This is a genomic window from Sphingobium sp. AP50 (assembly GCF_900109095.1).
In the GTDB taxonomy this organism is placed as follows: Bacteria; Pseudomonadota; Alphaproteobacteria; order Sphingomonadales; family Sphingomonadaceae; genus Sphingobium.
On the sequence record NZ_FNYZ01000006.1, the window covers coordinates 171223 to 228708 of the forward strand.

The following is a 57486-nucleotide window of genomic DNA, read 5'->3' on the forward strand; positions in this document are numbered from 1 at the left end:
CCCCTATGGCATCAAGAGCGAGGCGGAAATCGCCGCGCGCGTGCCTGCGTTGCTCGGCCGGCTGGTGGAGCGTTATCGCCCGCGCCTCGCTGTCATCGCCTGCAACACCGCGTCGACCATCGCGCTCCAGCATGTGCGCGCGGCGCTCGACATTCCGGTGGTCGGTACTGTCCCGGCGATCAAGCCCGCCGCTTTGCTCTCCAAAAGCCGCGTCTTCGGCGTGCTGGGCACCGACGCCACCGTGCGCCAGCCCTATGTCGATCGGCTGGCGGCGGAACATGGCGCGGACTGCACGGTGCTGCGACACGGATCGGCGGCGCTGGTCCAGCTTGCCGAAGCGAAGCTGCGAGGCGAGGCACTCGACCCGGCCATCGCCCGCGATGCTCTGGCCGGTCTGACCGATCAGCCGGGCGGCGACCGGATGGATATGGTCGTGCTTGCCTGCACCCATTTTCCGCTGGTGGAACAGGAGCTTGCTGCCGCCGCGCCGCATCCCATGGGCTTCGTCCATGGCGGCGATGGCATCGCCCGCCGCATCCTCTATCTGACGCAGGGTCAAGCCTGGCCAGACGCACCAGCGCCCGGCACCGCCGTCTTCACCCGCGTCGATGAAAAGGTGGAAGCCCTTCGCCCCGCACTGGCCTCCTATGGCCTCGACCACATCGAAGCGCTTTGAATGAGAGCTTTGAATGGCATGGGCCATTTGTCCTATGGCCAATTCTATCTATCAGTCTGATAGGTATTTCTCCCTAAAGTTGCGAGCGGTTATCGCTGGTAATGACACGGCGGCGCAGGTAAATGCCGCCTTGGGTAAGAGGATGGCGCAGCGAAGAAAATCAGCGCGCGAGGAAACGGGAAGACAGGCGTAGTGAACTACAAACATATCTTTTCGCAGGCGATCGACCGGCTCCACAGCGAAGGTCGTTACCGCGTTTTCATCGACATCCTGCGTAACAAGGGTGCGTTCCCCAACGCGCGCTGTTTCCACGGCCATAATGGTCCCAAGCCGATCACCGTCTGGTGCTCCAACGATTATCTCGCCATGGGCCAGCATCCCAAGGTGGTCGCCGCCATGGAGGAAGCGCTCCATGATGTCGGCGCTGGCTCTGGCGGCACCCGCAATATCGGCGGCAACACCCATTATCACGTCGATCTGGAAGGCGAACTGGCCGATCTGCATGGCAAGGAAGGCGCGCTGCTCTTCACTTCGGGCTATGTCTCTAACGAAGCGACCCTGTCGACGCTGGCCAAGCTGCTGCCGGGCTGCATCATCTTTTCCGACGAGCTGAACCATGCCTCTATGATTGCGGGCATCCGCAATTCGGGCTGCGAAAAGCGAGTCTTCCGCCATAATGACGTGGAGCATCTGCGCGAACTTCTAGCCGCCGAAGACCCCGAAGCGCCCAAACTGATCGCGTTCGAAAGCGTCTATTCGATGGACGGCGACATCGCGCCGATCGCGGAAATCTGCGATCTGGCCGACGAGTTTAACGCGCTGACCTATCTGGACGAAGTCCACGCGGTGGGCATGTATGGCGCGCGCGGCGGCGGCATTTCCGAACGGGACGATGTAGCCGGTCGCCTGACCATCATCGAAGGCACGCTGGGCAAGGCGTTTGGCGTGATGGGCGGCTATATCGCCGCTGACCAGATGATCATCGACGTGATCCGCAGCTATGCGCCCGGCTTCATCTTCACCACTTCGCTGTCACCCGTGCTGGTCGCCGGCGTGCTGGCGAGCGTGCGCCACTTGAAGGGGTCGAGCGAAGAGCGTGAGGGCCAGCAGGCGTCGGCCGCGCTGCTCAAGCATCTGATGGCGGAGGCCGGCCTGCCGGTCATGCCGTCGGTCACGCATATCGTGCCGCTGATGGTTGGCGATCCGGTCAAGGCCAAGCGGATCAGCGATATCCTGCTCGCCGAATATGGCGCCTATGTGCAGCCGATCAATTACCCCACCGTCCCGCGCGGCACGGAACGGCTGCGCTTCACCCCCGGCCCGGCCCATACCGAAGCGATGATGCGCGATCTGGTGTCGGCGCTGGTGGAAATCTGGGACCGGCTGGAACTGGAACTGCTGGAACGTCAGGCGGCCTGAACAGGCCAACTGGCCCTTTCGCCTGACCGTCAGGATGGTTAGGGCGTCGGCATGAGCAAGATGATTGTTGGCGCCCTGCAAATCGGTTCCGATTATGCGGGCAAGGCAGCTACGTTAGATAATATACTCGCGTTCGAGGATCGCATTGCATCCTCCGGCGCTTCTCTGATCGTCATGCCCGAAGCCTTGCTGGGCGGTTATCCCAAGGGGGAGGATTTCGGCACGCGGCTGGGCTATCGCATGCCCGCCGGGCGTGATGCCTTTGCCCGCTATCATGACAATGCGGTCGATCTGGACGGACCGGAACTGACGGAACTGGCGGCGCTCTCCACCCGCACCGGCGCGACATTGGTGCTGGGCGTCATCGAACGGTCCGGCGCGTCGCTCTTCTGCACGGCGCTGTTCATCGAACCGGAACGCGGCATCGTCGCCAAGCATCGCAAGCTGATGCCGACCGGCACGGAGCGGCTGATCTGGGCACAGGGCGACGGATCGACCATGCCGGTGGTCGACAGCCAGGCGGGCAGGCTGGGCGCGGCGATCTGCTGGGAAAATCACATGCCGCTGTTCCGCGCGGCCATGTATGCCAAGGGCGTGGACATCTGGTGTGCGCCCACGGTGGACGAGCGTGACGTCTGGCGCAGTTCGATGCGCCATATCGCGCATGAAGGCCGCTGCTTCGTGATCAGCGCCTGTCAGGTCCAGCCCTCGCCCGCCGCTCTGGGGAAGGCGGTGCCCGACTGGGAGGATGCCCGGCCGCTGATCGAGGGTGGCAGCATGATCGTGGGGCCGCTCGGCGACGTGCTGGCCGGACCGCTGGAGCGCGAGACGGGATTGCTGACGGCGGAGATCGATACCAGCGACCTCATTCGGGCGCGCTATGATCTGGACGTAGTCGGCCATTATTCCCGCCCGGACATTTTCAGCCTGCATGTGGATGAAAGGCCGCGTCCGGGCACGCTGTTCAGGGGAGATTGAGGGGGTGAGGGTGCGACCGCTTTTCGATGCATAGGCGCGACGCAAGGCTGACCAGTTGAAGAACCATCCTCCCAACCTCCGTTCGTCCTGAGCCTGTCGAGCCGCGGGCGACCGAAGGTCAACGACGCGCGATAACACCAGCCTCATCCCCCTTGCCGGTTACGCGACAGCAATTTCAACCGCTCCCAATCACCAACGATCAAGGCCTGCTTCTTCGCCCGGCTCTATCCTTTGATTCGGCGCTCGGCAGCCAACGCCTCTTCTCGCGTCCCGAAACTGTCGGTCCAGACCAGAGCCACCGGCCTGCGCACAGCTGTATATCCGCCGATCAAGCCTTGCTGATGCTGGGCGATACGGGTTTCCAAATCCTCCGCATGGCCCGCATAAAAAGACCCATCGCTGCACCGGAGGATATATGCATGGAAGACCATATCCTGTTCTACCATCAACGCGCGTCCTTCGACAGGCTCAGGACGAACGGAGGTGGGTTGTTCGTCAGCTAAACTGGGCGGGCCCTTACACCCGGATCAACCCACCCCGCACCGCATAACCGCGATAGAGTGTGCGGCTATGCGGGAAGCCACCCATATCCTGCGCCAGCCGTTCGATCGCTCCGCTCAGTTCGCGCCGGGGCGAGACATGGAACTGGTCCAACCAGCCGAACAGCGCGCGTTTCCACAGCGTCGGCAATTGCTCCTGCTGGCCGAAGTCGACAATCTCCAGCCGGCCGCCCGGCGCGACGCAGCGGGCCGCCTGATGCAACGCCATTTCCCATTCCGGGATCATCGACAGCGCATAGCTGATGAACACCCGTTCGAATTTAGCGCGACCGAACAGCGCCTCCGCGTCGAAGCCGCAGGCGTCCCCCTGCGCCAGCGTCACCCGATCGCCCATGCCCGCTTTCGTCACGCAGGCGCGCGCCGTTTCCAGCATCGCCTCGCTGATGTCGACGCCATAGAGACGTGCCTTTGGCCAGGCCTTGCCCACTGCGATCAGGTTGCGCCCGGTGCCGCAGCCGATTTCCAGCACCGCGCCGCCCTTCGGCACGTCCAGATCGGCGATCAGCCCGTCGCGCCCCAGCAGATAATATTTGCGGGTGAGGTCATAGATATGGCGCTGATAGCGATAGACGCCATCCATCAACTGGCGATGGCTCATCAGGCGCCCTTCAGCACATAGAGATGGACGCCGCCATAAATGGCCGACCGGTCGCGCGCGGTATAATCTAGCGATGCCTCGGCCTGATAGTCCCAGCGATCCAGCACGGCATCGGCCACCCGCCCCGGCAGGATGCTCGGCTCCCCGGCGGTACGGAACAGCACCCGCGCGCCGGGCTTGGCCGTCCGCGTGATCTGCGCCCAGAGTGCGTTCAACTGATCGTCATCCATCCAGTCCTGCGCGTCGAGCAGGATATAGCGGTCGCAGGATGCCATCTTCTGGCTGGCGAGGAAGTCGGTGAAATTGATGTGCCGCACATCGACCCGCTCGGCGCGCGCCCGCACAGCCTCATGGTTGGCGGCTTGCAGATAGGGCGGCAAAGGCCCTTCGCCGCCGGCATAACCGCGCCCGAAGGCCTGCACGGCGAAATAATTGTCCTTCAGGTCGAAATCGCAGGCCAGTTTCTTCAGCCGCGCCTTCAGCACAGTGTCCATCCGGTCATCGCCCGCCAGCGCTTCGAACTGCGCAGGCGGGATACCCAGGCCAAAGAGCGAGGCCGGCTGGCTGGTCAGCCAGCGCACGAAGCCCTTGTCGAAGATCGGCGCCAGTTCCCGCTCGAAGATTTCGCGCTGTTCCTCGCGGCTCTGCGCATCCAACATCCGCTTGGGGTTGATGCCGTGCAGCCGGGCCAGCAGATGCGCCGCGCCGATGAAGCGGCCAAGCAAGCCATGCTTGTAGATGCCCCGCGCAAAACCGCCGATCCGGCGGCGACCGATCAGGTCGCGCCCTTCCCAGTAACGCCGCGTCGCCTCGTCCAGATGCGGGGCGACATGACTGCGATAAACAGCGATATTCGCCTTGTCGTCGGCGCGGGCGAAGAAACGATGGAAAGCCGCATGATCGGGCAAGGTCTGCGCCGCCGTGCGCTTCAGCTTGTTGAGCGCGATATGCGCGGTGTTGAGATCGACCGCCGTGATCTTCGCCGGATCGGCGGTCAGATAGGACAGGACATTGCAGCCGCCCGACGCGATCGTCACCACATGGCAATCGGGCGTAATTGCCAGCGCCTCCATATCCACCGCCGGGTCTTCCCAGATCTGGGCATAGACCAGCCCCCGAAACGCGAAGGTGAAGGCGCGCTCCAGCAGGCCTTGCTTGGACAGATGGCGATGACGATGCACCGCATTGGTGATTTTCGTGTGGGCTGCTGCGGTCATGAGCGCACTCCTCGCTGACGGGTCGTTGGCGCGCCGATAGGGCAATGGCGTGTCACCGCCATGACCGGGCGATGACGGAGCGATGACTCTCCTTGCGGAACCGCGACCGCCTCTCCCATCTTCTACACCCATGGCCCATTGGATCGAACCGCACCCCACCGGCATCTATGTCCGCCCCGCCGATGCGTGGATCGACCCGTCGCTGCCGCAGGAGCGAGCGCTGGTGACGCATGGCCATGCCGATCATGCGCGTGGCGGCCATGGCCATGTCTGGGCCACGCGGGAAACGCTGGCCATCATGGGCCTCCGCTATGGCACAGCCAGCGGCACGGCGGTCGGCTATGGCGAGGAGGTCAGGCTGGGTGGCGTGAAGATCCGCTATGTCCCCGCCGGCCATGTGCTGGGATCGGCGCAGATCGTTCTGGAGCATGCCGGCGAGCGCGTGGTCGTGACCGGCGATTACAAGCGTCGGCCCGATCCAACATGCCTGCCGTTCGAACCGGTGCCGTGCGACATCTTCGTGACCGAAGCAACCTTCGGCCTGCCCGTCTTCCGCCATCCCGATACGGGGAGCGAAATGGACCGGCTGCTGACCGCGCTGCACGCCAATCCCGATCGCTGCATTTTGGTCGGCGCCTATGCGCTGGGCAAAGCGCAGCGGGTGATTTGCGAACTGCGCGCGCGCGGCCATCAGGCGCCCATCTATATCCATGGCGCGCTGGAACGCATGTGCGCCCTCTATCAGGATTTCGGCATCGACATGGGCGAGTTGTGCCCGGCAACCGGCGTGGTGGCGAAGGAAATGCGCGGCGCTATCGTCGTCTCGCCCCCATCCGCCCTCAACGACCGCTGGAGCCGCCGCCTGCCCGATCCAATCACGGCCATGGCATCGGGCTGGATGCGGGTGCGCCAGCGCGCGCGGCAGAAGAATGTCGAACTGCCGCTGGTGATATCCGACCATGCCGACTGGGACGAACTGACCGACACCATCCGGGAAGTCGCGCCCAGCGAAACATGGATCACCCATGGCCGCGAAGAAGCCCTGCTCCACTGGTGCATGACCCACCAGATCCGCGCCCGCGCGCTGGCGCTGGTGGGCCGCGAAGAGGAGGATGAGGGGTGATGTGGAAAAATACCGGACCTAAACACCGATGCAATATTGTAATTCAGGACCACCACCTGGACGAATCTGATGCATAACTTCCGCTACAACCTTAATATTATGCGGAGGTACTAACCTAATCCTATCTCCGACTTTGGGCGGCACTTCGCAGAGGATCGTCGCAAACATATTGCCGCCCACTACACTGTACACATCAACCTGCACACTCATGGATTATCCCCTATGATTGATAATGATGACTTACAAACCAACGATATTATTCGAAGAATTTCTACGATATTGCAAGCTGCAAAGACAGTGATGATCCGGACTGGAGCAATTTCGGTATCCGCGATACGGAGCCCAACGCATTTGGTCTGTAGTCAATGAGGCAATTCTCCCAATTGCTCGACGGCCTCGTCTACACCCGCTCGCGCAATGGCAAGCTGGCCCTCATCGCCGCCTATATGCGCGAAGCGCCAGATCCGGACCGGGGCTGGGCGCTTGCTGCATTGACCGGCAATCTCGACCTGAAGGCCGTCAAGGCCTCTGCCATCAGCGAGATGATCCGCGCCCGCACCGATCCCATCCTTTATGAAATGAGCCGCGACTATGTCGGCGACCTCGCCGAAACCGTCGCCCTGCTCTGGCCCAAGCGGGAGGAACAGCCCGCCGAACTGGACGACGGCTCGCTCAGCCTCTCCGCCGTCATCGATCGCCTGCACAATGTCAGCCGCGCCGCCGCGCCCGATGCGCTGGCGCAGATGATGGACCATCTCGACGCATCGGGCCGCTTCGCCCTGCTCAAACTTGCCACCGGGGGCCTGCGCGTCGGCATTTCCGCCCGGCTCGCCAAGACCGGATTCGCGCAGGCCTTCGGCCTCGATGTCGATGATGTGGAGCAGGTTTGGCACGCGCTCGCCCCGCCCTATGCCGCCCTGTTCGACTGGGCGGAGGGCCGCAGCGGCCGCCCCGATCCCGAAGGCACGCCCTATTTCCGTCCCTTCATGCTCGCCCATCCGCTGGAGGCGGACAGCGTCGACCTCACTGACTATGCCGCCGAATGGAAATGGGACGGCATCCGCATCCAGATCGTCGGCACGGGCAAGGAGACGCGCCTCTACAGCCGCGCAGGCGATGACATATCGGGCAGCTTCCCCGAAATCGCGCAGGCCTTCGCCGGCCATGCCGTTCTGGACGGCGAATTGCTGGTAAAGGGCGATGCGCAAGGGGGAGAGGCCGCCAGCTTCAACGCCCTGCAACAGCGGCTCGGCCGCAAGGCCGTCAGCGCGAAGATGATGGCCGACTATCCCGCCTTCGTCCGCCTCTACGACCTGCTGATCGAGGGCGACGCCGATCTGCGCGCCCTGCCCTGGACAGAACGCCGCGCCCGGCTCGAAGCCTATATGCCGTATCTCATGCCCGATCGTTTCGACCTGTCGGCATTGATCGACGCCCCCGATTTCGAAACCTTGGCCGACATTCGCGCCGGCGCCCGCGACGCCGCGATCGAGGGTGTGATGCTCAAGCGCCGCGACAGCCCCTATATCGCCGGTCGCAAGGCGGCGCTCTGGTATAAATGGAAACGCGATCCGCTGACCGCCGACTGCGTGATGATGTATGCCCAGCGCGGCCACGGCAAACGGTCGTCCTTCTATTCGGACTATACGTTCGGCTGCTGGACAGACGATGGCGAGTTGCTGCCCGTAGGCAAGGCCTATAGCGGCTTCACCGACGAGGAACTGAAATGGCTCGACCGCTTCGTCCGCCAGAACACGGTCAACCGCTTCGGCCCGGTGCGTGAGGTGGAAAAGACGCTGGTGCTGGAGGTCGCGTTCGATAGCATCCACGACAGCAAGCGCCACAAATCCGGCCTCGCCATGCGCTTTCCAAGGATCGCGCGGATCCGCAAGGACAAGCCAGCGGTGGAGGCCGATAGGGTCGAGGGATTGAAGCGGCTTGTGAGTTAACTATCACTCCACTGTCAGATGAAGATTGTCACGGAAGAAAAGGTTCGCCACATTCCGAAACCGTTGAAAGGCTGAGGCGATCAATGAGCTATGACCTGATGGTGTTTGAACCGGGGCATGCCCCGAAAAATCGAACCGACTTCATGATCTGGTACGAGCATTAGACGGAGTGGACCGAACCTCATGATTATAGTGATCCTACTGTCACAACCGACAAGCTGAGAAGATGGTATGAGGACATGGATCGGGTTTTCCCGAACATCCATGGCCCTACTATCACCGACGACGACCTCGAAGACGCGCGATTGACGGATTATTCCATTGGAAAATCAGTTATCTATGTCGGCTTCGCATGGTCGCAAGCCGAAGAAGCATATTATGCCGTTCGTGAACTCGCGCAGAAGCACAATCTCGGCTTCTTCGACGTGAGCGCTGATGAAGGTGAAATTCTGGACCCAAGCGTTGCCGCGAATGTCGAAAAAACGCCTTGGTGGAAAAAGCTCTTCCGCGCTTAGGCATTTTTAGGAGAACGATCATGCCCTATACCGGAAGCTGCCACTGCGGGGCCGTCACTTTCAGCGTCGCGGCCGCCTCGCCAACCGAAGGCATGATATGCAACTGCTCCCATTGCAGCCGCAAGGGCTTCGTCCTGACTTTCGTGCCCGTCGACCAGTTCACGCTGGAAAGCGGCGCGGAGAGCCTGACCGACTATCTCTTCTACAAGCACAATATCACGCATCAATTCTGCAAAACCTGCGGGACGGAGCCTTTCGCGCTCGGCAAATCGCCCCAGGGTGAGATGCGCGCGATCAACCTGCGCTGCGTGCCATCAATCGATATCGATGCGCTGACCATCACCAAGGTCGACGGCGCCAGCTTCTAACTCTGACTTTGCGCTGTCACGAGACGTCCCTATATGGGCGCTTTCGCGCGTCTGGCGCGACCATAGATATGGAGCAGTTGAATTGAGCAAGGTTCTGGTCATCGGCGCAGGCGGCGTCGGTTCCGTCGCGGTCCACAAGATGGCGATGAATCCCGATATTTTCAGCCATATCACGCTGGCCAGCCGTCGGATTGTGAGCTGTGAAAAGGTCGCCGAATCGGTGAAGGCGCTGACCGGCGTGACCATCGACGTGGCCCAGGTCGACGCCGACAATGTCGAGGAAACCGTCGCCCTCATCCAGAAGGTGCAGCCCAAGCTGGTCGTGAATCTGGCGCTCCCCTATCAGGATCTGGCGATCATGGACGCCTGCCTCGCGACCAAGACCGACTATCTCGACACCGCCAATTACGAACCGCGCGACACGCCCAAGTTCGAATATAGCTGGCAGTGGGCCTATCAGGAACGCTTCAAGGAAGCCGGCATCATGGCGCTGCTGGGCTCTGGCTTCGATCCCGGCGTGACCAGCGTGTTCGCCAGCTACATCAAGAAGCATCTGCTCGATACGATCGACACGCTCGACATTCTCGATTGCAATGGCGGCGACCATGGCCAGCATTTCGCCACCAACTTCAACCCGGAAATCAACATCCGCGAAGTGACCGCCCCGTCGCGTCACTGGGCGAACGGCGAATGGGTCGAAGGCCCGGCGCTCAGCCACAAGCAGAGCTTCGATTTCGATCAGGTTGGCCCCAAGAACATGTACCTCATGTATCATGAGGAACTGGAATCGCTCGCCAAATTCTATCCGGAAATCAAGCGTATCCGCTTCTGGATGACCTTCGGCGACGCTTACCTCAAGCATCTGGAGGTTCTCCAGAATGTCGGCATGACGCGGATCGATCCGGTCATCTATAATGGCCAGGAAATCATCCCGCTTCAGTTCCTGAAGGCCGTACTGCCCGAACCGTCGAGCCTGGGTTCCACCACCAAGGGCAAGACCAATATCGGCGACATCGCCACCGGCCAGAAGGATGGTCAGGAAAAGACCGTCTATATCTATCAGGTCTGCGATCATGAAGAAGCCTATGCCGAAACCGGCAATCAGGCGGTCAGCTACACCACCGGCGTCCCGGCGATGATCGGCGCGGCCATGATGCTCACGGGCGCCTGGAAGGGTGAAGGCGTGTTCAACATCGAACAGTTCGATCCCGATCCCTTCATGGACATGCTGAACAAGCACGGCCTGCCCTGGCAGGTGAAGGAACTGGACGCGCCGCTGTCGTTCTAAAATCAAGGTGCTCCTGCGAAAGCAGGAGCCCAGGGTTCCGGGCGCCGTTTTTGGCGCCCTAGGCTCCTGTTTTCGCAGGAGCACGGAGTACATTGTCATGGAAACCCGCGCCGGCGATCCCGCCGCTTTCGCTCATTTCGATCTGTACCGCGTCCCCTCGCCCGCCTTCGTGGTGGATGAGGCCGCGGTGCGGCGGAACCTGTCCATCCTGCGCGACATTGGCGACCGCGCCGGCATCAAGGTGCTGGGCGCGCTCAAGGCCTTCTCCATGTGGTCGCTTGGGGGCGTGCTGGGCGAATATCTGGACGGCGTCTGCGCATCGGGCATCTATGAAGCGCGCCTTGGCAGGGAGGAATATAAGGGTGAAGTCGCAACCTATTGCGCCGCCTATAAGCCTGCCGATCTGGCTGAAATCCTGAAGATTTCCGATCATGTGATCTTCAACAGCCCCGGCCAGATCGCCCGGATGAAGCCGGTGATCGACGCGGCGCGCGCGGAAGGCCGCGTCTTCGACATCGGCCTGCGCCTTAACCCCCTCCATCCGGAGGGCGAAGTGCCCAAATATGATCCGTCGCAGCCGCACAGCCGCCTCGGTTTCCCGGTGAACCAGCTTCGCCCCGAGCATCTGGAAGGCGTCGACGGCCTGCACGTCCATAATCTGTGCGAACAGGATTTCCTGCCGCTCGAACGCACCTGGGCCGCGATCGAGCCGTTCGTCATGCCCCATGTCGGCACCCTCAAATGGCTGAACTTCGGCGGTGGCCATCATGTCACCCGCGCCGATTACCAGATTGACGACCTCATCGCCTTCCTTCAACGGATCAAGGCGCAGACCGGCCTCGAACTCTATATCGAACCGGGCGAAGCGATGGCGCTCGACGCCGGCATATTGATCGGCGAAATCCTGGACGTGATCGACAATGGCATGCCCGTCGCCATTACCGACATCAGCGCCACATGCCACATGCCCGACGTGATCGAAGCCCCCTATCGCCCCGCCATGCTGCATGAGCCGGAGGAAGGCCCGGTCACGCGCCTTGGCGGCCCATCCTGCCTCGCGGGCGACATCATCGGCGATTATCGCATCCCCGGCGGGGCCGAACCGGGGGCGCGTATCGCCTTCCTCGATCAGGCCCATTATTCGATGGTGAAGACCAACACCTTCAACGGCGTGCCTCTGCCCGCCATCTGGCTGTGGAATTCCGAATCCGACCAACTCACGGAAATCCGATCCTTTTCATATGACGATTTCAAGACACGCCTGTCCTGATTTTGACCGCACAGGCGCATGATTGCCTGCGTTAATCGGGCGGAAAGCATCTTCCGCCCGATAGAAATTTCCTTTCTTTTCAACACCTCACCCACACTCCAGCACGGTTCATGGCAGGGTGCGCAACAAATTTGAGATGCGTGCTTTACAGGGGGGACCCCTCCGCATATATCGACCGTCCGCTGCCCCATGGGACTTCCACCGCAAGGCAGCTTTTTCGCCCTGAACTACACTGGAGGTCCCTTGAATTGCACAAGCATCCTAGCGCGCTGGGGGTAGCGACCACCCTCACACCGGCAGCACCGGTAACGCTGATTCGCCCCGAAGCCGCTGCTCGGGCCGCCCGCTTCTTTACGGAGAAGTTTCCGGGTCGCTCGCTCTATGCGGTGAAGGCCAATCCGTCTCCTGATCTGATCCGCACGCTGTACGCATCGGGCATCACGCATTTCGACGTGGCCTCGATCGCGGAAGTGCGTCTGGTCGCCGAGACGCTGGCGGGCGAAGACCATGTCAAGCTGTGCTTCATGCACCCGGTCAAGGCCGAGGAAGCGATTGCGCTGGCTTATCATGATTATGGCGTGCGCACCTTCTCGCTCGACACGATCGAGGAGTTGGAAAAGATCATGCGCGCCACCGGCGACGCGACCGATCTGGAGCTGTGCGTTCGTCTGCGCGTCTCGTCCGAACATTCGGAACTCAGCCTCGCGTCGAAGTTCGGCGCGGAACTGGGCGAAACCCGCGAACTGCTGATGGCCACCCGTCAGGCCGCCGATGCGCTGGGCATCTGCTTCCATGTCGGCAGCCAGGCCATGAGCCCCCAGGCCTATAGCGATGCGATCGAGCGCGTGCGCGCCGCGATCGTGGACGCAGCCGTCACGGTCGACATCATCGATGTCGGCGGCGGCTTCCCGTCCATCTATCCGGGCATGGAGCCCGTCGCGCTCGAAAATTATTTCGAAGCGATCCACCGTGGTTTCGAAAGCCTGCCGGTCAGCTATTCGTCGGAATTGTGGTGCGAACCTGGCCGCGCGCTGTCGGCGGAATATAGCTCGATCATCGTGCGCGTCGAACGTCGCCGCGGGACCGAACTCTACATCAACGACGGCGCCTATGGCGCGCTGTTCGACGCCGCGCATATCGGCTGGCGCTTCCCCGTGGCTCTGCTGCGCGAGGAAGAGAGCGAGGAGGAGATGACCGCCTTCTCCTTCTACGGTCCGACCTGCGACGATATGGACCATATGGTCGGCCCCTTCATGCTCCCTGATGACGTGAAGGTCGGCGACTATATCGAAATCGGCATGCTCGGCGCCTATGGCGCGGCGATGCGCACCGGCTTCAACGGCTTCACGTCGGAATCGACGATCGAAGTGGAAGATGAGCCGATGGCCAGCCTCTATGCCGAAACCGTCGCGCCGCGCCGTCGCGCAACTGTCATCAAGCTGGGCTAACCGCCCCGCAGGAGAGAATGCTATCCCTCGCCGCTCCCCCTTGGCGGCGAGGGATTTTCTTTGCCTGCGATCAATTCACTCCGTCGTTGCGAGCGCAGCGAAGCAATCCATCGGTGCTCCAGTGGATTGCTTCGCTGCGCTCGCAATGACGAAACTGGCAAGTTATCGCCGGAAAATGCCCACCAGTTCGACATGGGTGGTCCAGCGGAATTGCCCTACGGGCTTAACGCTTTCCAGCACATAGCCCGCCGCCACCAGATGCGCCGCATCGCGCGCAAAGCTGGCGGGATTGCAGGACACATAGGCGACCAGCGGCACCGCCGACGCTGCGATCTGCAACACCTGTTCCTTCGCGCCGGCGCGCGGCGGGTCCAGTATGATCGCGGCAAAGCGGTTCAGTTCCTCCGGCGTCAACGGCCGCCGGAACAGATCGCGATGATCCGCCACCAGCCGCCGCTGCGCCCGCGCCGCGCCCAGTTTCAGCGACAGGATCACGTCACGCGCGCCCTCCGCTGCATAGACCGGCCGCTTCGCGCCCAGCGCCAGCGCAAAGGTGCCAAGCCCGCAGAACAGGTCCGCGATCGCACCCGTTCCCGGCAGCGCATCGCGCACCGCGCCGACCAGCGCCGCCTCACCATCTGGCGTGGCCTGAAGGAAGGAGAAGGGCGGGAAACCTACCGCCGCGCCGCCAAAGCTGATCGTCGCCGCCTCCGGCTCCCAGCGCGTCTGCGGGCCATCGCCTTCATCGATCGTCAGCCGCGCCAGCCCGTGCGTTCGCGCGAAATCGCCCAGCCCTTCATCCGCTGCCAGCCCGGCGACCTTCACGCCCTCCAGCAACAGGTCGACACCCTGGTCGATCAGCGACATGCGCACATGCGCCGCCCGCTTGTCCGGCAGGATCAGGCCCAGCAGATCGCGCAGCGGCGCCAGCAGCGCGAACAGCCGGGGATCGAGCACCGCGCACATTTGCAGGTCGATCAGCTTGTGACTGCCCTCCTCCGCAAAGCCGATGGTAATCTTCCTGCCCGCCCGCGCCGCGCGCAACGACGCGCGCCGCCGCGTCATCGGCGGCGAAATATGGAGCGGCAGCACCGTTCCGGGTGTGATGCCCTGCCCGGCCAGCGCGCCGGTGACGCGCGCCGTCACGAAATCGGCATAGCTTTCCTCGTCCAGATGCTGGAGCTGGCACCCGCCGCAGGCCGGGAAATGGCTACAGGGCGGCACGGCATGGTGGACACCGAATGCGACACTTCCGTCCGGCCTGATCCAGTCGCCCGGCGCTGTCAGGGGAAAGTGGCGGCCGTCGGCCGTGACGCCATCGCCCTTGGCGGCGACGCGGATGATGCTGTCTATTTCGCTGTCTGTCACAATCGCGCGGCGATAGCCGCTGGCAGCATGCGAAGCAAATCATCCGCGACAAAAGCCGCACCGGCCCGCCGCGCCGCCTCTCCGTGCAGCCACACCGCCTCGCAAGCCGCGCGGAACGGATCGCCTGTCACCGCCAGCCGCCCGGCAGCGAGGCCCGCCAGCACATCGCCCGTGCCTGCGGTCGACAGCCATGGTGACGCGCCGCTCGCAACCGCCGCCCGCCCATCCGGCGCGGCGATCACGCTGTCCGCGCCCTTGTAGACAACGACGGAACCGCTTCGTGCCGCCGCCGCCAGTGCCCGGTCAATCTTGTTGCCGACATCGTCGCCGAACATATGGTCGAACTCACCTTCATGCGGCGTCACGATCGCGGGGGAGGGCAAGTCCCCGAACCCCATTTCCGCGAACAGCCATAAGGCATCCGCATCGGCCACAAAGGGGATATTCGCCCCAGTTGCCGCAGCCAGCCTTTCCCAGGCGGAAGGGTTCCGACCAAGTCCGGGTCCGATCAGGATGGCCTTGGCACGATTAAAGTCCAGGGATGCGCTTTGCACGATAGCACGGCTCAGGACGGGCACAGGCGTATCAGCGATCAACCTGACATAGCCAGCCCCCGACCGCGCGGCTGCTTCTGCTGACAGGCAAGCGGCGCCCGGCATCTCCCCGCCAACCACCGCGACCAATCCACGCGTATATTTATGCGCCTCTGCCCCCGGCGCCTCCAGCACCGGCGCACCCAGTTGATGCACCGCACTCGGCACAGCGATGCCGATATCCGCCAGCACCAGTCGCCCCATATGCCGCGCCGCCGGCTGCAACAGATGGGCGGGCTTCCATGCCCCCAAAGCGATAGTCGTCCCAAAACGCGGTACGGAGGACAGCAAAGCCCCGCTATCCGTCTCCACCCCGCTCGGCAGGTCGACGGCATGGCTGTACGCCGCAGCCTCGACCAGCGAACAAAGCCGCTCCGCCACTGCGCTATCCAGCCCGCGCGTCAGGCCGGTGCCGAACAGCGCATCGACCAGTTGCGTCGCAGGCGCCGCCGTCATCATATCCTCTACCGGCCCGCCCCATGCCACCCGCGCGCGCTGGCTCGATAGCGTGCGACTCTCGCCCAGCGTCGCCACCCGCACTGGCACGCCGCGATCGCGCAATATCCGCGCAATCACGAAGCCGTCGCCACCATTATTGCCCGGCCCACACAGGATCAGCGTGTCGCGTTTATGCCCCGCGCGCCAGATGATTTCCGCCGCCGCCGCGCCCGCCGTCTCCATCAGGCCATAGTCATCGACGCCTGCATCGAAGGCCGCCTGTTCCGCCGCGCGCATCTGCGCCGCCGTCAGGATCGGGCCGCCATGCATCAGCGCGATCCGGCAATCTGCGCGGGCAGGCGATAGCGGTCGTCCCCGGTCGCCACCTCGATCTGCTGCTTGCCGGTGATCTTGAGCTTTGCCGGTTCCGCGCCGTCCGCCGCCTCCAGCCCGCGCCCGTCGGCCAGCACGCGAAAGCGGCGGAAACCGCCGTCGGGGTGGCGGATCGTCAACTGGTCGCCCTGCCGCTCGATCAGGCAATCATGCGCCCACTCTTCAGACTGGCCGGTGATGCAATCCGCCTTGCCATCATCGACCGGCGCCTGCGCACCCGCCGCCTGATTGCCCGGCTTCGACGCCTGCTCGCCACAACCAGCCAGCAGCGCCAGTAGCAGCATCGGCGCCAGCCGCCTCATGCCAGCCGACTCCGGCATTCCAGCACGATCGGGCCAAGGATATCGGCAAAGCGTTTCTGCCCGGCCGCATCGCCCACCAGATCCTGCCGCATCTCGATCCCCAGATAGGGGATGCCATTGGCTTCGGCATGGCGGTTCATCGTCGCATTCAGCAATTGCCCGGAATAGGGCAGCTGGTCGCCAACCTTCAGCCCCGCCGCCTCCAGCAAGGGGATGGCGATCCGCGCCGCGCGATCATCCTGATTATAGAGAATGCCGATATCCCATGGCCGCTGCTGCGCCGGATCGCTCGCCAGACGCGGGGTGAAGCTGTGCACCGACAGGATGAAGGGTGACGTCATGCCGTCCAGCAGCGCCGCGACCTGATGATGATAGGGATGGTGGAAACGCAGCATCCGGTCGGCCAGATCGGCTTCGCGATTGCCGGGGATGGCATGGCCGTCGCTCATCACCGGCAACAGGCCCGTCGCATCCTCCTCCCGATTGAGGTCGATCACCAGCCGCGACACCCCGCCCAATATCGCCGTGCAGCCCAGTTGCGCGGCCAGCAACCCGCTCACTTCCGCCACCCCGATATCGATGGCGATATGCTCTCTGAGCAGCGCGGGATCGATGCCCAGATCGATGTCGGTCGGCACATGGGCCGACGCATGATCGGCGATGATCAGCAGGTTCAGGTCGCCGCCATCGATCCGGGTGAAAGCCTCGCTCATATACTCCTGATCCTCGTTTCCATCACCCACCAGCCCGGATGCGCCGCCGCAATGGCTGCCGCCGCCCGTGCCATCGCCGCCGCATCGGCGAATAGGGCGAAACAGGTCGCCCCCGATCCAGACATGCGCGCCAGCAACCGCCCCTCCGCGCCGTCCAGCGCGGTCAGCACTTCGGCAATCACCGGTTCAGCCAATATTGCCGGATTTTCCAGATCATTACGACCCATCTCTATCAGGGTATCGAGGCTCCCGGCATCCAGCGGCCCGCGATCCTGCCGGTCCCATCCGGCAAAGACGCGCGCCGTAGACACGCCCATGCCCGGATTGACCAGCAGCATCGGCAGCCCTTCCAGCCCGTCTACCGCATGCCGCACCAGATGCTCGCCCCGCCCGGTGACAAGCTGCGTCACGCTCGCGACGCAGGCCGGCACGTCCGATCCCAGATCCAGCGCCAGCGCGGTCAGTTCCTCCGGTTCGATCCGCACATCCCACAGCCGCACCAGCAGTCGCAGCGTCGCCGCTGCATCCGCCGATCCGCCCCCGATGCCCGATGCGACAGGCAGGTTCTTGGTCAGCCTGATCACGGCACCCCGCTGCTGCCCCAGATAGGATTGCAGCGCCCGCGCCGCCCGCATCACCAGATTGCCGGGGCCAGCCTCCAGCCCCGCGCCGAATGGTCCGTCGATCAGCAGGTCGATCGCGCCGTCATCACTCGCCTCGCCCGTCAAGCGGTCGCCATGCTCGGCAAATACGAACAGGCTTTCCAGCGCATGATAGCCATCGTCCCGCCGCGCCCGCACATGCAGCGCGACATTGACCTTGGCATAAGCGGTTTCGGCCAGCGTGGCCGCGTCGACAACGGGATCAGGGTGCGGCATATTCGGGCTTCAGCCCTTCCTTGCTCTTGGCCGCCAGTCGCGCGGCGACATCCCCCTCGGCATAGACGGAAGCCGCCGCCCAGGCATAGCGCGCCTCATATCGGCGCCCGGCAGTCCATAAGGCATCGCCCAGATGTTCGTTGATCGTGCTGTCGGACGGGGCGCCCGCCGCCGCACGCTCCAGCACCGGCACCGCCGCCGTCACGTCCCCGGTCACATATTGCGCCCAGCCCAGCGAATCCGTGATCGACGCATCCTGCGGCTTGAGGGCGCTTGCCTTCCTGATCAGTTCCAGCGCGGCATCGACATTCTGCCGCCGCTCGATCTGCGCATAGCCCAGATAATTGAGGATCAGCGGCTCATTGGGCGCCATCGCCGCTGCCTGTTCCAGCACGGCGCGCGCCTCGTCCCAGCGCTTGCCCTGATCCAGCGCCGTCCCTTCGAACAGCAACAGCGTCCAGGGCGCTTCGCCGGGGGCATAGCCGCCCTGCGCCACGCGGAACGCCGCCGCAGCACCGGTATAATCGCCACCATCCGCCAGCAACCGGCCCAGCCGCACCTGCCGCTCCGTCTCCGCACCGGGCGCCGCCGCCTGGGCGCGGGCCAGCGTCAGCGCCGTGTTCCTGTCGCCATTGGCCGCCAGCGCATCGATCAGTTCGGCCTGCGCCAATTGCGCATGCCAGCTTTTGGGCGGCACCTTGCCCGCCTCCGCAACCGCGCCCGCCGTATAGCCCTGCCCCGTCAGCAGCCGGGCCGCCACCATATGGGTTTCCGCCCCGGTCGGATCGGCAAAGGTCGCCATCCGCGCCAGTCGCAGCGCCAGCGTGCCCCCGGCCGTGTCCGACCCGACGTCCACCGCCAGCCGCGACAACAGCCGGGCAAAGCCCTGCGCGGGCGTTACCGGCGCGCCGATCGCCTTCAGCCCCTTGCCCTTCTCGATCGCCACCCGCGCCTGCGCGAAATTCGCGCTGCCGACCGGCAGCAGCATCAGCGCCTCGGCCTTCGCGCCCTGCGCCGCCAGTTGCGCAGCAAAGGTCAGGCGCAGCGCGCCGCCATCGCTGCTCCGCACCGACAGAGCGCGCCGGATCGCCGGCACCGCTGTGGTCAGGTCACGCCGCGCCAGCGCCTGCAACGCGATATGTTCGTCGGTATAGCGCAGCCCCAGCGAGGCGAAGCGATCTCTATTGTCGATCACCGGCGGCGCATAATCACCTTCCCCGATCGAAATCCAGCTGCGAATGATCGGCGCGATGAAGGCGAAATTGCCCTCCTCCGCCATCCGGTCGGTCAGCGTCCGGGCGCCGGCCCAATCCTTGCGGGACATCGCCTCGCCGATCATCAGCAGCGTGCCGTCGCGCGACAACATGCCCGCCTGATCCAGCAGCGCGGCGGACCGCAGCGCCAGCGCCCGGTCCCCGCTCTCCACGCCCTGGACATAGGATCGGCGGGCAATCTCGATCCGCGCCGGGTCCTGATCCAGCGCGTCGCGATAGCTAGTCACCGCCAGTCCCAGCGCCCCGTCACCATCGGCCAGCCGCGCCCGCGCATAAGCGTGCAGCGGGCCGGGCTGATCGACCGATGCCCCGGCCGCGACCGGCGCGGCCAGCAGGGCGACAAGGATCAGGCGCTTACATATTGGGATAATTCGGTCCTCCGCCGCCTTCGGGAACGACCCAGTTGATATTCTGGGTCGGGTCCTTGATGTCGCACGTCTTGCAATGGACGCAATTCTGCGCGTTGATCTGGAATTTGGGATCGCCCTCTTCCTGACCGACCACTTCATAGACGCCTGCGGGACAATAACGCTGCGCCGGCTCGTCATAAAGGGGCAGATTATAGGAAATCGGGACCGACGGGTCTTTCAGTTGCAGGTGGACCGGCTGGTCTTCCTCATGATTGGTGTTGCTCAGGAACACCGATGTCAGCCGGTCGAAGCTGATCACATTGTCGGGCTTGGGATAGGCGATCTTCTCGCACTGGTCCTTGCGCCAGATCTTCTCATTGTCGGGCTTGTGCTTCATCGTGAAGGGCAGGCCGATCTTGAGCGTGCGCATCCACATGTCGATGCCTGCCAGCAGCGTGCCGATCGTATTGCCGAACTTGGACAGCAGTGGTTCGGCATTCTTCACCAGTTGCAGTTCAGTCGCGATCCAGCTCGACCGCAGCGTCGCTTCATAATCGTCCAGCACATCGCCGGTGCGATCGGCCTGCACTGCTGCAAAGGCCGCTTCCGCCGCCAGCATGCCCGACTTCATGGCGGTATGCGTACCCTTGATCCGGGGCACGTTGACGAAGCCCGCCGAACAGCCGATCAGCGCGCCGCCGGGGAAGGCCAGCTTGGGGATCGACTGCCAGCCGCCCTCGTTGATCGCGCGCGCGCCATAGGAAACGCGGCGGCCGCCTTCGAGGAATTTGCGGATTTCCGGATGCCGCTTCCAGCGCTGGAATTCCTCGAACGGATAGAGATGCGGATTGCGATAACCCAGCCCCACCACAAAGCCCAAAGCCACCTGACCATCGGCCTGATGATAAAGGAAACCGCCGCCATATGCGTCGGTTAGCGGCCATCCCTGCGAGTGGATGACAAGACCCGGCTGATGCTTGGCGGGATCGATATCCCACAATTCCTTCATGCCCAGGCCATAGACCTGCGGCTCGCTGTCGGCGTCCAGCGCGAACTGGCGCTTCAATATCTTGGTCAGGTGGCCGCGCGCGCCCTCGGCAAAGAAGGTGTAGCGGGCATGGAGTTCCAGACCCGGCTGGTAATCGCCCTTATGCTCGCCATCGCGGGCGATGCCCATGTCGCCGGTGGCCACGCCCTTCACGCTGCCATCTTCATTATAGAGGATTTCCGCCGCCGCGAAGCCGGGGAAGATTTCCACGCCCAGTCCTTCGGCCTGCTCGCCCAGCCAACGGCAGAGGTTGCCCAGCGATCCGGTATAGGTGCCTTTATTGTGCATCCAGCCCGGCGTCATAATATGCGGCATGGCGATCTTGCCGGTCTTGGTCAGCATCCAATGCTGGTTATCCGTGACCGGAACCTGCGCAAGCGAACAGCCCATTTCGCGCCATTCGGGGAGTAATTCGTCCAGAGCCTTGGGATCGATCACCGCGCCTGACAGGATATGGGCACCGATTTCGGACCCCTTTTCCAGCACACACACCGCCAACTCGGTCCCGGCTTCATTCGCCAGTTGCTTCAACCGGATAGCAGCAGACAGTCCAGCCGGTCCCCCACCGACGATGACGATGTCATAGGGCATCGAATCCCGTTCGCTCATTCTTCCCTCCATATCGCGACCGGCGGGCTGCACCCCGTCTCATCCAATCGCCGCATTAGTACAACAGTTTACCATTTAGGGCGATGAAGCAGCTTGACCCCCTCGTCAACCTCTGGCCCAAGGAAATGCGATGCGGGGATCAATGCAGGACAATGCGGCGCTGGCCGCCGACGCCTATCTGGCGTGGTGGCAGCTTGCCGGCGTGGATAGCGCCGTAACGGAAGCACCGGTTGACTGGCTGCGCTCTGCGCCGACGGTGGTTTCCGGTGCATCCACCCCATCTGTTCAAGCCTCAGCGCCAGCATTGGTTCCGGCCAGACCAAAAGACCTTTCTGCCTTTCGCCTGTGGCTGGAAAGTGATTCGGCCCATCCCGAACGGCGATGGCCGGCGCGGGCAATTTATCCGTCCGGCGCGGCGGAAGCCCCGTTGATGATCATCACCGACATGCCAGACCCCGCCGATGTCGATGCCGGCGCTTTACTCGCCGATCGGGCCGGCGCGCTGTTCGATGCGATGCTCCGCGCGATCGGCCTCGATCGGGCGCAAGTCTATGTCGCATCGCTCTTTTTTGCGCGTCCACCCGGCGGCATGGTGGAGGCGAGCGACCTGACCAACGCCGCCGATCGGATGCGCACCCATGTTCAGCTTGCCCGGCCGCGCCGCCTGCTGCTGCTTGGCGACCGGACGATCCGTGCGCTGATGCCGACGGACGGTGGAACCCCGGCAAATAGTTTACGCGATTTTAATCATGAAGGCGGCATTGTGCCCGCCATCGCCACATTTCATCCGCGCCTGCTGCTCAGCCAGCCGGCGGCCAAGGCGGAATGCTGGCGTGCCCTTCAAAGCCTGATCGAGGAAGCCCGTCCGTGATTCGCGCCGCGACCAAAATTTCCCGCCCAATGTTTATGGCTACGGCCCTTATTAGCATGGGCCTGGCCGCGACTGCTCCGGCGCTGGCCGATACCGCCCCGGTCCTTCCGGCCCTCTCGACGGCCGAAGCTTCCCCCCTTCAGATCAGCGACGGCGACAAGGCCCGCTATCGTGCCATCTTCACCGCCATCTCCGCCCAGCAGTGGAACGATGCCAAGGCGATGATCGCCGCGCTCGACAGCCAGGACGCGGTCCGCCCGCTCGCCCTGTCCGAACTCTATCTGGCCAAGGGATCGCCGCGCGTCGAACTGTTCGACCTGCTCGACCTGATCAACAAGGCCGCCTGGCTGCCCAAGGCCGACCAGCTTTCCCGCCTCGCCCAGCGTCGCGGGGCCACCATCCTGCCGACCCTGCCGCAGATCCAGAAGATGGTCTGGCTGGGTTCCGCCCCCCGCCGCCAATATGTCGCTGCGGTCAAGACCGATGTCGCCGCGCAGGCACTGGCCGGACAAATCCAGAATTATATCAAGAATGACGATCCGATCGGCGCCGAAGGCTTGCTGGGCACCGGCGAAGCGGGCCTGACGCCCGAAGGCCTGACCGAAGTGCGCCAGCGTGTCGCCTGGGCCTATTATATCGAAAATGACGATGTAAACGCCCGCCGCATGGCCGCGCGCGCGCTCGAAATCCGCGCCGGCGGCGACTGGACTGTCCAGGCCTATTGGACCACCGGGCTGGCGGCTTGGCGCCAGAATGATTGCCGCGCCGCTGCCCCTGCCTTCGCCAATGTCGCCGCCATGGCGGGCGATGCGGACATGCGATCGGCCGGCGCCTATTGGGCCTCGCGCGCCTATATGGTCTGCGGTGAGGCGGAGAAGGTCGAAAATTACCTGAAGCAGGCGGCCCGCTCCGACGAAACCTTCTACGGCCTGCTGGCCAAGGAATCGCTGGGCATGACCTTCGCCGGTGGCCCCGTCGGCAGCCGCTTCGGCGCGCTGGAATGGCAGAAGCTCCGCAGCAGCCCCAATGCCCGCGCCGCCATTGCCCTGTCGGCGATCGGCGAAAATGGCCGGGCCGACGAACTGCTCCGCTATCAGGCGAAGATCGGCGGCACCGATCAATATGACGCCCTGCTGCGCCTCGCCAGCGCGCTCAATTTGCCCGCAACGCAGCTCTATCTCGCCCATAATGGCCCCGCCGGCACCCAGCCTGGCAGCTTCGCCCGCTTCCCCGCGCCCGACTGGCGCCCCGATGGCGGCTGGCGCGTCGATCCCTCGCTGATCTACGCCCACACGCTTCAGGAATCCGGTTTCCGCTCCGATGTCGTCAGCAGCGCCGGCGCGCGCGGCCTGATGCAGGTGCGCCCCGGCACGGCCGGCGATGTCGGCCTGTCCAACGCCGCCCAGCTTTTCGTGCCGTCGACCAATATGGAATATGGCCAGCGCTATCTGGAATCGCTGCGCGACATGAACGCGACCGGCGGCCTGCTGCCCAAGGTGATGGCCGCCTATAATGCCGGGCCGCAGCCGGTCGAACGCTGGAACACGCAGGTCCATGACAAGGGCGATCCGCTGCTCTTCATGGAATCGCTACCCTATTATGAAACCCGCGCCTATGTGAACATCGTCATGCGCAACTACTGGATGTACCAGTTGCAGGCGAAGGGCAGCGCCGATTGCCTGACCGGCATGGCGCAGGGTCTGTGGCCGACCTTCCCCAATGCCAAGGGTGCGAAGATGGTCCGCCTGAGCAAGGCCGACGGTCGCAGTTCCATGGGTGGCGGCTCCGACTGATGCCGATCGATGAGAGTCGGGCCTTCTTGCCCGTCCGCATCGCCGTTCTCACCGTGTCCGACACGCGCGGCCTTGCCGAAGATCGCTCCGGCGACGCGCTGGTGGAGCGGCTGGAAAGCGCCGGCCATATCCTCGCCGCCCGCTATATCGAACGGGACGACAAGAGCGCGATCGTCGCCCGTCTGCACGCCTGGATCGACGATCCCAACATCGACGTGATCCTGACGACCGGCGGCACCGGCGTCACCGGCCGCGATGTCACACCCGAAGCGCTGGCCCAGGTGCAGGACAAGGAAATCCCCGGCTTTGGCGAACTGTTCCGCTGGCTCAGCTATCAGAGCATCGGCACATCGACCATCCAGTCCCGCGCCACCGCCTGCGTCGCACGCGGCACCTATATCTTCGCGCTGCCCGGCTCGACCGGCGCGGTAAAGGACGCGTGGGACGGCATCCTCGTCACCCAACTCGACAGCCGCTTCCGCCCCTGCAATTTCGTGGAACTGATGCCGCGTCTGATGGAGAGATAGGGCAAGTCTGACCGATCGTTCGGGCCGGGCCTGCCGCACTTCGACTGGCGGAAAACGCCACTTTGGCGTTGCTGCTTGTCAAAACAATAACCGCCATGCAAATCGTCTTCGAATGAGAGCGGGCGGCGGCTGTGGAATTTATTTTTGAGATCATATTCCAATTTCTCGGAGAGATGCTCCTTCAGTTGACTTTCGAATGTCTGGCCGAACTGGGAATGCACAGCCTCGGCGACACGTTCAAAAGGCCCAGAAATTCTGTTCTATCCACCATCGGCTTCATCCTTTGGGGTGCGATTGCCGGCGGGATCAGCCTTTTGATCCTCCCGCATTCCGCCATTTCCAATCCCGATTATCGGTTGGCAAATCTCATCCTGACACCGACGATCGCTGGCTTGATCATGATGCTGATCGGACGGAAGAGGAGCAAGAAAGGCGCAACCATCGTCGCATTGGACCGGTTCGGCTATGCGTTCCTGTTCGCCCTCTCGATGGCAGTTGCGCGCTTTATCTGGGCGAAATGAACGGGGCCTAGTTGACGCTGCCGATTGTAAAGCAACAGGCCCCCTATTGCAATTTTGTTCTATATATGTTCTTTTTCGTCAATGCCCCATCACAGCGGTCGCGGCGCGACGCAGAACCTGACCAGTAACCGCTTCAACCTCAACCAGAGTGAGGTCGATGGCGACTGGCTCGATGCGATGGAACAGATCGATGGCCCGGCACCCAAGCTGCGCACCACCGTCCTGACGCTCACACCCAGGACGATCATTTCCCGCAACGCATCGCCGGACATCGGCTTTTCGCAATCCATCAATGCCTATGCGGGTTGTGAACATGGCTGCATCTATTGTTTTGCCCGGCCCAGCCACGCCTATCATGACCTGTCGCCCGGTCTGGATTTCGAGACGAAGCTGTTCGCCAAACCCGATGCCGCAAAGCTGCTCCGCGCCGAACTGTCGAAGCGCAACTATGCCGTCGCGCCGATCGCGATGGGGACCAATACAGATCCCTATCAGCCGATCGAAAAGGACTGGCGCATCACCCGGTCGATCCTGGAACTTCTGGTCGAAACCCGCCATCCGACCTTCATCACCACCAAGTCGGACCGCATCCTGCACGATATCGACCTGCTCGCCGATCTGGCGCGCGACCGGCTGGTGGCGGTGATGCTGTCGGTGACATCGCTAGACCCGAAAGTCGCCCGCACGCTGGAGCCGCGCGCGCCGCATCCGCTGCGGCGACTGGAGGCGATCCGCAAGCTGGCAGACGCCGGCATCCCCGTCACCGCCAGCATATCGCCCGTCATCCCGGCGATCACCGATCATGAGATTGAGGCGCTGGTCGCCCGCGCCGCGCAGGCCGGCGCGCGGGAGGTCAGCTATATCCCCGTCCGCCTGCCGCATGAAGTGGCGCCTTTGTTCCGCGCCTGGCTCGACACCCATTATCCCGACCGCGCGGGCAAGGTGATGGCCATCATCCGCGACATGCGCGGCGGGCGTGACAATGATCCGGATTTCGGCACGCGCATGCGCGGGCAAGGCGTCTGGGCCGACCTCATCCGCACCCGCTTCAGCAAAGCCCGCAAACGCGCCGGGCTGGGCGCGGAAAAGCTGGTCCTGCGCACCGACCTGTTCCGCCCGCCCGAAGGCGCGCAGATGCGGTTGTTTTAGCTTTTTACGGATGTTTATCTGGCATTTGCGAGCAGCAGTTTCGCTTCTCTCAAGGCATCGTCCATTGTCTCAAAGACGCCGATCCGGGGTTCAGCCTGTATCTGCCAGAAGGGCTCCCAATTTGTATCACACGGAAAGGGCACATCATCAGGATGCCACTCATCGTTTGCCTCATAGCTTCGCACACGCTCTTCTACGATCTGATATCGCAAATCGGCACGGTCATAAATTGCAAGGCGCATCATTGCGTCGCCGGAAAGCAGTTCAGCGTGACGATATCTTAGCTCCATCAACCCATGATGCTACGCAATGACCATGCCCGCAACGGCTCGTTTTACGCTAACGTCGCATATTATATTCGCGCAGAGGCGCGGAGAACGCAGAGCAAGAATGGCAACCGTCTCGGCGCTCTCTGCGCCTCTGCGCGAAATTTTCTTCATTTTATCACGCGAAGACGCGGAGGGCGCGCGCATCTGCTCCGAGTCTTCGCGCCTCCGCGTGAACTATATGCACTGCCTACGGCGCTACACTTGCAGGCGATAGCTACGCAATCCGCACAACCAGCCCCGTCAACGGCTCAGCCGATCATCCTCATAATGGCTGAAACGCTTGCCCCGACGTCGATAGTGCCGCGCCTGCCATCGAGATAGCAGAAACATCCCGATCACCGGCACCAGAAGCAACGGCCAAAAACGGAGCGGCACGTCCCACACTTCAAAGGCTGTGATCATCGCCGAGGCTATCGCCGCCATCCCACCCCATTCATAGCGCCATTGATGCAGGTCGTTATCGGATCGAAACGCCGGCGCTTCCACTCGCCCGGCGTCATCCGATACCGCACGGGATCGTCTGCGATAGGCCCAGCCCTTGCGCGGCTCGTCCATCACCCCACCAGCCGCATGCCCGATCGCCGCGTCCGCGTCTTGTAGCCATCAGCCTTCACGTCCATCCGCTCGAACTGGTGGATACTCAGCCCCTTGATGGTGGCGATCGCGTCCACCTGATCCGCGCCCAGGCTATAATTGTCGCCCAGAAAGACCCGCGCCGCCTGCCCGTCGCCGAGCGGCGCGCGCAGGAAGACCTCGCTGCGTCCAGCTTCCGCACCGGCCAGCAAGGCCGCCAGCGCCTTGACAGCCTCGACCGTCTCCACATCGACCACCAGTTCCATGCGCGATGCGCTGGCGATCGTCCGGAAGGCTTCCACCCCGCGCACGGTGACGCGCGGCGTTTCTTCACCCGGCAAGCGGTCCAGTTCCACCACCAGCAACGCGCAATCGCCATCCGCCGCCAGCAGTTCGATCGCCTTACACGCCTCCTCGTCGAAGCAGCTCGCCTGAAACTGGCCGCTCTGGTCGGAGAAGGTCGCATTGGCATAGCGCGCCCCGCGCTTCGTCTCGCGCCAGCGCACATCCTCCACCATGGCCGCCATGATCGTCATCGCCCGCCCTTCGGCATTGGGCGCGGGCATGGGCGACTGGCAGACCAGGCCATAGCTTTTCGCGCCCCGCGCATCGGCCAGATGCTTGTAGCGATCGACCGGATGGGCCGAGAAATAGAAGCCGAACGCCTCCTTTTCCTGCGCCATGCGGTCCGCCACGGTCCATGCCTGATGCGGCGGGATGCGCACATCGGCATAGGTCGTCTCTACGTCGCCGAACAGGCCGCCCTGCCCGCTCTCGCGCGCTGCCGCATTGCTGGACGCCACCGACAGGATCGTTTCCGCCGCCGCATGTACGCCCGCCCGATCGGCATGGATGCCATCGAAGGCACCCGCCGCCGCAAGGCTTTCCAGCTGCCGCCGGTTCAGCATCCGCGGCTCGATCCGGTCGGCGAAGTCGTCCAGCGACTTGAACGGCCCGCCCTTGTCGCGTTCCTCGACAAGCTGCTCCATCGCCTTTTCGCCCACGCCCTTAAGCCCGCCGAGCGCATAGCGCACGGCAAAGCCCAGCCGGGCGTCCTCGCCCTCATAGGGCACCGCTTCGACGGTAAAGTCCGCCTCGCTGCGGTTGAGGTCGGTCGGCAGGCATGTCATCCCCATGCGCCGCATATCGTCGACGAAGACGGTCAGCTTTTCGGTCAGATGGATATCGAAGGCCATCGACCCGGCATAAAATTCTGCCGGATAATGGGCCTTCAGCCACGCCGTCTGATAGGCGAGCAGCGCATAGGCCGCCGCGTGCGATTTATTGAAACCATAGCCCGCAAACTTGTCGATCAAGTCGAACAGTTCGTTCGCCTTGGCCGGCTTGATGTCGCTCTTCGCGCAGCCCTCCACGAAGCGGGAGCGCTGCGCGTCCATCTCCGCCTTCACCTTCTTGCCCATGGCGCGGCGCAGAAGGTCGGCGTCACCCAGCGAATAGCCCGCCAGGATCTGCGCGGCCTGCATCACCTGTTCCTGATAGACGAAGATGCCATAGGTTTCTTCAAGGATCGGTTTCAGGAGAATATGAGGATATTCAATCTCTTCCTGCCCGTTCTTACGACGGCCGAACATCGGGATATTGTCCATCGGGCCGGGGCGATAGAGGGACACCAGCGCGATGATGTCGCCGAAATTGGTCGGACGCACAGCGGCCAGCGTCTTGCGCATGCCTTCCGATTCCAGCTGGAACACGCCCACCGTGTCGCCGCGCTGGAGAAGCTCGTAGACCGCGCTGTCGTCCCATGCCAGCGTGTCGAGGTCCACGGTCACCCCACGTCCTGCCAGCAACTGCACCGCCTTCTGCAAGACGGACAGCGTCTTCAGACCCAGAAAGTCGAACTTCACCAGCCCCGCGCCTTCGACATATTTCATGTCGAACTGCGTCACCGGCATGTCGGATCGCGGATCGCGATAGAGCGGCACCAGTTGCTGCAACGGCCGGTCGCCGATCACCACACCCGCCGCGTGGGTGGAACTGTGGCGCGGGAAGCCTTCCAGCTTCATCGCATAGTCGATCAGGCGCTTGACCTGATTGTCATTGTCATATTCCGCCTTGAACTCCGACACGCCGTTCAGCGATCGCTCCAGCGTCCAGGGATCGGTCGGATGGTTCGGCACTAGCTTGGCGAGCCGGTCGACCTGCCCATAGCTCATCTGGAGCACGCGTCCGGTGTCCTTCAGCACCGCGCGCGCCTTCAGCTTACCAAAGGTGATGATCTGCGCCACATGGTCCGCGCCATATTTTTGCTGGACGTAGCGGATCACCTCGCCGCGCCGCGTTTCGCAAAAGTCGATGTCGAAGTCGGGCATCGACACACGTTCCGGGTTCAGGAAGCGTTCGAACAGCAGCCCCAACTGCAACGGATCAAGGTCCGTGATGGTCAGCGCCCAGGCGACCAGCGACCCCGCGCCCGATCCACGGCCCGGCCCGACCGGAATATCATGATCCTTGGCCCATTTGATGAAGTCGGCCACGATCAGGAAGTAGCCGGGGAACCCCATCTGGATGATGATGTCCGTCTCGAACTTCAGCCGGTCGAAATAGGGTGCGCGCGCCTCCGCCCCGATGATCCCGGCCTTTTCCAGCCGCATTTCCAGCCCTGCCGTCGCCTGATCGCGCAGCATCGTCGCCTCGCCCTCGATATCGCCGGCCAGGCTCGGCAGGATCGGCTTGCGCTTGGGCGCCATCACCGCGCAGCGCTGTGCGACGACCAGCGTATTGGCCAGCGCCTCGGGCAGATCCTCGAACAGCCGCTTCATTTCTGCGGCCGGCTTCATCCAGGCGTCGGGCGAGCTGGTACGGCGGTCCGGCGTCTCGACATAGGCGCTGTCGGCGATGCACAGCATCACGTCATGCGCCGCATGGAAATCCGGTTCGGCAAAGCAGGTCGGGTTGGTCGCCACCAGCGGCAGACCCCGGTCATAAGCCATGTCCAGCAGTTGCGGCTCCGCCTTGCCCTCCACCGCGTCCAGCCGCCGACAGATTTCGATATAGAGCCGATCGGGGAACAGCGCCTCCAGCCGCTCGACATAGGCGACGGCCGCGTCCGGCTGATCCTCGGCGAAGAGCCGTGCCAGCGCGCCTTCGCCACCCGCCGTCAGCGCGATGACGCCATCGGTCCGCCCCTCCAGTGCCTCGATCGTGACATGGGGGACTTCCTCGACCGGCCGGTCCAGATGCGCCATGGAAACGAGCGCGCAGATATTGTCATAGCCCGCCGCATCCTGCGCATAGAGGGCGATCCAGTCATGCACCGGCGGCGCATTGGCGGGGCGACCGGGCCGCAACAGGCCCAGCATCGCGCCGACGACCGGCTGCACACCTTCATCCTTGCACCCGTCGGAAAAGGCCATGGAGCCATAAAGCCCGTTGCGGTCGGTGATCGCCACCGCCGGGAAGCCCAGCGCCTTGGCCTGTTTCGCGATCTTCTTGGGATCGATCGCCCCTTCCAGCATGGTGAAGGAGGAAAAAACACGAAGCGGAACGAAGGCAGTATGAGGCATCATGACAATCTAGGGACGCCTCGCGATTCGGCCCAGCCCCAGTCCCAAGAAATCTGTGGGTAAGGTGCGGAAAGCGGACCAGTCGCATTTTAAGCAATTGCCAACCAGTTTCAGGCTAAGGTCTGCTGTCATGCGTTTGTCCACCATCACCAACTGGGCCTATGGCGCCACCGTCATCCTGACCCTCGCTTCGGGCGCCACCATGTTGATGGCATCCGGCGCGGAGGAAACGGAGCGTGCCGCCGTGGCCCAGCGCGCCAGCTTCGACCAACTGACCGCCAGCCTTGAAGAGGACGTCTATCGCCTCACCGAACAGGCGCGTGGCTATGTCATCAGCGGCGATCCCAGCCATTTGATCGTCTATCGCCGTGAGCGGGAAGCGCTTCGTTCAGTCGAGCAGCGCATCGCCCATCTGCGCGACGCCGGCGCCAATGAAAGCGAACTGGCCGCCTTGCGTCAGGGGCTGCACTGGGCCGACGCGCTGACCGACGAACAGGACGCCGCCATCCGCGCCGCGCAGGCAGGCGACGACAAGACCGGCCGCACGATCCTGTTCGGCGACGAATATGGTCGGGAGCTGGATCGGGTCGCGGCGCAGGTCGGCCAGTTCCAATATATGCTCGACCAGCGGACCGAGCAGGCGGTCATCCGCGCCACCGACACCGCCCGCCAATGGCGCAGCGTGTCGGAAGTGATGCTGGGCATCACCGCCCTCCTGTTCCTGTGCGTCCTCTATTTCGTCCTCAAACAGCGCATCCTGCATCCGGTGGTGCGCCTCAGCGACGTCGTGACCCGCCTCGCCGCGCAGGATTTCGAGGCTATTCCGCCCGAATTCCATCAGGTCGACGAAATCGGCGACATGGCACAGGCGATCCGCATCTTCCGCGAAAACGGGCTGGAACGGCAAAGGCTGGAACAGGAACGGGATGCCGACCGCATGATGCGCGACCTGCTCTCGCGCCTGACCCAGCGGCTTCAGGGCTGCGACAGCAGCGCCGATCTGGTCGACGTCGTGCGTCGTTTCGCCCCGGAAATCGCCCCCGATTTCCCCGGCCGCCTCTACATCCACGACATACGCCGCAACGCCATGGTGCAGGCCTGCGACTGGCTCTCGCCCGCTTATTCCCGCATCGAATTTCCGCCCTCGGCCTGCTGGGCGCTGCGACGCGGCCAGACCCATCGGCCGGCCGGTGAGATGGTCGACATTCCCTGCGAGCATCTGGGCGCATCCTCGGCCGTCAGCACCATCTGCATCCCGCTCGCGGCGCAGGGGGAAAGCATCGGCATGCTCTATTATGAGGAGCCGACCGGCGCCCGCGCCGATCATCTGGAACGCACCGGCAAATATCTGGAAATGCTGGCGGAAAATATCGGGCTGGCGCTCGCCAATCTGCGTCTGCGCGATGTCCTGCGCGACATGGCGATGGCCGATGCGCTGACCGGCCTGCCCAATCGCCGCCAGTTCGACGCGATGCTCCAGACGCTGGTGGGCGAAGCGGAACGCAATCTGACGCCGCTTGCCTGCCTGATGGTCGACATCGATCATTTCAAGCGGTTCAATGACGATTATGGCCATGATGCCGGGGACGCCGTGCTGCGCGGTGTCGGCAATGTGCTGGCCGATGCGCTGCGCGAAAACGGCCATGCCTTCCGTCTGGGCGGCGAGGAATTCGTGGTGCTGATGCCCGGTTTCAGCCTGGATCAGGCGCTGGGCCGCGCGGCGCAGATCCAGCGCCGCATTCAGGATTTGCGGATCGAACATCGCGGCAAGGAACTGGGGACCATTACCGCCAGCTTTGGCCTGGCCGCCTATCCCGATCATGGCCGCGCCGACCGCCTGCTCCAGACCGCCGACGCCGCCCTCCTGCGCGCCAAGACCGAAGGCCGCGACCGGATACTGGTCGCCTCCGTTCGGGATGGCGCTTCGGCGGTCGCCTGACCCCTTGGCCTTTCACTTCGTCTTTGCGAGCGCAGCGAAGCAATCCACTGGTACGCCATGGATTGCTTCGCTGCGCTCGCAATGACGACGAAGGTTCAAGCTGTCTCCAGCACCCCTTCGTGCAGGCGGACCACCCGATCCATTTTCTGCGCCAGCCGCTCATTATGGGTCGCGACCAGTGCCGCCGATCCTTCATGCCGCACCAGCCGCAGAAACTCGGCCAGCACGATATCCGCCGTGCGTTCGTCCAGATTGCCGGTCGGTTCGTCCGCCAGCACCAGCGCGGGCCGGTTGGCCAGCGCACGGGCGACTGCGACTCGCTGCTGCTCGCCGCCCGACAACTGGCTCGGTCGATGGTCCAGCCGATGCCCCAGCCCCAGCGACGTCAGCAGCGATTCCGCCCGCGTCCGCGCCGTCGCCATGTCGATGTCGCGGATCACCTGCGGCAGAACGACATTCTCGGTCGCGTTGAAATCGGGCAGCAGATGGTGGAACTGATAAACGAAGCCCAGCGCATCGCGGCGCAACCGCGTTCGCCCATCATTGTCCAGCTTCGCCGCTTCCTCGCCGCTGATGCGGATCGATCCGTCAAACCCGCCTTCCAGCAAGCCGACCGCCTGCAACAGGGTCGACTTGCCGGACCCTGATGGCCCCAGCAGCGCCACGATCTCGCCCGGCCCGACACGCAGGTCCACGCCGCGCAGCACGTCGATTGTAACCTCACCCTGGGTGAAGCTGCGGGACAGGCCGCTGACCTTCAAAATATCATTCATAGCGCAGCACCTGAACCGGATCGGTATTGGCAGCCTTGAAGGCCGGATAGAGGGTCGCGAGGAAGCTGAACAGCAGCGCCATCACACAGATCACGGTGATTTCCACCGGATCGGGCTTGGACGGCAATTCGCTGAGGAACCGCACGGACGGGTCCCACAAATTCTGCCCCGTCACGAACTGAATGACGTTCACGATACCCTGCCGGAAGAACAGGAAGGCGAAGCCCAGCACCAGCCCGGCCCCGATGCCCAGCGTGCCGATCGTCACGCCCACGGTCATGAATATCTTCACCAGCCCGCCGCGACTCGCCCCCATCGTCCGCAGGATCGCAATGTCGCGCGTCTTGGCGCGCACCAGCATGATCAGTGACGACAATATGTTGAACACCGCCACCAGCACGATGATGGACAGCACGACGAACATCGCCACCCGCTCCACTGCCAGCGCCTCGAACAGCGAACTGTTCATCTGCCGCCAGTCGGTGATGACCGCCCGGCCCGCCACCTTGGCCGCCAGCGGCTCCAATATCTGCCCGACCTTGTCGGCATTGACCGTCTCGACCTCGATCATGCTGACCATGTCGCCCATCAGCAGCAGGGTCTGCGCATCCTCGATCGGCATGACGACCAGCGCCTTGTCATAATCATAGATGCCGACTTCGAAGATGCAGGCGACCTGATAGCCAACCTCGCGCGGGACCGTGCCGAACGGCGTCGCCCGGCCCGCCGGGTTATAGACGGTGAAGGTATCACCGATCTGCAAGCCCATATTCTCGGCCAGCCGCGACCCGATCGCCACCTTGCCGCCATTGGGCGTCAGCGCGTTCAGGCTGCCTCCGATGATCTTGGCCTTCATCGTCTGGTTGTTGCGAATGTCGGCCACGGTCATGCCGCGGATCAGGGCCGGTTCGAACCGGCCCTGAAAAATCGCGCCCAGCGGCTGCTCGATCATCGGCGTGGCGCTGGTGACGCCGGCTGTCGCCTTCGTCTGCTTCAGCACCGACTGCCAGTCGGGCAGGCGGCCGCCATAGCCCTGCACCACGGCATGGCCGTTCAGGCCGACAATCTTGTCGAACAGCTCCGCGCGGAAACCATTCATGACGCTCATGACGATGATGAGCGCGGCGACACCCAGCATGACCGCGACCAGACTGATACCGGCGACGAGGAAGATAAAACCCTCCCCCTTGCCCGGCAGCAGGTAGCGCTTGGCGATCATGCGTTCGTAACGGGATAGAATCATGTGGCGCGAACGGCCCTTCGATAAGGATGTTGGAGAGGGTCTAGAGCATTCTGGCGGTGGCTGGAACAGTCGGCGACTCGCAATGGGCGGAAAACAGGGCAAGGCGATGGGCTTGCATGAACGCCAGCATTGCCAGATTGTTGCATCACCGCCACAGGGGCGGACGGAAAATCACAGCGGCCTGATTTAGCCCGTGACACCGGCCTGCGCCGGTCATAGCAAGACACTCGAAGCACAGGTAAAAGGCCGTGGTTCAGGGATACTGCTTCCCACTTCGAGCTTAGGGGGCTGAGAAGTGGTTGAGGCAGGCCAAGGGGGAGACGAGCAATCGTCCATTAAGCACCCGGATCGTGAAACACGGTCCGGGTGCTTTTTTGTTAGCCTGTCCTACCCCGCGCTTTTCTTGCCTTATTCTGCGGCGCATGGGCGCGCAAACCATCCGTCAACTCTGGCGCACTCCTGACCTCCTGCTCTCCAGTGGAATGCTGGGGCGCCATAAAGGCCGCAGAATAGGCGTCAGATTAAACGCTGGATGCTCCAAGTGCCCGGCAATGGGTGAGCGGCAAGCGATCCTCGACGCCTTTTCTGAGGCCTTGCCGACGACATCCCTGATTTCAAAATGGGGATCGTCAGGCGTAACGCCCCGGTTCGATCTGATGCAGCGTAATGGTCGGCCGTTCCTCAGACCGTCCACCGGCTTTTCCGATGATCGCCAGCGGATCGACTTCGCTGCTCAGCAGCAAGCCGCATCGGTCCGCTGCTTCCCAGATCACGGTGCCCCACACTTCCAGGCCTTCAGCGATCAGCGTCACGCGCTGGCCTACCGGGGGGAGCCAACCCCCCAGGATCAGCGCGCCGTAGATGGAAATATTGCGGATGACGACCGGCTGGCTGACGCCGTCCCAGCACAGGATGGCGTCGATATCCGCAGCGAAACGGCTTTCCCGTCGCTGCTCCACCCTCGCCTGATATGAAAAGCTATCCATCGTCCGCTCCGGTTTGCCCCCGGGAACGATGCCACCCTCCGCGCTGTTCCTTGCTGAAAGGCTAAGCGACTCGGTTAATCGGATATTGACGGTGCGCCGACCGAGGCGGCGCACCGGAGCATGTCAGGCCAGCGCACCGTGACAATGTTTATACTTCTGGCCCGAACCGCAGGGGCAGAGCGCGTTGCGGCTGATGTCCAGATTGGCGAACTCACCCGCCGGCGCGTTGCCGACCGGGGTACGAGGGATGGTGGTGGTGACGCCGCCGAAGCTGCCGGCATCGATATCCGCGCTATTATCTTCGCCCGAAAAGGGATCGATATGCGTGGTGATGAAGTCGGGCAGCACCGGCAGGCCATAATCTTCGAGCGGCGGCTGTTCCATGCGGAACTGCACCCGTGCGATCGATCCGGTCACATCCTCACGGATATTCTCCAGCATCCGCTCGAACAGGGCGAAGGCTTCCTGCTTATATTCGTTGATCGGCGTCTTCTGCGCATAGGCGCGCAGATGCACGACCTGACGCAGGGCGTCGAGCGTCGACAGATGCTCCTTCCAGTGATGGTCGAGGCTCTGGAGCAGGATCGACTTCTCGATCATGTGCCAGTCGGTCGCTTCGACCTCCTTGGTCTTTTCCTCCACGGATGCATCAGCCAGCGCCGACAGCCGCTCCTCGATCATTTCGGGATCGACGGCATCCTCGGCCAGCCAGGCGTCGAAGTCCGGTTCCAGACCCAGAATTTCAGCGGTGCGCAGCTTCAGGCGCTCCATGTCCCACTGTTCGGGATAGCTACCCGGAGGGCAGGAGGCGCCGACCAGATCATTGACCGTCTCATGACGCATGTCGGCGACGACATCGTCCACCGTGTCGGCATCCATGATGTCGCTGCGTTGTTCGTAGATGACCTTGCGCTGATCATTCATCACGTCATCATATTCGACAACCTGCTTGCGAATGTCGTAATTGCGCGCTTCGACCTTCTTCTGCGCCGTCTCGATCGCCTTGCTCAGCCACTTGGACGGGGGCAGCGCCTCGCCATCTTCCAGGTTCGACCGGATCATCTTGGCGAACATCGTGTCCGGGCCAAAGATGCGCATCAGATCATCATCAAGGCTGAGGTAGAAGCGCGACAGGCCGGGATCGCCCTGACGACCCGAACGGCCACGCAACTGATTGTCGATACGGCGGCTTTCGTGGCGCTCGGTCGCGAGGACGAACAGACCACCGGCGGCCAGCACTTCCTGCTTTTCGACTTCGATTTCAGCCTCAATCCGGGCAATCGCGGTGTCACGCTCCGGCCCTTCGGGCATGTCGCGCAGTTCGTCCTCGACCCGCATCTCCAGATTGCCGCCCAGCTTGATGTCGGTGCCACGGCCCGCCATGTTGGTGGCGATCGTCACTGCGCCCTTGCGGCCCGCCTGCGCAACGATATGCGCTTCGCTGTCATGGAAGCGGGCGTTCAGCACTGCGTGCGGCACACCTTCCTGCGTCAGGAATTCGGACAGCATTTCCGACTTTTCGATCGACACAGTGCCGACCAGCACCGGCTGGCCCTTTTCGGCATGGACCTTGATAGTCTTGGCAATGCCACGGAACTTGTCGTCCAGGCTCTTGTAGAAGCTATCTTCTTCGTCGATGCGCTGCACCGCCCGATTGGTCGGGATGGTGACGACGTTCATCTTGTAGATTTCGTAGAATTCAGCCGCTTCGGTCGCGGCGGTACCGGTCATGCCACCCAGCTTGGGATACATGCGGAAATAATTCTGGAAGGTGATGGAGGCCAGCGTCTGGTTCTCCGGCTCGATATTCACGCCTTCCTTGGCTTCCACCGCCTGATGCAGACCATCGGACCAGCGACGACCGTCCATCATGCGGCCGGTAAATTCGTCGATGATGACGACCTTGCCGTCCTTGACGATATAATCGATGTCGCGGCGGAACATCACGACCGCGCGAAGCGCCTGATTGACGTGATGGACGACCTGCGTGTTCTCGAAGTCGTAGAGATTGTCGCCCTGAAGCAGACCGGCAGCCTCCAGCAGACGCTCAATCCGCTCGGTGCCGTCCTCGGTCAGCGTGACGCTGCGCTGCTTCTCGTCCTTCTCATAATCCGCTTCGGTGATCTGCTTCACGATCGCGTCGACCGCGACATACAGCTCCGACTTGTCGTCGGTTGGGCCGGAAATGATCAGCGGCGTGCGCGCTTCGTCGATCAGGATCGAATCGACTTCGTCGACGATGGCATAGTTGAAAGGCCGCTGGACCATCGATCCGCGATCATATTTCATATTGTCGCGCAGATAGTCGAAGCCGAGTTCGTTGTTCGTCGCATAGGTGACGTCAGCGGCGTAGGCTTCGCGACGCTGATCCTCGCTGATGTTCGGCACGATGACGCCGGTGGTCAGACCCAGGAAACGATAGACCTGGCCCATCCATTCGCAGTCGCGCGTGGCCAGATAGTCGTTCACAGTGACGACGTGAACGCCCTTGCCCTCCAGCGCGTTGAGATAAGTCGCGACGGTGGCGACCAGCGTCTTGCCCTCACCCGTGCGCATTTCGGCGATCTCGCCGCGATGCAGGACGATGCCGCCCACCATCTGCACATCGAAATGGCGCATGCCCAGCACGCGGACCGATGCTTCGCGCACAGTCGCGAAGGCTTCGGGCAGCAGATCGTCCAGCGTCTCGCCCGCGGCCAGCCGTTCCCGAAAACGAACGGTCTGTGCGACCAGATCCTCGTCGGTCAGCGCCTGAACGGTCGGCTCGAACGAAGCGATCTTGTCGACGATCTTGCCCAGCGACTTCACATAGCGTTCGTTGGACGATCCGAAAATGGACTTGGCAAGTGCGCCGAACATGAGCTCTCCCTGAGCGAAAAACTGACGGCGCAAGCACTGACGCCGGATAAAGATTGAGCGGCAAATAGGGATCGGTCAGCCGCACGTCAATTCGGCGTTCGCCTACCCCCACAGCAATAATGCCCGCCGAACACGGTTGCAGTGCCCGATTTTGCCCGCCAAAAGCCGCCACCCACCCTTGCCTTTCCGCCTTTTTCTGCTAAAGGGCCGCCTTCCCGTGATGGTCATCCCTGGAGGCGTGGCGGGAAACTTGTATCAATTAGCTTTTGGAGACACGCAATGAGCGAGCAGCTTACGCTGTCGGCCGAGGCACGCGATCGGGCAGGCAAGGGAGCCTCCCGCGCCCTCCGCCGTGAGGGCCGCGTACCCGCCGTCATCTATGGAATGAACGAAGAACCCCAGTCGATCCACGTTGAGGAAAAGCTCCTCAACAAGCAGCTCGGCACGGGTCACTTCTTCAATTCGGTCATCATGGTCGAAATCGGCGGCAAGTCCGTCCGTACCCTCGCCAAGGACGTGGCTTTCCACCCCGTCACCGATCGTCCGCTGCACGCCGATTTCCTGCGCGTTTCGGAACATGCCACTGTCCACGTCCATGTGCCGGTGCGCTTCGCGAATGAAGACGCTTCGCCGGGCCTGAAGAAGGGTGGCGTGCTGAACATCGTGGCGCATGACATCGAACTGATCGTCGACGCCGCCAACATTCCTGACGAGGTCATTGTCGACCTGACCGGTCTGGAAGTCGGCGAATCGCTGCACATCAGCGCCGTGACCCTGCCCAAGGGCACCAAGGCCCTGCATGCGGACACCGATTTCTCGATCGCGACCGTCGTTGCTCCTTCGGCTCTGAAGAGCGCCGAGGGTGAAGCGGAAGCCGAAGCCGAATAAGCCTTTCTCGGCTAAGCCCCTTGGGGCTGGAAATTACGATCCCGTCCGCCTACCCGGCGGGCGGGATTTTTCTTTGGAGCGATCGACATGCAAATCTGGGCCGGCCTGGGCAATCCGGGGCAGCAATATGCGATGCACCGGCACAATGTCGGCTTCATGGTCGCGGACCTGATTGCGGACATGTATCGCTTCTCCCCACCCAAGAAGCAGTTTCAGGGCTGGGTACAGGAAGGGCGCATCGGCACCGAGAAAATCCTGCTGCTCAAGCCCGCCACCTTCATGAACGAAAGCGGCCGCTCCATCGGTGAAGCGATGCGCTTCTACAAGCTCACGCCGCAGGACGTGACCGTCTTCCATGACGAACTCGATCTGGCGCCGATGAAGGTCAAGGTGAAACGCGGCGGCGGCAATGCCGGGCATAACGGCCTGCGATCGACGGACGCCCATATCGGCGCAGAATTTCGCCGGGTGCGGATCGGCATCGGCCATCCGGGCCATAAAGACAAAGTCCATGGCTATGTGCTGGGCAATTACGCCAAGAGCGAGATGGACGCCCTGACCGACATGCTGGCAGCCATCAGCGCCGAAGCCGAATGGCTGGCGAAGAATGACGACGTCCGCTTCATGAACGAGGTCGCCCGCCGACTGGCGGACTGATCGCTCAGTTCGCCAAAGCCGCCTGCGTCAACGGCCCGGCCTGCATCGCGGGCGGCAACATCGGATTGGTGCTGTGCCAGGTCGGCACCCATTCGTCCGGCTGGTTGCCCCACATATTAAGCTGGCCCAGCGCGTCGAACAGCCCCAGATATTGGTGGAACTTCACGCCTTCAACATTCTCCGCGATCGGGCAGCCCAGCGTCACCACATCCAAGCCATGGACCCGATCCGCCGGCAGCGACTGGATCGCATTGCCGATCTGAAGCGCGCCCTTGCTATGGCCGATCAGCAGCTTCAGCGGCCGATCCCGATGCTCCAATATCGCATGCAGCACATCCGCCGATCCCGATCCGTGGCGGAAGACCGGCCCGCCATGCACCGTCTTGGCATCGGGCGTCGACGCGGCCAGTTCGCGACCGATCCCGGCCGTCTGCGGCATGACATTGGCCAGGCCATTCTGCACCAGGCTCTTGGCCTGCAACCAGTCATACATGCCATAGCCGAACCATCCGCCCAGCGACTGGAGCAGCACGTCCGCCACGCCATAGCCCGGCACGATCGCCAGCACCGGTTGCTGCAAGGCCACCGAAATGTCCCAGGCCAGCGCCGCACTGCCCAGCGCGGAACTGCCGACGCCGGTGATGGTGGCGATCATCACCTGCCGCGTTTCCTCATAGGGAGAGGAAAGGAACAGGCCGACATCCTTATATTTATGGACATAGGGGGCGGTCCCCGCATCGATCAGCAGCAATGATCCTTCCGGATCGGTCAACGCATCGAAATCCACGATGCGAGACGGCGCCTTTTCTCCAAGGCTTCTGGTAACCTGGTCTTTTTCGGCCAGTTCGGATTGCAGGCCGGGCACATCGTAGAAAATGCCATCCAGCATCGTGTTGAACAGGCGACAGGCGCGCACCGATGGCCGGACCAGCCATTCGGGCATTTCGAAGATATTGAGCGGCAACGTGTCGGAAGATGAGGGCAGATTGTCTCCGGTCGGCATGACGAATCTCCTGATCGATACGTCATCATAACAACATGGCACCGCAATGCAGCATAGAAGAAATGGCTGTTAAGACTGCATTTACCGATAAAAATTGCGCAATTTCGAAAATATTACGCAACTGCAAGAAGATGGCCGTCGCGATTGCGGTTGATCATAAGCCGACTGGTTGTCTGAGCGCGACCAGTTGAAACTCACGCATTGCCCCGCGTCGCATTGCCGGGGCATAGAGGCGCGGGCGTTCTTGCCAAAGAGGGGAAATATCGGGTGATCCAGACCGTTGCGACGCAACCCTTTACCGACCAGAAGCCGGGCACGTCAGGCCTGCGCAAGAAAGTCCGTGTCTTTCAGCAGCCCCATTATGCCGAAAATTTCATCCAGTCGGTGTTCTACAGCCTTGAAGGCTATGAGGGGCAGACGCTGGTCGTGGGCGGCGATGGCCGTTACCTGAACCGCGAAGTCATCCAGACCGTGCTGAAAATGGCCGCCGCCAACGGCTTTGGCCGCGTACTCGTCGGTCGCGGCGGTATCCTCTCCACCCCCGCCGCCTCGCATCTGATCCGCTCGTCCGGCGCATTCGGTGGCCTCGTCCTGTCCGCCAGCCACAATCCCGGCGGTCCGGACGAAGATTTCGGCATCAAATATAATATCGGCAATGGTGGCCCTGCCCCTGAAAAAGTGACCGACGCCATCGCCGCCCGGTCGCTGGTGATCGACAGCTACAAGCTGCTGGACGCGACCGATGTCGACATCGACACGCTGGGCAGCAGCCTGCTGGGCGACATGACGGTCGACGTGGTCGATCCGGTTGCCGCCTATGCCGACCTGATGGAAAGCCTGTTCGATTTCTCGGCCATCGGCGCGATGATCGCCAACGGTTTCACCCTGGCCTTCGACAGCATGAGCGCCGTCACCGGCCCCTATGCCGTCGAGATTTTCGAAAAGCGTCTGGGCGCCCCGGCCGGCACGGTGATGAACGGCACCCCCCTCCCCGATTTCGGCCACCATCATCCCGATCCCAATCTGGTCCATGCCAAGGAACTCTACGACCGGATGATGGCCCCGGACGCGCCCGATTTCGGCGCGGCATCGGACGGTGACGGCGACCGCAACCTCATCATCGGTCGTCACTGCTATGTGACGCCTTCGGACTCGCTCGCCGTGCTGGCAGCCAACGCGCATCTGGCGCCCGGCTATGCAGCGGGCCTCAAGGGCATTGCCCGTTCGATGCCGACCAGCGGCGCCGCCGATCGCGTGGCGGAAAAGCTCGGCCTGCCGCTCTACGAAACCCCCACCGGTTGGAAATTCTTCGGCAACCTGCTGGACGCCGGCATGGCCACCATCTGCGGTGAGGAAAGCGCCGGCACCGGCTCCGATCATGTCCGCGAGAAGGACGGCATCTGGGCGGTATTGCTCTGGCTCAACATATTGGCCGCCCGCAAGCAAAGCGTCGCCACCATCATGGCCGATCATTGGGCCACCTATGGCCGGAATTACTATGCCCGCCATGACTATGAAGCGATCGCCAAGGACAAGGCCGATGCGCTGATGGCTGCGCTGCGGGCCAGCCTGAGCAGCCTGCCCGGCACGATCAACAGCGGCGGCACGGTGAAGAGCGCCGACGATTTCGCCTATACCGATCCCACGGACCAGTTGGTCAGCAGCAATCAGGGCGTGCGCATCCTGTTCGCGGACGGATCGCGCGTCGTGTTCCGCCTGTCCGGCACCGGCACCGAAGGCGCCACCCTGCGCGTCTATATCGAACGCTATGTCGGATCGGACGGCGATCTGGGTCTGGAAACGGCCGACGCCCTCGCCCCGCTGATCGCCGCCGCGCAGGAAGTCGCCGACATCAACGGCTATACCGGCATGGACAAGCCCAGCGTCATCACCTGACGCAAGCCTTGCTTGCCCTGTGCACAAACTCACAGGCCGGCAACAAGGTGGAAATACACTGACGATAGAGAGGACAGGCAGCCGCATCGAACGGCCGCCTGTCCTTTTCTGTTTTCGGGAACCTCATGCGTCGCCTCGCCCTCAGCCTGTCCGCCTGCCTTGCCCTCTTCGCAACGCCTGCACAGGCCGCCACCAGCGAGGATGAGCAATTCTGGCTGAACCTGACGGCGATGGGATCGATAAAGGACGAAATCGTCTATTTCGCCGAAGTCCAGCCGCGCGTCGGCGATGGCATGTCGCGCATTGATCAGGCGCTGTTCCGCGGCGCGCTGGGCTGGAAATTCTCGCCATCGCTCACCCTTTATCAGGGGTTCGCCCATGTCGTCGTGCCGGTCGAAGGCGGCAAGGACGTCAATGAGGAACGCAGCTTCCAGCAAGTCAGTTGGGTAATGGGCAAGCCCTGGGACGGCGAATTGTCATCCCGCACGCGACTGGAACAACGCTGGCGCTCCAATGGCGACGATATGGGATGGCGCCTGCGCGAAATGCTCCGCTACGAAAAGCCGCTCAAGGCGAACAGCGACGCAGTGAATGCCCTGGTCTATGCCGAAGGCTTCGTCGCTCTCAACGACACCGACTGGGGCGCCCGCAGCGGCTTCGACCAGTTGCGCAGCTTCGTCGGCGCCGAACTCGGCCTGCCCGGCGCCTCCACGCTGGAAGTGGGCTATCTCAACCAACTCATCAACCAGCGCGCCGGCGACACCCGCGTCAATCATGTGGCGTCGGTAACGCTCTTCTTCCGGCATTGAGGGTACGGGCGGCCTGTCCTAGGACAAGGCATGTCGTGGCGATCAAGAATCCTGTCGGCGTTGGCCTTTATCGGCGTCTTTTCCGCTTTTCACATCGCCACCGGGCCGTGGGAAAGTGAGGATCAGCGGGCCTATCGCGCATTGGTGGTGGCCAGCACGCAAGTCGTGATGCGGCGTGCATCCACCGCCAAACCCGATGCGATCAGGGACTGCATGCTGGCCATTCCACCCAGCCTGCTCAACCTTCACGAGTTGCAGGCGGGTGACGGGATCATAGTGGCCAATTCCGTCCAGCGCCTGTTGATCACGATCATGCCGGAAGGAAGCGGCGCACAGGTGACGGTGCGGCGTCCGCCCGATCGCGAACTGCGCCGATTGCACAGGGCGGCACTGCTGCGATGTATCGGGTGAGGTCTATTTGTCGTGCAGCTTCGCCCATAGCGCACTCGTTCCCGCTTCCTGTGCCCGCGTGGTGAATTGCGCGGCGACCAGCCAGCCCTTGATCGGGCGCATCGGCAATACGGTGGTCAGGATCAGCACCGGCACGCCCACGGCCAGATGCACCCATAAAGGCGGCCGTGCCATGATCTCCAGCATCAGGATGAAGATCACACCGGGCACACAGGCGAAGAGTTGCACGAATACCGCCGGACCATCCGCAGGATCGGCAAAGCTGTAATCGAGCCCGCACACCTCGCAATGATCGCGCAGCGTCAGGAAGCCGGTGAAGATATGCCCTTCGTTGCAGCGGGGACAGCGGCCAAAGACACCGGTTTCATGCGCCGGGCGCTTTGGCCAGCGCCGGCCGCTCTGATCGGTCCAGACGGCGTCATTTTGTTCTGTCATATCGGCTCCTCTCCTGCTCTCTGCGACCTTTTCCGCCGTCTTGTCGATTGCGCCTTTTGTCCAAGGCTGGCCTTTGCGCGCACAAAGCGCTATCGGGCGCGCCAATCAATCATTCGATCTTGTAAGGCAGTCAGATGGGTTTTCGTTGCGGTATCGTCGGTCTTCCCAATGTGGGCAAGTCCACCCTGTTCAATGCGCTCACCGAAACGCAGGCGGCGCAGGCGGCCAATTATCCCTTCTGCACGATCGAGCCGAATGAAGGCCGCGTCGCCGTGCCCGACGACCGGCTCCAGACCATCGCCAAGATCGGCGGATCGGCCAAGATTATCGAAACGCAGCTCAGCTTCGTCGACATTGCGGGCCTCGTCCGTGGCGCGTCGAAGGGCGAAGGGTTGGGCAACCAGTTCCTCGCCAATATTCGCGAGACGGACGCTATCGTCCATGTCCTGCGCTGCTTCGAGGATGGCGACATCACCCATGTCGAAGGCAAGGTCGATCCCATCGCCGACGCCGAGACGGTCGAAACCGAACTGATGCTCGCCGACCTGGAAAGCCTGGAAAAGCGCGTCCCCAACCTCGCCAAGAAGGCGGCGCAGGGCGACAAGGAAGCCAAGGCTGCCGCCGCCGTGCTGGGTCAGGCGCTGGACCTGCTGCGCGACGGCAAGCCCGCCCGCCTCACCGTGCCGCGCGACGTGGAGGAAGAACGCCTGTTCGCGCAGGCGCAGTTGCTGACGGCCAAGCCAGTCCTCTATGTCTGCAATGTCGAGGAAGACGCCGCTTCGGAAGGCAATGCCCATTCGGCCCGCGTGTTCGAAAAGGCCGCCGCCGAAAATGCCAAGGCGGTGATCGTGTCCGCCGCGATCGAGGCAGAACTGGTGACGATGCCGATCGAGGAACGCGCCGAATATCTCGAAGCGTTGGGCCTGACCGAAGCCGGCCTCGCCCGCATCATCCGCGCCGGGTACGAACTGCTGGGCCTCATCACCTTCTTCACCGTCGGGCCGAAGGAAGCGCGCGCCTGGACCGTGCACAAGGGCAGCAAGGCGCCGCAGGCCGCCGGCGCGATCCACACCGATTTCGAGAAGGGCTTCATCCGCGCCGAAACCATGGCCTATGCCGACTTCGTCCAGTTCAACGGCGAAGCCGGGGCCAAGGAGGCAGGCAAATGGCGGTCCGAAGGCAAGGACTATGTCACGCAGGACGGCGACATCATGCTGTTCCGCTTCAACGTCTGATCCAATCGAACGGGGCGGGGTTCATCACCCCGCCCCGCCTTTCTATCAGTCTTTCGAAAGTTTCGGCCTGCTGTCTTCTTCCGCAGGCACTTCCGGCACGGTTTCAGCGTCACTTTCGACCGGCGCCTCATAGGCATAGGCCTCTTCTTGCGCCGCCTTGTTTCCGCCGAACTTCCCCTTGATCCAGCGCCAGGCCACGCCGAAGAACAGGATGATCGGGATCAGCAGCTTCTTGCCGAACGCCAGCATCAGCGCCAGCACGCCCAACTTCTTCGCCGCGAGCAGGCCAGCGCCAGCCGCCACCAGACCGCCAATGCCATATTCCGCCACCTTGTCGACATCGGGCACGAAATCGGCATAGCGCGCGCCCTGATCGAAGGTCACCGATCCGCCAAACTTGGCCGCCGCCGCCTTCACTTCGGGCAGGTGCGACATGGTGGAAATCATGTTGAGGCTGAGCACGCCGAACCGCCCCAGCAGCCGCACATCATAGTTGAGCGTCCCTTCCGCCGCATCGCCGAAGCGAATGTCGCGCGCCCAGATGACGCTATGATGCGCACGGTCATAGGCCGGGCGCTCTGCCCAGCCGACCAGATGCACCGGCGGATAGCCAGCCTCCGACCGTTCCTTGTTCCGCTCTTCCTCACCCGATTTCATGTCGCTCATCAGCGCGTCGAAATCGGTGGAGGCGGCGTCATCATCCTTCACATAGCCGCTCTGGTCATAGGTGATGACCGCACCCCAGGCATCATCATCCAAAAACGTCTTGCCGGCCGGGAACACCAGCCCCAGCACACCGTCCGCCTGCGCCGCGGGATTGCCCCAGGCGTCGACGATCACTTCCCGCGCTGCCTTGGCATCCAGATAATAATAATCCTTGCCCAGATGCAGCGTCGCCTTCGCCTCCGGCAGAGCGATGTCGCCGGTCTGCGGCTGTTGCCGTTGCAACATATCCTTGACCTTCGCCTCATAGGCGCGTTGTTCCGCCGTCGGCGCGGGCTGCTGGGCCGGAACGGCAGTCGCCGTTACACCAAGCAGCAGGACCGCACCCACGGCGCTCCAATATCTTTTCATGAACATTCCCCCGTTGGACGGGCAAGACTTTAGAAACAAAAGGATAGAAGGCAATGGCGGAAAGACCGGTGATGCGCGCGGCCAGAAAGATCGCCTTTCCGCCCAGTGTCGACGCGCATACGAAGCTGCTGATCCTTGGCAGCCTGCCCGGCGACGCATCCATCAAGCAGGGCGAATATTATGCGCATCGCGGCAATGCCTTCTGGGACTTGCTGGGCGATGTTCTGGGGGAGACCCTGCGCGGCCAGCCCTATGCGATGCGGCTGAAGCGGCTGCGCGCGCTGGGCATCGGCCTGTGGGACGTGATCGAAAGCGCGGAGCGCCCCGGCAGCCTGGACAGCAGCATCCGGGGCGCGGAACTGCGCGACCTTGGCCTGTTCGTGGAGCGACTGCCGACGCTGCGGGCGATCGCCTTCAACGGCAAGACGGCGGCCACCCATGGGCGGCGGCAACTGGGCGATCAACCGGCGCTGACGCTGATCGACCTGCCCTCCTCCAGCGGCGCCTATGCCAGCCTGTCGCGGGAGGCCAAGCGGCAGGCGTGGATGGCGCTGCGCGACGCTCTGGCATGAAAGCCTACCAAAACGTCACTTTACCGTCATGGCATCACTGCTAAGCGGATTTTATTGCACAGATTGAAAACAAGAGTCGCCATGCTGATCCGATCCCTTGCCGCCGTCCTGCTCACCGTCACCGCGCTCAGCGGCTGCGTGTCCGTCCAGACCGTCCGCTCCGCACCCGCCACCACCACGGCGCAGGCAGAGCAACGCGCGCCCGTCACCATCCTCGTGTCGATCGACGGTTTCCGTCCGGATTATCTGAAGCGTGGCGTCTCTCCCAACCTCAATGCCCTCGCCAGCAGCGGCGTCGGAACATCGATGCGCCCCTCCTTCCCGACCAAGACTTTCCCCAATCACTGGGCGATCGTCACCGGCGACCGGCCCGACCGCAGCGGCATCGTCGCCAATAATATGGAGGATGGCAGCCGGCCCAAGGACAAGTTCACCATGGCCAGCGACGATCCTTACTGGTGGAATGAGGCTGAGCCGATCTGGATCACCGCCGAAAAACAGGGCGTGCGCACCGCCACCATGTTCTGGCCCGGTTCCAACGTCGCCTGGGGCGGCACCAAGGCGTCCGAATGGCCCTATATCATCAACGGCGGATCGCGACCCAGCGACTGGGCCCAGTTCAATGAGGCAATCAGCCCGACCCAGCGGGTGAATGGCGTGCTGGACGTGCTGCGCCGCCCCGCCGACATTCGCCCCCGCTTCGTCACCCTCTATTTCGATGAGGTCGACACCGCTGGCCATGTCAATGGCCCCGATGCGCAGCAGACCACACAGGCCGTAGCCGATGTCGACGCGCATATCGGCGATCTGGTCGCGGGCCTCAAGGCGCTGGGCCAGCCAGCCAATATCGTCATCGTCTCCGACCATGGCATGGCCGCCAAGGCGAATGACCGGATGATCGTGTTGGACAAGATCGCCGACCCGGCCGACTATCGCAGCGTCGAAACCGGCCCCTATGCCAGCCTGGCCGCCATTCCCGGCCATGAAAAGGCGCTGGAGACGGCGCTGTTCAAGCCACGCGACCATATGCAATGCTGGCGCAAGAGCGAGATCCCGGCCCGCTTCCATTATGGTACGCACCGCCGCATCCCACCCTATTTCTGCCTCGCCGAGACCGGCTGGGTGTTCCAGAACACGACGCCATCCAAGCCGATCACTGGCGGCGACCATGGCTGGGACGATCGTGCGCCGGAAATGCAGGCGCTGTTCATCGCCAATGGCCCGGCCTTCAACACCAGCTTCCGCCCGTCGCCGGACTTCACCAATGTCGATGTCTATCCGCTGCTCGCCCGCCTGCTGGGCGTGACACCTGTCGCGTCGGACGGCAATGCGGCGGTCTTGCAGGGATTGGTCAAGCCTTGACATTGACGTAAACGGAAAGCCTCCTTACATCCTCATCCAACGCAAAAATCGGAGTTGGATGAGGATGGAAGAGATTGTCTATTTCGAGGATATCGCGATCGGCGATGGCTTCGACTTCGGTCCGCTCACCATAACCCGCGACGAGACGGTCGCCTTCGCGGCGGAATTCGATCCCCAGCCCTTCCATCTGTCGGATGAGGCGGCAGCGACCACCCATTTCGGTACGATTTCCGCCAGCGGATGGCACACGACCGCCCTTTTCATGAAGATGTTCGTCGCGGAAATGCAGGCCCATCCGGGGCGGCAGGCGGCCAGCCTTGGCGCGATGGGCGTGGACGAACTGCGCTGGCTGCGCCCGGTGCGCCCCGGCGACACGCTGCGCGGACGCAGCGAGGTGATCGACAAGAAGGCATCGCAAAGCCGCCCGGAAATGGGGATCGTCCGCAACAAGGTGACGATCCTCAATCAGAACGACAAGCCGGTCCTCACCATGATCCCGATCGCCATGTGGCGCACGCGACCCGTATAATCCGGGCCAAATGCTGCATAGTGGCTCTGCGCAGCCCCCTTCGTTGGCGGTAGGGAAGCGCACGCCACCATCAGGGAAAGCCGCCCATGCCCAGCACCGCCCATCTCCTCGCCTTCGCGCTGATATCGCTGGGCATGGTGCTGACCCCCGGCCCGAACATGATCTACCTGATCTCCCGCTCCATTTCACAGGGACGCACGGCAGGCATGATCTCCCTGCTCGGCGTGGCCTGCGGCTTCCTCTTCTACATGATCAGCGCAGCCTTCGGCATCACCGCGCTGCTGATGGCGGTGCCCTTCGCTTATGATGTGCTGCGGATCGGCGGTGCGCTCTATCTGCTCTGGCTGGCCTGGAATGCCGTGCGGCCCGGCGGCCGATCGCCCTTTCAGGTCCGCACACTGCCGCAGGATGGTCCGCGTCGGCTCTTCACCATGGGGCTGGTCACGAACCTGCTCAATCCCAAGGTCGCGATGATCTATCTGTCGCTGCTGCCGCAATTCGTCGATCCGGCGCGCGGCCATATATTGGGCCAGTCGCTGGTGCTGGGGGCGACGCAGATCGTGATCAGCCTGTCGGTCAACGCCGTCATCGCCTGCCTCGCCGGATCAATCGCCGGCTTCCTGCACGGCCGCCCGCGCTGGCTGACGATCCAGCGCTGGTTCATGGGCACGGTGCTGGGCGGACTGGCCGTGCGCATGGCGGTGGAACGGTAGGAATTACGTCAGGCTTCGCCGTTACAAAAAATTGAAACTACACGATCCGATAGAACGTCATAGGTCAATGAAATGACGCTGCACCCACCGTCCATAATTTGTGGCGCTTCATCGACTTCAACCCACCATCGCCCCGGTTTCCGATCCATAGAAAGCACGCCATAAACCTTGCGATGGTCGGTATCTGACGCCCAATAATAATAGCGGCTATAGTCCTTCAGCGGCCAAGCCCTTTGCGGCATGGCAATTTTCGTTTCTATTTTCGCCATCAACTCTTCGCTTTCTCGCTTCGAGCTTTCAGTGCAGCCCGGCAACGCGATGATGGCTGACAACAAAAACAGAATTGCCGATCTACACATCACTTCCGCCCAAACAGCTTCTCGATATCGCCATGCCCCAGCTTCACCCAGGTCGGCCGCCCGTGATTGCACTGGCCTGAGCGCGGCGTGACTTCCATCTCTCGCAGCAGCGCGTTCATTTCCGCGACGCTCAGCACGCGGCCGGCGCGGACCGATCCGTGGCAGGCCATGGTTGCGGCGACGAGGTCCAGCCGCTCCTTGAGCGACAGCGCACTGTCATAGGCGGCGAGATCGTCGGCCAGATCCGTGACCAGTCCCTGCACATCCGACTGCCCCAGCATGGCTGGGACCGCGCGCACTAGCATCGCGGACGGACCAAAGCGCTCCAGATCGAGACCGAAATCTTTAAGTTCGGCGATCCGTGCCTCCAGCCGGTCGCAGGCCGGCTCATCCAGTTCCACCACTTCGGGCAGCAGCAGCGCCTGAGACGCCACGCCCTGACCCTCCATCGCCCGGCGCATCCGTTCCAGCGTCAGCCGCTCATGCGCGGCATGCTGGTCGACGATGACAAGGCCATCCTCCGCCTCCGCGACGATATAGGTGCGCGCCACCTGCCCACGGGCGACACCCAGCGGGAAGCTGTGCGCTTCCGGCGCGGGCGCAGCGGCCGGTTCGGCGCGGGCCTGCGGCGGCGGGGTCAGGAAGGAGGCGCGACGATCCGCAAAGCCGGAGGGCGCGAACTGGCTGTAACTGGCGGGCACGCTCCCCGACAAGCCGGCCGCCGCCTCGAAGATCGGCATGGAACCGATCGGCGTCGGCGACAGCGGCTCCGGTTTCCAGGCGGCGAGGCCCGCCGCATCCGCCTGCTGCACCGACCGGAAGCCTTCGGCATCCAGCGCGCGGCGCAGGCCGGACACGATCATGCCCCGGATCAGCGCCGGATCACGGAAGCGCACTTCGGTCTTGGCGGGATGGACATTCACATCCACCTCATGCGCCGGTACGTCCAAAAACAGCGCCACCACAGGATGCCGGTCCCGCGCCAGCATATCGGCATAGGCGCCGCGCAACGCCCCGATCAGCAGCCGGTCCTTCACCGGGCGGCCATTGACGAACAGATATTGATGATCGCCCACGCCGCGATTGTAGGTCGGCAGGGAAGCCACGCCCGACAACTGCACCCCGTCCCGCTCCAGCGACACGATCACATGATTATCCGCCAGTTGCCGGTCGGTGAGCGAAGCGACCCGATCCTCCCGCGCTTCGCCGCCCTGCACGCCCAGCACCCGCCGGCCATCATGTTCCACCGAAAAAGCGACGGCCGGATGTGCCATTGCGAGACGTCGCACGACATCGAGGCAGGCGGCATATTCCGCCTTGGGCGAGCGCAGGAACTTACGCCGCGCGGGCACCTTGCCGAACAGTTGCTCCACGGTGACGCGGGTGCCCGGCGGCAGAGCAGCAGGCCCCTCCGCCACCAGCTGGCCATTGTCGACCGTGCGGTTCCATCCGTCGGCCCCGCGTGGACGGCTGTCGATGGAGAGGCGAGCGACACTGGCGATCGAAGGAAGCGCCTCCCCCCTAAAACCCAAAGTCGCCACATTTTCAATGGCATCGTCGGGCATCTTGGACGTGGCATGCCGCTCCAGCGCCAGCGCCATGTCCGCCGAATCCATGCCGCTGCCATCGTCGCTGACCTCGATCCGGTCGAGCCCCCCATTCGACAGGCGAACGGCGACGCGAGTCGCCCCCGCATCCAAAGCGTTTTCAACGATCTCTTTCAGCGCGCTGGCGGGTCTTTCGACCACTTCACCGGCAGCGATACGATTGACCAGATGTTCGGGCAGACGGCGTATTGACATTGATTAGGGACTAGCCCAAGCGAGCGCTTTCCGCGACCCGCGAAGCTGATTTTTTTGCACTGCACAGCGCAAAAACAGCTATTAGCGGTTGAGCGAACCAGCTTTCCGACCGTTCCCTGTCGCGTCGCGGGGACGGCTGGCGAAACAGGATAAGGCATGTCGATCTTCTCGCGTTTCTTCAAATTCTCGTCCCAGGACATGGCCATCGACCTGGGCACCGCCAATACGGTGGTTTATGTACGGGGCCGGGGCATCGTCCTCAACGAACCGTCGGTCGTCGCGATGGAGACGCTGAACGGTATCAAGCGGGTCAAGGCCGTCGGCGTGGACGCCAAGCTGATGATGGGCAAAACGCCTGATTCGGTGGAAGCCATCCGGCCACTGCGCGATGGCGTGATCGCCGACATCGATGTCGCGGAAGAAATGATCAAGCATTTCATCCGGAAGGTGCATGGCGGCAAGCATAGCCCCTGGCGCGCACCGGAAATCGTGATTTGCGTGCCCAGCGGCTCCACCAGTGTTGAGCGCCGCGCGATCCGCGACGCCGCCAGCAATGCCGGCGCGTCGCAGGTGTTCCTGATCGAAGAACCGATGGCTGCCGCGATCGGCGCCGACATGCCCGTGACTGAGCCGATCGGTTCGATGGTTGTCGACATCGGCGGCGGCACGACCGAAGTCGCGGTACTCTCGCTGCGGGGCCTGGCCTACACCACTTCCGTCCGCGTCGGCGGCGACAAGATGGACGAAGCGATCGTCAGCTTCGTGCGTCGTCATCATAATCTGCTGATCGGCGAAGCCACGGCAGAGCGGATCAAGAAGCAGTTCGGCGTCGCCCAGCCGCCCGAAGATGGCGTGGGCGAAACGATCCACATCAAGGGTCGCGACCTCGTCAACGGCGTGCCCAAGGAAATCTCGATCAATCAGGGTCAGATTGCCGACGCGCTGGCCGAACCGATCAGCACCATCGTTGAAGGCGTGCGGATCGCGCTGGAAAATACCGCGCCTGAACTGGCGGCCGACATTGTCGATCAGGGCATCGTGCTCACCGGCGGCGGCGCGCTGCTCAAGGGGCTGGATGACGAACTCCGCGACGAAACTGGCCTGCCGGTCACGATCGCTGAAGATCCGTTGACATGCGTTGCCATCGGCACCGGTCGGGCCATGGAGGATCCGATCTTCCGGGGTGTTCTGCAAAACGCCTGAACGAGGGGGACGGCTTAGATGGCGCGGCCACCCAGCCGACGCCCCGGTATCAACCGGAGGGCGCAATATAGTCTGTTCGCCAGCTATGTGGTGGCGCTCGTTGGCGCCGCCATTGGCTTGCTGCTTGTGGTGGTCGCCATCTTCGATCCTACCGGCTTTGCCGCGCTGCGTGTCGCTGCGGCAGAAGTGAGCCGTCCGGCATCGGTGACGATGAAGGGCATGGTAAGCGGCGTCAGTTCGATCGACGAAGTTCTGGCAGCCTATTGGCAAGCCGGGTCGCAAAATGTCGGACTGCGCCGTCAGGTAGAAGCGGATCGCAATCGCATCATCGAATCCAAGGCGATCGCCCAGGAAAATCTGCGCCTCAAGAAGCTGCTTAAGCTGGTGGATGAGGATAGCAGCGACCTGCTGACCGCTCGGCTGATCGCCTCCTCGGCCAGCAGCGCCCGTCGCTTCGCTCGGTTGAACGCCGGCGCATGGCAGGGTGTCCGCCCCGGCATGCCGGTGCGCGCGCCCGAAGGTCTGATCGGCCGCATCCACATCACCACACCCAACAGCGCCGACGTGCTGCTGCTGACCGACACCAGCAATATCGTGCCGGTACGCCGCGCCAGCGACAATATTCCCGCCATTTCCACCGGACTTGGCGACGGATCGGTGGAAATTCGGGCGCTTACGGCCGGGCGCAACCCCTTCAAGCCCGGCGACCTGCTGGTGACGTCCGGCATTGGCGGCGTCTATCAGCCCAATATACCTCTCGCAGTCGTTGTTCGTGCGGAGGGTGAAATCGCCTATGGCGTGCCGCTCGCCAACCCCGCGCGCGTGGATGCCGTCGTGGTCGAGCGCGTGTTCGAAGAAGCCGTGACACGTCCCGGCCCGGCCGCCCCTGCGGTCGCAGCGGGCGCTGAAGCGGAGACATCTGGCGGTAACGCTGCGGCGCCATGATCGACCCGCATCTTCACCATGTCCCTCGGCTGGGTCGTTATCCTTCGCGCTTCCGGCTGGCAGGAACACCGATCATCACCGTGATGATCGGTTCTTTTCTGACGGCTCTGCCGATCATTGCCCAGTCGGCGATATTGCCCCCTTTCGGATTGTTGATCCTGCTGTCCTGGCGGCTGTTGCGCCCTGAACTCTGGCGGACATGGATCGGCATACCGCTCGGCCTGTTCGATGATATGATGAGCGGCCAGCCAATCGGATCGGCCATATTCCTGTGGACGATCGCCCTGATCGGCATCGACTGGGTCGAACATCGCATGGTGTGGCGCAGTTACCGGCAGGACTGGCTTATCGCGGCCGTTGCGATTATCTTCTGTATTTCCGGTGGTTGGTTCTTCGCGCGCATCACCGGCGGAGGTTCCGTGAGCTTTTCCCTGGTCGCCCCCCAGATGGTCTGGACGATTTTGCTGTTTCCCTTCGTCGTCCGCCAGTGTGCGCGGATCGACCGCTGGCGCGTGATGGCATGAAGTTTCTGACGCCCAAGCGCAAGATCGTCACCGAAGCCGCCCAATCCTTCACCTTCTCGCGTCGCGCGATGGTTGTCGGCGGGTTGCAGGGCGCTGTCGGCGCGGTTCTGATCGGCCGCATGGCGTGGATCAGCGTCGTCCAGAACGAAAAATACAGCCTGTTGTCGGAAAGCAATCGCGTCAACATGACGCTGATCCCGCCGCGCCGGGGCTGGATACTCGATCGCAGCGGCAAGCCGCTTGCCAACAACCGCACAGATTTTCGCGTCGACCTGATCCCGCAGCGCATGGTCGATCCCGAAGCGACGATCACCCATCTCGCCCAGTTGCTGAAACTGCAGCCGGATGAGGTCGATCGTATTCGCGAAGATCTGGAAAAGTCCGCAGGTTTCCGCCCGGTGCAGGTCGCCGACAAGCTGACCTATGATCAATATGCCGCGATCAGCGTGCGCTTGCCCGACCTGCCCGGCGTTGCGCCGAGCCAGGGCTTTTCGCGCAACTATCCCGCCGGCGCGACCGTCGGCCATCTGCTCGGCTATGTCGGAGCGGCGACGGCAGAGGATTATAAGGCGCGCAAAGACCCGCTGCTCATCACGCCGGGCTTCAAGATCGGCAAGGATGGGCTGGAAAAGGCGTTCGACCGGCATCTGACCGGCAAACCCGGTGCCAAGCGCGTGGAAGTCACCGCGCGCGGCAAGATCATGCAGGAACTGACGACCCGGCAAGATACGCCCGGCCGGTCGATCCAACTCACGATCGATGCGGGTCTTCAAGAATATGCCGGGCGGCGACTGGCCACGCAAAGCGGATCGATCGTCGTCATCGATTGCCAGAATGGCGACGTACTGGCGCTGGCCTCCATGCCCAGCTTCGATCCGAACAGCTTTTCCGATGGCATCAGCCATCTGGAATATGAAATGCTGTCCAAGGACGATCATGTCCCGCTGCGCAACAAGACCTTGCAGGGGCTCTATCCGCCCGGCTCCACGGTCAAGCCGATGGTGGCGCTGGCGCTGCTGGAGGCAGGCGTAGGACCGCAGGAAACGGTAAACTGCCCCGGCGCGATCCGCGTCGGCAACACGCTGTTCCATTGCCACAAGAAGCGCGGCCACGGCCCGCTCAACATGCGCGGGGCGATCGCCCAAAGCTGCGACATCTATTTTTATCAGATGGCCCAGCGCATCGGCATGGATCGCATCGCCAGCATGGCGCATCGCGTCGGCATGGGCCAGAAATTCGACCTGCCCTTCCCCAGCCAAAGCTATGGCACAGTGCCAGACCCGGCGTGGAAGGAACGGAAATATAACCAGAAATGGCAGGTTTATGACACGGTGAATGCCACCATCGGTCAGGGCTATATGCTGATCAATCCGCTCCAAATGGCGGTGATGGCGGCACGCCTCGCGACCGGCAAGCAGTTGATGCCCAATTTCATCCATGGCGCCCCACGCAAGGAGCCAACACCGGTCGGATCGACCGAAGAGCATCTGGTCGTCATCCGCGACGCCATGAACGCGGTGGTCAATGGCGGCGGCACCGGCGGCGCGGCGCGCAGTTCCATTCCCGGCGTCATGATCGCGGGCAAGACCGGCACGGCGCAGGTCCGTCGCATCACCATGGCCGAACGCGCCGGCGGCGTGCGCGGCAATGCGGGCCTGCCCTTCAAATTACGCGACCATGCCCTGTTTCAGGGCTTCGCGCCGTTCGACAATCCCCGCTATGCCATCGCCTGCATCATCGAACATGGCGGTCACACGATCCGCAATGAAGACGCGCCGATGATCGCCAGCGATACCCTGTCCTATCTGTTCGATCCGGCCAAGGCGCTGGAGAAGCTGGAAACATTGGAAAAGGGCTGGGGTGGCACCCCGGCCGAGAGACAGGCACGCCAGATGGCGGCTTTCCGCCTGGCCAAGGCGATCGAAAAGGGCGAGGCTCCGCCACTGGCGGATAATGCTGCGGAAAACGCCACGGCCGCCAATAGCGCCGCGCCCGCCGCTACACCGGCACCCGCTCCGCCAGCGCCGTTGGCCGACGAAGAAGATGTTCCGCCGCCGCCCGGCGCCAATGGTGGAACCACACCATGAGCATCGTACCGAAGCCCATCACCGACTTCCCCTGGCGCATCTTGGCATTGCTGCTGGCGATCGCCCTGTTCGGCACGGTCGTTCTTTACAGCGCAGCGAGCGGCAACCTCTTCCCGTGGGCAGTCAATCAGGGCGTGCGCTTCTGCGTTTTCTCCGCCATGGCGCTGGTCCTCAGCCGCATTCCGGTAACGACCTTCGCCCGCTTCGCCTTTCCGGCCTATGGCGCAGTGCTCGCCGCGTTGGTGCTGGTGGAACTGATCGGCGGCGTCGCCGGTGGCAGCCAGCGCTGGATCAACCTCGGCTTCATGCAGCTTCAACCATCGGAGTTCATGAAGCCGATCATCGTTCTAACCATTGCGCGATTCTACGCCATGCTGCCGGTGGGTGAGATACGACGCTGGAATGCGATATGGCCGGCCTTGATCCTGATCGGCTTCCCATGGGCGCTTGTGCTCATCCAGCCTGACCTTGGCACCGCAACCATGATCCTGGCGGGCGGCATCACGGTCATGTTCCTGGC

53 protein-coding genes (2 of these 53 cut by a window edge) are annotated in these 57486 nt (G+C 63.0%); 31 read left to right on the plus strand and 22 right to left on the minus strand.

Annotated features, from left to right (window positions below; genetic code table 11):
* The 3 genes from murI to BMY84_RS12700 all read left to right on the plus strand — a co-directional run.
* A protein-coding gene (murI, locus tag BMY84_RS12690; protein ID WP_093084304.1) for a glutamate racemase crosses the window boundary here: on the plus strand, positions 1-676 show its 3' portion. It extends 128 nt beyond the left edge of the window; 676 of the gene's 804 nt are visible here — the last part of the coding sequence; its start codon lies off the left edge, out of view; the stop codon is at positions 674-676.
* Positions 677-868: 192 nt separating this feature from the next.
* On the plus strand, positions 869-2095 hold the full coding sequence (hemA, locus tag BMY84_RS12695) for a 5-aminolevulinate synthase (protein ID WP_093084305.1): 1227 nt from the start codon (positions 869-871) through the stop codon (positions 2093-2095).
* Positions 2096-2146: 51 nt separating this feature from the next.
* Complete coding sequence (locus BMY84_RS12700; protein ID WP_093084306.1) at positions 2147-3073, plus strand: carbon-nitrogen hydrolase family protein; 927 nt, start codon at positions 2147-2149, stop codon at positions 3071-3073.
* Positions 3074-3297: 224 nt separating this feature from the next.
* Here the strand turns inward: BMY84_RS12700 and BMY84_RS12705 are convergent, their stop codons facing one another.
* From BMY84_RS12705 to BMY84_RS12715, 3 genes are all read right to left on the minus strand, one after another.
* On the minus strand, positions 3298-3519 hold the full coding sequence (locus tag BMY84_RS12705) for a GIY-YIG nuclease family protein (protein WP_256215226.1): 222 nt from the start codon (positions 3517-3519) through the stop codon (positions 3298-3300).
* Between the two features lie 70 nt (positions 3520-3589).
* A complete protein-coding gene (locus tag BMY84_RS12710; RefSeq protein ID WP_093084308.1) occupies positions 3590-4234 on the minus strand; it encodes a class I SAM-dependent methyltransferase in 645 nt (214 codons plus the stop codon).
* Positions 4231-5448: a DUF3419 family protein gene (locus BMY84_RS12715; RefSeq protein ID WP_093084309.1), complete on the minus strand. Its 1218-nt coding sequence runs from the start codon at positions 5446-5448 to the stop codon at positions 4231-4233. Before BMY84_RS12715 ends, BMY84_RS12710 begins: the two co-directional genes overlap by 4 nt.
* 130 nt (positions 5449-5578) lie before the next feature.
* On the opposite strand from BMY84_RS12715, the gene BMY84_RS12720 reads away from it, so the two are divergent.
* The 7 genes from BMY84_RS12720 to BMY84_RS12750 all read left to right on the plus strand — a co-directional run bounded on the left by BMY84_RS12720 (position 5579) and on the right by BMY84_RS12750 (position 13409).
* On the plus strand, positions 5579-6571 hold the full coding sequence (locus BMY84_RS12720) for a ligase-associated DNA damage response exonuclease (RefSeq protein WP_093084311.1): 993 nt from the start codon (positions 5579-5581) through the stop codon (positions 6569-6571).
* A 365-nt stretch (positions 6572-6936) separates the two neighbouring features.
* Positions 6937-8520, plus strand: a complete 1584-nt coding sequence (locus BMY84_RS12725; protein ID WP_093084312.1) for a cisplatin damage response ATP-dependent DNA ligase — start codon at positions 6937-6939, stop codon at positions 8518-8520.
* 239 nt (positions 8521-8759) lie between these two features.
* Positions 8760-9035 carry a hypothetical protein gene (locus BMY84_RS30105; protein WP_218146950.1) on the plus strand — a complete coding sequence of 92 codons (276 nt, stop codon included), beginning with the start codon at positions 8760-8762 and terminating at the stop codon, positions 9033-9035.
* Positions 9036-9055: 20 nt separating this feature from the next.
* Entirely contained in the window at positions 9056-9403 is a 348-nt protein-coding gene (locus BMY84_RS12735; RefSeq protein ID WP_093084314.1) for a GFA family protein, read from the plus strand.
* A gap of 82 nt (positions 9404-9485) precedes the next feature.
* The gene (locus BMY84_RS12740; RefSeq protein WP_093084315.1) at positions 9486-10691 is read left to right on the plus strand and encodes a saccharopine dehydrogenase family protein; all 1206 of its coding nucleotides are present in this window, start codon (positions 9486-9488) and stop codon (positions 10689-10691) included.
* Positions 10692-10788: 97 nt separating this feature from the next.
* The gene (locus BMY84_RS12745; protein WP_093084317.1) at positions 10789-11961 is read left to right on the plus strand and encodes a carboxynorspermidine decarboxylase; all 1173 of its coding nucleotides are present in this window, start codon (positions 10789-10791) and stop codon (positions 11959-11961) included.
* A 248-nt stretch (positions 11962-12209) separates the two neighbouring features.
* Positions 12210-13409 carry a type III PLP-dependent enzyme gene (locus tag BMY84_RS12750; RefSeq protein WP_093084318.1) on the plus strand — a complete coding sequence of 400 codons (1200 nt, stop codon included), beginning with the start codon at positions 12210-12212 and terminating at the stop codon, positions 13407-13409.
* 162 nt (positions 13410-13571) lie between these two features.
* Here the strand turns inward: BMY84_RS12750 and BMY84_RS12755 are convergent, their stop codons facing one another.
* Genes BMY84_RS12755 through BMY84_RS12785 form a run of 7 tightly spaced genes read right to left on the minus strand, consistent with a single transcriptional unit; the run spans position 13572 to position 21375 of the window.
* On the minus strand, positions 13572-14777 hold the full coding sequence (locus BMY84_RS12755) for a class I SAM-dependent RNA methyltransferase (RefSeq protein ID WP_093084320.1): 1206 nt from the start codon (positions 14775-14777) through the stop codon (positions 13572-13574).
* The gene (locus BMY84_RS12760; RefSeq protein WP_177204001.1) at positions 14774-16138 is read right to left on the minus strand and encodes an NAD(P)H-hydrate dehydratase; all 1365 of its coding nucleotides are present in this window, start codon (positions 16136-16138) and stop codon (positions 14774-14776) included. Before BMY84_RS12760 ends, BMY84_RS12755 begins: the two co-directional genes overlap by 4 nt.
* A complete protein-coding gene (locus tag BMY84_RS12765; RefSeq protein WP_093084407.1) occupies positions 16138-16503 on the minus strand; it encodes a hypothetical protein in 366 nt (121 codons plus the stop codon). Before BMY84_RS12765 ends, BMY84_RS12760 begins: the two co-directional genes overlap by 1 nt.
* Positions 16500-17216, minus strand: a complete 717-nt coding sequence (locus BMY84_RS12770; protein WP_093084321.1) for an N-formylglutamate amidohydrolase — start codon at positions 17214-17216, stop codon at positions 16500-16502. The genes BMY84_RS12765 and BMY84_RS12770 overlap by 4 nt, the downstream gene beginning before the upstream one ends.
* The gene (locus tag BMY84_RS12775) at positions 17213-18094 is read right to left on the minus strand and encodes a 4-(cytidine 5'-diphospho)-2-C-methyl-D-erythritol kinase (protein WP_093084323.1); all 882 of its coding nucleotides are present in this window, start codon (positions 18092-18094) and stop codon (positions 17213-17215) included. Before BMY84_RS12775 ends, BMY84_RS12770 begins: the two co-directional genes overlap by 4 nt.
* Positions 18081-19703: a tetratricopeptide repeat protein gene (locus tag BMY84_RS12780; RefSeq protein ID WP_093084408.1), complete on the minus strand. Its 1623-nt coding sequence runs from the start codon at positions 19701-19703 to the stop codon at positions 18081-18083. Before BMY84_RS12780 ends, BMY84_RS12775 begins: the two co-directional genes overlap by 14 nt.
* A 19-nt stretch (positions 19704-19722) precedes the next feature.
* Entirely contained in the window at positions 19723-21375 is a 1653-nt protein-coding gene (locus tag BMY84_RS12785; protein WP_093084324.1) for an electron transfer flavoprotein-ubiquinone oxidoreductase, read from the minus strand.
* A gap of 130 nt (positions 21376-21505) precedes the next feature.
* On the opposite strand from BMY84_RS12785, the gene BMY84_RS12790 reads away from it, so the two are divergent.
* From BMY84_RS12790 to BMY84_RS12810, 5 genes are all read left to right on the plus strand, one after another.
* Positions 21506-22246 carry a uracil-DNA glycosylase family protein gene (locus BMY84_RS12790; RefSeq protein WP_256215227.1) on the plus strand — a complete coding sequence of 247 codons (741 nt, stop codon included), beginning with the start codon at positions 21506-21508 and terminating at the stop codon, positions 22244-22246.
* Positions 22243-24039, plus strand: coding sequence for a lytic transglycosylase domain-containing protein (locus tag BMY84_RS12795; protein ID WP_093084328.1), 1797 nt, complete (start codon positions 22243-22245; stop codon positions 24037-24039). The genes BMY84_RS12790 and BMY84_RS12795 overlap by 4 nt, the downstream gene beginning before the upstream one ends.
* Entirely contained in the window at positions 24039-24566 is a 528-nt protein-coding gene (gene moaB / locus BMY84_RS12800) for a molybdenum cofactor biosynthesis protein B (protein WP_093084329.1), read from the plus strand. The genes BMY84_RS12795 and moaB overlap by 1 nt, the downstream gene beginning before the upstream one ends.
* A 131-nt stretch (positions 24567-24697) precedes the next feature.
* Positions 24698-25087, plus strand: a complete 390-nt coding sequence (locus BMY84_RS12805; protein WP_093084331.1) for a hypothetical protein — start codon at positions 24698-24700, stop codon at positions 25085-25087.
* Between the two features lie 81 nt (positions 25088-25168).
* Positions 25169-26236: a PA0069 family radical SAM protein gene (locus tag BMY84_RS12810; protein ID WP_093084332.1), complete on the plus strand. Its 1068-nt coding sequence runs from the start codon at positions 25169-25171 to the stop codon at positions 26234-26236.
* A gap of 14 nt (positions 26237-26250) precedes the next feature.
* Here the strand turns inward: BMY84_RS12810 and BMY84_RS12815 are convergent, their stop codons facing one another.
* The 3 genes from BMY84_RS12815 to dnaE form a co-directional block, all read right to left on the minus strand.
* Positions 26251-26481 (minus strand): hypothetical protein, encoded by a 231-nt coding sequence (locus BMY84_RS12815; RefSeq protein WP_143075036.1) that lies wholly within the window; start codon positions 26479-26481, stop codon positions 26251-26253.
* A 324-nt stretch (positions 26482-26805) separates the two neighbouring features.
* Entirely contained in the window at positions 26806-27120 is a 315-nt protein-coding gene (locus BMY84_RS12820; RefSeq protein WP_093084335.1) for a hypothetical protein, read from the minus strand.
* Positions 27120-30662 carry a DNA polymerase III subunit alpha gene (gene dnaE, locus BMY84_RS12825; protein ID WP_093084410.1) on the minus strand — a complete coding sequence of 1181 codons (3543 nt, stop codon included), beginning with the start codon at positions 30660-30662 and terminating at the stop codon, positions 27120-27122. Before dnaE ends, BMY84_RS12820 begins: the two co-directional genes overlap by 1 nt.
* 130 nt (positions 30663-30792) lie before the next feature.
* On the opposite strand from dnaE, the gene BMY84_RS12830 reads away from it, so the two are divergent.
* Positions 30793-32601 (plus strand): diguanylate cyclase, encoded by a 1809-nt coding sequence (locus BMY84_RS12830; RefSeq protein WP_093084337.1) that lies wholly within the window; start codon positions 30793-30795, stop codon positions 32599-32601.
* 95 nt (positions 32602-32696) lie between these two features.
* Here the strand turns inward: BMY84_RS12830 and BMY84_RS12835 are convergent, their stop codons facing one another.
* The 4 genes from BMY84_RS12835 to secA all read right to left on the minus strand — a co-directional run bounded on the left by BMY84_RS12835 (position 32697) and on the right by secA (position 38462).
* Entirely contained in the window at positions 32697-33374 is a 678-nt protein-coding gene (locus BMY84_RS12835; protein WP_093084339.1) for an ABC transporter ATP-binding protein, read from the minus strand.
* Entirely contained in the window at positions 33367-34617 is a 1251-nt protein-coding gene (locus tag BMY84_RS12840) for a lipoprotein-releasing ABC transporter permease subunit (protein ID WP_093084340.1), read from the minus strand. The genes BMY84_RS12835 and BMY84_RS12840 overlap by 8 nt, the downstream gene beginning before the upstream one ends.
* A 629-nt stretch (positions 34618-35246) precedes the next feature.
* Entirely contained in the window at positions 35247-35603 is a 357-nt protein-coding gene (locus tag BMY84_RS12845) for a PilZ domain-containing protein (protein ID WP_093084342.1), read from the minus strand.
* Between the two features lie 123 nt (positions 35604-35726).
* Positions 35727-38462, minus strand: a complete 2736-nt coding sequence (gene secA, locus BMY84_RS12850) for a preprotein translocase subunit SecA (RefSeq protein WP_093084343.1) — start codon at positions 38460-38462, stop codon at positions 35727-35729.
* Positions 38463-38741: 279 nt separating this feature from the next.
* On the opposite strand from secA, the gene BMY84_RS12855 reads away from it, so the two are divergent.
* Together BMY84_RS12855 and pth are read left to right on the plus strand one after the other, a co-directional pair.
* On the plus strand, positions 38742-39350 hold the full coding sequence (locus BMY84_RS12855) for a 50S ribosomal protein L25/general stress protein Ctc (protein ID WP_093084344.1): 609 nt from the start codon (positions 38742-38744) through the stop codon (positions 39348-39350).
* Between the two features lie 87 nt (positions 39351-39437).
* The gene (gene pth / locus BMY84_RS12860) at positions 39438-40007 is read left to right on the plus strand and encodes an aminoacyl-tRNA hydrolase (RefSeq protein ID WP_093084345.1); all 570 of its coding nucleotides are present in this window, start codon (positions 39438-39440) and stop codon (positions 40005-40007) included.
* Between the two features lie 4 nt (positions 40008-40011).
* On the opposite strand, the gene BMY84_RS12865 is transcribed toward pth, so the two are convergent.
* A complete protein-coding gene (locus tag BMY84_RS12865; protein ID WP_093084347.1) occupies positions 40012-41010 on the minus strand; it encodes a hypothetical protein in 999 nt (332 codons plus the stop codon).
* A 267-nt stretch (positions 41011-41277) separates the two neighbouring features.
* Here BMY84_RS12865 and BMY84_RS12870 point away from each other — a divergent pair, with 267 nt between their 5' ends.
* The 3 genes from BMY84_RS12870 to BMY84_RS12880 all read left to right on the plus strand — a co-directional run bounded on the left by BMY84_RS12870 (position 41278) and on the right by BMY84_RS12880 (position 44126).
* Positions 41278-42906, plus strand: coding sequence for an alpha-D-glucose phosphate-specific phosphoglucomutase (locus BMY84_RS12870; protein WP_093084348.1), 1629 nt, complete (start codon positions 41278-41280; stop codon positions 42904-42906).
* 125 nt (positions 42907-43031) lie between these two features.
* Positions 43032-43715, plus strand: coding sequence for a DUF2490 domain-containing protein (locus BMY84_RS12875; RefSeq protein WP_093084350.1), 684 nt, complete (start codon positions 43032-43034; stop codon positions 43713-43715).
* A gap of 30 nt (positions 43716-43745) precedes the next feature.
* The gene (locus BMY84_RS12880) at positions 43746-44126 is read left to right on the plus strand and encodes a hypothetical protein (RefSeq protein WP_143075037.1); all 381 of its coding nucleotides are present in this window, start codon (positions 43746-43748) and stop codon (positions 44124-44126) included.
* A gap of 3 nt (positions 44127-44129) precedes the next feature.
* Here BMY84_RS12880 and BMY84_RS12885 read toward each other — a convergent pair whose 3' ends face one another.
* Complete coding sequence (locus BMY84_RS12885) at positions 44130-44561, minus strand: DUF983 domain-containing protein (RefSeq protein WP_093084353.1); 432 nt, start codon at positions 44559-44561, stop codon at positions 44130-44132.
* A gap of 134 nt (positions 44562-44695) precedes the next feature.
* Between BMY84_RS12885 and ychF the strand changes: the two genes are divergently transcribed.
* Positions 44696-45796 carry a redox-regulated ATPase YchF gene (gene ychF / locus BMY84_RS12890; protein ID WP_093084354.1) on the plus strand — a complete coding sequence of 367 codons (1101 nt, stop codon included), beginning with the start codon at positions 44696-44698 and terminating at the stop codon, positions 45794-45796.
* A gap of 45 nt (positions 45797-45841) precedes the next feature.
* On the opposite strand, the gene BMY84_RS12895 is transcribed toward ychF, so the two are convergent.
* A complete protein-coding gene (locus BMY84_RS12895) occupies positions 45842-46870 on the minus strand; it encodes a DUF2167 domain-containing protein (RefSeq protein WP_093084411.1) in 1029 nt (342 codons plus the stop codon).
* A gap of 53 nt (positions 46871-46923) precedes the next feature.
* Between BMY84_RS12895 and BMY84_RS12900 the strand changes: the two genes are divergently transcribed.
* From BMY84_RS12900 to BMY84_RS12915, 4 genes are all read left to right on the plus strand, one after another.
* Entirely contained in the window at positions 46924-47442 is a 519-nt protein-coding gene (locus BMY84_RS12900) for a DNA-deoxyinosine glycosylase (RefSeq protein ID WP_093084356.1), read from the plus strand.
* 81 nt (positions 47443-47523) lie between these two features.
* Positions 47524-48804, plus strand: coding sequence for an alkaline phosphatase family protein (locus BMY84_RS12905; RefSeq protein ID WP_218146951.1), 1281 nt, complete (start codon positions 47524-47526; stop codon positions 48802-48804).
* A 64-nt stretch (positions 48805-48868) separates the two neighbouring features.
* On the plus strand, positions 48869-49333 hold the full coding sequence (locus BMY84_RS12910) for a MaoC family dehydratase (RefSeq protein ID WP_093084357.1): 465 nt from the start codon (positions 48869-48871) through the stop codon (positions 49331-49333).
* Between the two features lie 86 nt (positions 49334-49419).
* Complete coding sequence (locus BMY84_RS12915) at positions 49420-50046, plus strand: LysE family translocator (RefSeq protein WP_093084358.1); 627 nt, start codon at positions 49420-49422, stop codon at positions 50044-50046.
* An 8-nt stretch (positions 50047-50054) separates the two neighbouring features.
* On the opposite strand, the gene BMY84_RS12920 is transcribed toward BMY84_RS12915, so the two are convergent.
* Together BMY84_RS12920 and mutL are read right to left on the minus strand one after the other, a co-directional pair.
* On the minus strand, positions 50055-50378 hold the full coding sequence (locus BMY84_RS12920) for a hypothetical protein (protein WP_177204002.1): 324 nt from the start codon (positions 50376-50378) through the stop codon (positions 50055-50057).
* A 26-nt stretch (positions 50379-50404) separates the two neighbouring features.
* Complete coding sequence (mutL, locus tag BMY84_RS12925; protein ID WP_093084361.1) at positions 50405-52207, minus strand: DNA mismatch repair endonuclease MutL; 1803 nt, start codon at positions 52205-52207, stop codon at positions 50405-50407.
* A gap of 156 nt (positions 52208-52363) precedes the next feature.
* On the opposite strand from mutL, the gene BMY84_RS12930 reads away from it, so the two are divergent.
* The 5 genes in view from BMY84_RS12930 to rodA are tightly spaced (at most 18 nt apart) and all read left to right on the plus strand, a layout consistent with a single transcriptional unit that may run on beyond the window.
* On the plus strand, positions 52364-53410 hold the full coding sequence (locus tag BMY84_RS12930; RefSeq protein WP_093021880.1) for a rod shape-determining protein: 1047 nt from the start codon (positions 52364-52366) through the stop codon (positions 53408-53410).
* An 18-nt stretch (positions 53411-53428) separates the two neighbouring features.
* The gene (mreC, locus tag BMY84_RS12935; protein ID WP_093084362.1) at positions 53429-54355 is read left to right on the plus strand and encodes a rod shape-determining protein MreC; all 927 of its coding nucleotides are present in this window, start codon (positions 53429-53431) and stop codon (positions 54353-54355) included.
* On the plus strand, positions 54352-54879 hold the full coding sequence (mreD, locus tag BMY84_RS12940) for a rod shape-determining protein MreD (RefSeq protein WP_093021875.1): 528 nt from the start codon (positions 54352-54354) through the stop codon (positions 54877-54879). The genes mreC and mreD overlap by 4 nt, the downstream gene beginning before the upstream one ends.
* Entirely contained in the window at positions 54876-56966 is a 2091-nt protein-coding gene (gene mrdA, locus BMY84_RS12945; RefSeq protein ID WP_093084364.1) for a penicillin-binding protein 2, read from the plus strand. The genes mreD and mrdA overlap by 4 nt, the downstream gene beginning before the upstream one ends.
* Positions 56963-57486: the start of a rod shape-determining protein RodA gene (rodA, locus tag BMY84_RS12950; RefSeq protein ID WP_093084365.1), read on the plus strand. It continues 589 nt past the right edge of the window; 524 of the gene's 1113 nt are visible here — the first part of the coding sequence; it begins with the start codon at positions 56963-56965; its stop codon lies beyond the right edge, outside the window. The genes mrdA and rodA overlap by 4 nt, the downstream gene beginning before the upstream one ends.

Excerpts from the sequence above, each read along its gene's own strand:
- BMY84_RS12700 (WP_093084306.1), top strand. The coding sequence starts at position 2,147 with ATGAGCAAGATGATTGTTGGCGCCCTGCAAATCGGTTCCGATTATGCG.
- BMY84_RS12705 (WP_256215226.1), bottom strand. The coding sequence starts at position 3,519 with ATGGTAGAACAGGATATGGTCTTCCATGCATATATCCTCCGGTGCAGC.
- BMY84_RS12715 (WP_093084309.1), bottom strand. The coding sequence starts at position 5,448 with ATGACCGCAGCAGCCCACACGAAAATCACCAATGCGGTGCATCGTCAT.
- BMY84_RS12720 (WP_093084311.1), top strand. The coding sequence starts at position 5,579 with ATGGCCCATTGGATCGAACCGCACCCCACCGGCATCTATGTCCGCCCC.
- BMY84_RS12725 (WP_093084312.1), top strand. The coding sequence starts at position 6,937 with ATGAGGCAATTCTCCCAATTGCTCGACGGCCTCGTCTACACCCGCTCG.
- BMY84_RS30105 (WP_218146950.1), top strand. The coding sequence starts at position 8,760 with ATGGATCGGGTTTTCCCGAACATCCATGGCCCTACTATCACCGACGAC.
- BMY84_RS12735 (WP_093084314.1), top strand. The coding sequence starts at position 9,056 with ATGCCCTATACCGGAAGCTGCCACTGCGGGGCCGTCACTTTCAGCGTC.
- BMY84_RS12745 (WP_093084317.1), top strand. The coding sequence starts at position 10,789 with ATGGAAACCCGCGCCGGCGATCCCGCCGCTTTCGCTCATTTCGATCTG.
- BMY84_RS12760 (WP_177204001.1), bottom strand. The coding sequence starts at position 16,138 with ATGCATGGCGGCCCGATCCTGACGGCGGCGCAGATGCGCGCGGCGGAA.
- BMY84_RS12765 (WP_093084407.1), bottom strand. The coding sequence starts at position 16,503 with ATGAGGCGGCTGGCGCCGATGCTGCTACTGGCGCTGCTGGCTGGTTGT.
- BMY84_RS12770 (WP_093084321.1), bottom strand. The coding sequence starts at position 17,216 with ATGAGCGAGGCTTTCACCCGGATCGATGGCGGCGACCTGAACCTGCTG.
- BMY84_RS12775 (WP_093084323.1), bottom strand. The coding sequence starts at position 18,094 with ATGCCGCACCCTGATCCCGTTGTCGACGCGGCCACGCTGGCCGAAACC.
- BMY84_RS12785 (WP_093084324.1), bottom strand. The coding sequence starts at position 21,375 with ATGAGCGAACGGGATTCGATGCCCTATGACATCGTCATCGTCGGTGGG.
- BMY84_RS12790 (WP_256215227.1), top strand. The coding sequence starts at position 21,506 with ATGCGGGGATCAATGCAGGACAATGCGGCGCTGGCCGCCGACGCCTAT.
- moaB (WP_093084329.1), top strand. The coding sequence starts at position 24,039 with ATGCCGATCGATGAGAGTCGGGCCTTCTTGCCCGTCCGCATCGCCGTT.
- BMY84_RS12810 (WP_093084332.1), top strand. The coding sequence starts at position 25,169 with ATGCCCCATCACAGCGGTCGCGGCGCGACGCAGAACCTGACCAGTAAC.
- BMY84_RS12815 (WP_143075036.1), bottom strand. The coding sequence starts at position 26,481 with ATGATGCGCCTTGCAATTTATGACCGTGCCGATTTGCGATATCAGATC.
- BMY84_RS12820 (WP_093084335.1), bottom strand. The coding sequence starts at position 27,120 with ATGGACGAGCCGCGCAAGGGCTGGGCCTATCGCAGACGATCCCGTGCG.
- dnaE (WP_093084410.1), bottom strand. The coding sequence starts at position 30,662 with ATGCCTCATACTGCCTTCGTTCCGCTTCGTGTTTTTTCCTCCTTCACC.
- BMY84_RS12830 (WP_093084337.1), top strand. The coding sequence starts at position 30,793 with ATGCGTTTGTCCACCATCACCAACTGGGCCTATGGCGCCACCGTCATC.
- BMY84_RS12835 (WP_093084339.1), bottom strand. The coding sequence starts at position 33,374 with ATGAATGATATTTTGAAGGTCAGCGGCCTGTCCCGCAGCTTCACCCAG.
- BMY84_RS12840 (WP_093084340.1), bottom strand. The coding sequence starts at position 34,617 with ATGATTCTATCCCGTTACGAACGCATGATCGCCAAGCGCTACCTGCTG.
- BMY84_RS12845 (WP_093084342.1), bottom strand. The coding sequence starts at position 35,603 with ATGGATAGCTTTTCATATCAGGCGAGGGTGGAGCAGCGACGGGAAAGC.
- secA (WP_093084343.1), bottom strand. The coding sequence starts at position 38,462 with ATGTTCGGCGCACTTGCCAAGTCCATTTTCGGATCGTCCAACGAACGC.
- BMY84_RS12855 (WP_093084344.1), top strand. The coding sequence starts at position 38,742 with ATGAGCGAGCAGCTTACGCTGTCGGCCGAGGCACGCGATCGGGCAGGC.
- pth (WP_093084345.1), top strand. The coding sequence starts at position 39,438 with ATGCAAATCTGGGCCGGCCTGGGCAATCCGGGGCAGCAATATGCGATG.
- BMY84_RS12865 (WP_093084347.1), bottom strand. The coding sequence starts at position 41,010 with ATGCCGACCGGAGACAATCTGCCCTCATCTTCCGACACGTTGCCGCTC.
- BMY84_RS12875 (WP_093084350.1), top strand. The coding sequence starts at position 43,032 with ATGCGTCGCCTCGCCCTCAGCCTGTCCGCCTGCCTTGCCCTCTTCGCA.
- BMY84_RS12880 (WP_143075037.1), top strand. The coding sequence starts at position 43,746 with ATGTCGTGGCGATCAAGAATCCTGTCGGCGTTGGCCTTTATCGGCGTC.
- BMY84_RS12885 (WP_093084353.1), bottom strand. The coding sequence starts at position 44,561 with ATGACAGAACAAAATGACGCCGTCTGGACCGATCAGAGCGGCCGGCGC.
- ychF (WP_093084354.1), top strand. The coding sequence starts at position 44,696 with ATGGGTTTTCGTTGCGGTATCGTCGGTCTTCCCAATGTGGGCAAGTCC.
- BMY84_RS12895 (WP_093084411.1), bottom strand. The coding sequence starts at position 46,870 with ATGAAAAGATATTGGAGCGCCGTGGGTGCGGTCCTGCTGCTTGGTGTA.
- BMY84_RS12900 (WP_093084356.1), top strand. The coding sequence starts at position 46,924 with ATGGCGGAAAGACCGGTGATGCGCGCGGCCAGAAAGATCGCCTTTCCG.
- BMY84_RS12905 (WP_218146951.1), top strand. The coding sequence starts at position 47,524 with ATGCTGATCCGATCCCTTGCCGCCGTCCTGCTCACCGTCACCGCGCTC.
- BMY84_RS12910 (WP_093084357.1), top strand. The coding sequence starts at position 48,869 with ATGGAAGAGATTGTCTATTTCGAGGATATCGCGATCGGCGATGGCTTC.
- BMY84_RS12915 (WP_093084358.1), top strand. The coding sequence starts at position 49,420 with ATGCCCAGCACCGCCCATCTCCTCGCCTTCGCGCTGATATCGCTGGGC.
- mutL (WP_093084361.1), bottom strand. The coding sequence starts at position 52,207 with ATGTCAATACGCCGTCTGCCCGAACATCTGGTCAATCGTATCGCTGCC.
- BMY84_RS12930 (WP_093021880.1), top strand. The coding sequence starts at position 52,364 with ATGTCGATCTTCTCGCGTTTCTTCAAATTCTCGTCCCAGGACATGGCC.
- mreC (WP_093084362.1), top strand. The coding sequence starts at position 53,429 with ATGGCGCGGCCACCCAGCCGACGCCCCGGTATCAACCGGAGGGCGCAA.
- mreD (WP_093021875.1), top strand. The coding sequence starts at position 54,352 with ATGATCGACCCGCATCTTCACCATGTCCCTCGGCTGGGTCGTTATCCT.
- mrdA (WP_093084364.1), top strand. The coding sequence starts at position 54,876 with ATGAAGTTTCTGACGCCCAAGCGCAAGATCGTCACCGAAGCCGCCCAA.